This window comes from Endozoicomonas arenosclerae (assembly GCF_001562015.1).
Taxonomy (GTDB): domain Bacteria; phylum Pseudomonadota; class Gammaproteobacteria; order Pseudomonadales; family Endozoicomonadaceae; genus Endozoicomonas_A; species Endozoicomonas_A arenosclerae.
This window is the reverse complement of the sequence record NZ_LASA01000159.1, coordinates 1-53,168: the sequence shown is the minus strand read 5'-3', so window position 1 is coordinate 53,168 and position 53,168 is coordinate 1. Positions and strand designations below refer to the sequence as shown.

Below are 53,168 nucleotides of genomic sequence, written 5' to 3'. Positions count from 1 at the left end.
GCGTATAACTTGAGGCGGATGTTCAGCCTGAAACAAGTGAATGAAGAGCAGTGGTTGGAACTGGTCTTGTTGGCGACTTATCTGTGGCACTATTGGGCTGATCTGAGGCCAAGAGTGAGAAAAATCATAAGGACAAGTTGAAAATGTAATGCGCCGGAGAGGGTTTTATAAGTTCTCTCCGGAATAGTCAGAGTCTGAAATTACTTGAACTGCGTTTATGGGTTCAAGTCCGACAGGCTGCTAGGCTTCTTTATCCAGAGAATGCTTCGCCAGAGATAAAAAACAAAATACTGGAAGCCATGCTCTACAGTTTTTATCTGGATGATATGGCACAGGATGTGTCACCTGAACAGGCGGAGTATCTATTCAGCCTGCTACCAGAAAAACGACTTGAGTCGCCTGATCGGTTTCTTGCCAATCTGGGTAAGTATCTGAAGCTGGCACATGGATCATCCCCTGGACGTCTCAAATTCCTTGTGAAGTACGGGCCTCTTTCAGAAGTTCAGAAACTGCCCGATTATGAATATCAATACAGCTGCAAGCGGGTGGAAGAACTTTCAAGGACTTTAAGGAGCCGGAGAGAGCCAGTGCTCGCAGCTACTTTTTTGATCGGTGTATTGTCCTTGAGCAAGAGTAATGAACTCACAAAACTGTGTCATAAGACTTTGACTGAGCTTGTTGAACTTTATCCTCACTCGGTGGGACCTGCTGTATTCGGAAATATCAGGATGAAGCCGGAGGATAAACACGCTGTGCTGGAAATGCTGCCAAAATGGGCTTGTGAGTGGCCTATTCCTGAAGGGGTGAAGCTCTCAGAGGAGAGTTTGATGCTGCTTATTCAGCGGGGTGTGGTATCCGCTGCCAGGTTGCTGGAATTGGAGTGCGGTTATGATCCGTCTTTACACTCAACATTACTTCAGCAAACTCAGGGGATGCTCCCTGTGGAAGGCCAGCTGGAATATGTTCTAAAGGCTATGCAGCCTGATATGCCCAGCAATGACAAGAAAGCCTTTTTCCCAAGTCTGGCTTATTTATTAGGCTGTTCCCCTGACATTATCGGAAATAAACTGTTTATGGGTGACTTATTAACACCTGAAGAAAAGCTGGAGTTTTTTGACTCTTTGCCTGCAGAGACCAAGATTCTTGTGGACGGTTTTGTCGAGAAGACCGGTTTAGGTGAGGAGGCCCTGAAAGCGGTTAGTCTGACTAAAGTTCGAGAATTTAATTTACTTGATAAAAGTAATAAAGCTATCAGTGGTGAGATGGAGTATGACCTCGTAACACTGATGCAACTTTACAGAAGCTTCAAGGGGTCAGATCAAGATTTTGTGGCAACCCAGCTGCTTGGCGTTATGAAAACAGCAGCTCATAAACTCCTTGATGCCGATAAGAAAGATCGTGAGCGACTCAAGTACCGAGCCTTGGCCGCAGGTGTTTTAACTCTTTAAACCATAACGTCGAAAACTTTCCTGCATGTTCTGTGCAATATTACTATCTGTTTTTTCTTGAAGAAATTATAAGCTAAGTCTTACAAACTGAATTATTTCAGGTTGTGCTCGGTGGTTAGCTTATCCACTTAAATAAAAAAAGAATGAGAGAAACACTATGAAACTGGATCATAAAATAATTGATCAATCCTGGCTCAATCGATTATCTGTTTCTGATAAAAAGAGTGACTATATCATCACTGGATGTGACTACTGGAAAAGAGGGGGGGAGGAAGATCTGGCTTTTATGTATCACTCAGATCATTTGACTCTGGTCAGTTGCAGTCCTGAGATGGCTGAGACAATCAGTTCAGAAAAACCACGAACACTGAGTGGCTTTGCTAATGAAGAGAATGGCAGTCAATATGAAGTTTACATTGACGATGTCGACTATTATCTTTTTGAAAATAAAAATGACTGTGAATCTTTATTGGAAGTGGTTGAACTGTCTCTTGAAAAAGATCGTAGTTACATAGAATCCTTTATTGATGCTTGTGCTGAGGAAGATCTGATTAAATCGGATTTTGATATTGACTCTGATTACTTCTATGCCGTTGTAAAGGATAATGAAGTGGCTGGCATGCTTGCATCTTACTGTGGTGTTGAACCTTTTGAGTCTCTGTCCATAGTAGTGAACCCAAGGCATAGAGGGTTAGGGGTTGGCAAGTCATTGCTTTACCGTTTGATTGATGAGGCAGAGAAAAGAAACAGAGTTGTTCGTTATCGAACGAACAGAGAGAATAAGAGTTCTATCAAACTCTGTGAGTCAATGGGCTTTACACAACACAGCTCAATTCAAGTTCTGGCAAAATTATGAGCTTCCGATTTTATAAATAAATTTTTTTGATTTTTAATTTAAGTATTTATTGGTAATAACGGCGTTTTTTTAAAGATGTAAGTTATTCACTTTTATTTAGCTGAACCGGTACAGCAGGTGATTTTATTCAATAAATGAAATATATAGTCATTAGATTTTTTCGGGTTCTTGATTTAGTGTTCAATATTTTTTAAGCGTCTTGATAAACCCCATAGGCTGTCTACTTTTCTAACTGCCTGATGTTTTTCGAACGAGTAGTTAGAAATGAATAAATTATCAATCATTAGAAAAGCCAGACAGTCGACGTATTTATTTACACTCTTTTTTTCTTCCATTCTATTAGCAGATAGTACTCCAACCCGATCAACTGAAACAGTTACTGAATCAGACTAGGGAAGTGGAGGTCTACTTATCCGCAGTTATGACGGTCGTGATAATAATGTTGAACATCCTTCCTGGGGTCAGGCTGGACAGCCCTTACTTAGATTGTTCGATGCAGCATACTCTGAAGATGGTGGTGCATCGCTTGCTGGGGCTGAGCGACCTAATCCAAGAGACATCAGTAACAGTGTCTTCAAGCAAGAAGAAAACAGCGTTCCTCTAGATATTAAAAATGAACTGGGAGCTTCTGATTTCTTCTGGCAATGGGGGCAGTTTCTGGATCATGATCTCGATTTAACACCGGCAGCAGATCCCCGAGACCCAGCGGATATTCTGGCAACGGATACAACCTTTGATCCTGAGCAAACAGGGGAATTCAAGCTCAGGTTCTCCCGATCCAGGTACATTGGTGGTGGCAGCAGTGAGAATCCGAGGCAGCAGGTTAATATTATCAGCAGCTGGATTGATGGTTCCAATGTTTACGGCTCTGATCGTGAACGGGCATCAGCGCTCAGGATGAAAGACGGTACAGGCCGCTTGAAATTCTCAACAGGCAATCTGTTACCGAAAAATACATTGAATCTTGAGAATGAAAAACCCAACTACCTGCCTGCAGAAGACTTCTTTCTTGCAGGTGATGTCCGTGCCAATGAACAGGTAGGTCTCACTGTAATGCATACATTGTTTATGCGTGAGCATAATCATCAAGTGGAAAGCTGTATCTCTTTTGCAGAAGCGGGAACAATGGAGAGGGATGAAGAGCTTTATCAATGCGCCCGAAATCGGGTCATCTCCATCATACAGAAAATAACCTACGATGAGTTTCTGCCACTCTTGTTGGGTAGCGAGAATCTGGGCGAATACCGGGCCTATGACTCGTCTTTGAATGGTACGATCGGAAACAGCTTTGCTACGGCCAGTTATCGTTTTGGCCACAGCGCGTTAAGCCCTAATCTATTGAAGGTCTACTATGAAGAAGGCCGTTTCAGGTCCGAGAGACTGGCATTGAAGAATGCCTTCTTCTGTCATACCTGCGTCAGTGATGAGGGGCTGGAACCTTACCTGTTAGGTTTGGCCTATCAAACTCATCAGAAGGTGGATGCCCGGGTGGTGAATGAAGTTAGAAATACTTTATTCGGACCAACCGGAGATCTTGTAGCTTTAAACATTCAGCGGGGCAGGGATCATGGGATACCCACGTATCTTCAGGTACGTGATAACTCTGAGGATCAGGAAAAAGTGAGCCACTTTGACCAGATCAGTTCAGATGCAGTGACAGTGGAACGTCTCCGGTCAATTTATTCTAATGTTGATCAGATTGATCTTTGGGTGGGAGCTCTGGCAGAAGATCATGTTGAAAATGGGATGGTAGGGCCTACCAATGCCAGAATTCTAAAGGAACAGTTCAGGGCTTTAAGAGACGGAGACCGGTTCTGGTATCAGAATCCAGGTAATCCTAACCCTCTCACAGAGGACGAAATGCAGATGGTCAGAGAGAGTACTCTGTCCAAAGTCATCAAGAGAAATACCCGTTTGGGGTCAGAGCTGCCAGATAACGTATTTATGGCCGGTACACTGGCTTATCCCACCACTACTGATATAGCAACGGCTACTCCAATGCAAGCTCAGCCCACCAACTCACCTCTGACGCATGGTCTGCAACCTTCTTCAGCACTCTCTACACTCATGAGTGAGATTATAGTCACTGGATCAGTACTGTTATTCTTCTTCACTGTTGGAAGCTGAGTAAGGAAAGTTTTTAAAATCGAGTTTGAACAGCAGGCTAAGAACAATAACCTGCTGTTCAAGCCTTCAAGCCTTCAAGCCTTCAAGCCTTCAAGCCTTCAAAGACAGAAGTGCTTCTGTAAATTCCGCAAAACCATACCCACCAGGTTTACTCATAACGACAGAAGGTTTATGAGAAAGCTTGTCCCAGTATTTTTTGATGTTCGCTACGCCTACAGATAAAGGCAAGTGCTCAAACATTTGCTGGTCGTTCATGGAGTCACCGGCATAGCAGGTTTTGGTCAGAATATCATTCTGGCTCAACCCATTGGCTTCCAGATAACCCAGGGAGGTCACTCGTTTGGAGTGCTCACCATACCAGGCATTAATGTGAATTGAGCTGGCTGTGGCGTGAGCGCCCAGTTTGTGGATACGTGCCACAATCTCTTCAATAATCTCATGGTCTACTTTTGGACGATTCTGGCCGATATCAATCGCTACTTCACAAAGGCGGTAGGATTGATCCAGCGTCAAATTGAGGTCTGGATAGTCTTTCAGTATTTCCAGAACCTGTGTCTTCAACTCACCCTGCTTCTGACGAATGACGTCCAGATCACGGTCCGCCTGGATAGTCAGGAAACCTTCTTTCTTCTCCAGAATAAACGCGCCATTCTCTCCTAACACCGCATCCACTGGCCACAGCTGTGCAATGTGATCGCACCAGCCAGCGCAGGCGCCAGTGACCGCAACCACTTTAATGCCAGCATCCCGCAGCTTTTTCAGGGCAACCAGGGTTTCCGGTGGCAGATGGCCTTCACAGGTCAGGGTATCGTCCACATCGGTCAATACCCACTCAACATTTTTCCAATCTTGATTCAGTTCTGTCATAGCTTCTTGCAATAAAATGTATTCTTTTCATGAGTGAAGCACAGCGCCTCACTCATGTTGAAAAAGTCAGGTCAACAGGTTTGGCAGGAAGAGTGCTACATCTTCAAAGAAAGTCAGAATCATCAGTACCGCCAGCAGTGCCAGCAACAGTGGATAAACTTCCTTCATAAAGTCAGTCAGCCGTACTTTCAGGATCGAGCAGACAGTAAACATCATTGAGCCAAAGGGCGGTGTGACACCACCGATCATGATATTCACGATCACCACGATACCAAAGTGAACCGGATCAATACCTGCATTGAGTACCGCGGGCAACAGCAGGGGTGTCAGGATGATCATGGCTGCGCCGCCTTCGATGAACATGCCGATCACCAGCAGCAGAACGTTAATCAGCAGCAACAGAACCAGTTTGTTATCTGTCAGCTCAATCAGTGCTGAAGCAATGTTTTGCGGGATCTGCTCCAAGGTCATGTAATAGCCAAAGACCATGGCACCGATGATGATAAAGATGACACTGCCGGTTCCCTGAATGGTTTCTTTCAGAATGGCCGGGAAGTGAGAAATCTTCAGTTCTTTGTAGATAAACAGACCCACCACGGTGCACAACAGAACCGCAATAGCGCCGGCTTCGGTCGGAGTGAACAGGCCAAAACGCATACCCAGGATGATGCCAAAGGGAATCAGAAGAGCCGGGGTGGCTTTCAGAAAGTGCTGGAAGCGTTCACCGGCAGAGGCAGGTTTTTCACGAGAAGGCTTATAGCCACGACGTTTGGAGATAATCGCAATAACGACCATCAGTGCAACAGCCATCATCAGTGCAGGTATGTAACCGGCAATGAACATTTTGTGCACGGAGACACTGGCCAGCAGGGAGAAAATAATCAGGTTAATGCCGGGCGGAATGATCGGGCTGATTATTGAAGAAGCGGCGGTCACTGCAGCAGAAAATGCTTTGCCATAGCCGCGCTGGGTCATTTCCGGAACCAGTATTTTGGACTGCATAGCCGCATCGGCGTTGGCAGAACCGGAAATACCACCCATAAAAGTACTCAGGGCCACATTGACCTGAGCCAGGCCACCGGTCTTGTGGCCAATCAGTGAGTCAGCAAACGACAACAGACTTCGACTGATGCCGGAGTAGTTCATGACCGATCCCACCATGATAAAGAAAGGGATGGCAAGCAGTGGGAACGACTCCACGGAAGAGGTGAACTTCTGCATCACCAGGGTGACCGGGATGGAATTGTTCAAAAAAAGGAAATACGACATTGCCGCTGCAATCAGCGAGAAGGCAATGGGAATGTTCAGAAAAAACAGAACAAACAGGATAAATATCGGGATATAGCTTTCCATCAGGTCACTTTATTCCAGTTAAAATGCGCAAAATTCGTTGCCTGAACAGCCATGAGCGACATGAAGCTCACGGTATAGGGGTTTCAGTGTTTCAACGGTCCGGATTGGGGCTGTGGATTCAGGCTTTTGCATTGCGCATAGCGCGCATCTCCATTATTTCCTGGACAATAAAGCGAACGGTGTGCACAAGCATCATGCCGAAGCTGAACAGCAGCACACTGTTGATGTAGAAGTAGGACAGGCCCATGACTGGAGTCGACTTGGTTGAGATCATCAGGTAATCAAAACTCAGCCAGCTCATGATCGCATTCAGGCCCAGCAGCAGGGTAAGGACACACAAGCGGAAAGGCGGTTTGGCTCTTTCCGGCAACATGGCGACAATGACATCAACACCCATGTGGAGTTTGTGCTTGTAACAGGAGCTGATACCGAGGTAGACCGCCCAGACAAAGCAGATCACGGACAACTCTTCACTCCAGGGCACTACAAAACCAAAGCCGTATCTCAGAATAACGTTGATGATTACGACCAGAACGGTGACAGAGATGGCGGCAGAAGCCAGGATCTCTTCAAGGTTCTTAAACAGCCATGTGCCGATAGATGATACTTGCATGGGCTCTCACAGAGTGGTTAATGACTAAAACGAAAAAATGCTGCTTTCAGAGTTGAAAACAGCATTCCTTCGCTTGTGAGCTAATCGGCTTTAGTTAGCGCTGGACTCACGAATTTTGGTGAGTTCTTTCATGATAGTGTCGTGGATACCTTCACTCCAGCCCGGGAACTCTTCATATACTTTGGAGGTCAGGTTGTTGAACTCTGCAGTGTCAGCTTCGTTGAAGGTCACACCCAGTTCTTTCAGCTTGTCGGTGTATTCAGCTTCCAGACGAACCAGCTCACTGTTGTTGGAAAGAGCACCGGCAGACAGCTCTTCGTTTACGATGGCCTGCTGCTCAGGTGTCAGCTTGTCCCACAGTTTTGGAGAGATATAGATGCCCACAGAACCCAGGAAGTGCTTGGTCATGGACATGTTTTTAGCTACTTCGTAGATTTTGGTGGAGTACATGGTCAGAACAGAACCTTCCAGACCGTCTACGATACCCTGCTGAACACCGGCGTAGGTTTCAGGGAAAGCCAGAGACGCAGGAGCGGCACCCATAGCTTTCAGAGTGCTGATGAACAGCTGGCTCTGAGGTACACGAATACGCATGCCCTTGATGTCTGCAGAGTTCTTGATCTCTTTATTGGTGATCATGTGACGGAAGCCGAACATGTAGTCGAGGTTCAGTACCTTGATGCCTTTCTCTTCTGCCTGCTGCTTCAGACCTTTCACCAGATCAGTCTGCATCATGGCAACGTATTCGTCGTAGGTGTTGTACAGCATTGGACCGGCCAGAGCAGCAAAGTCAGGCACATAGTCACCCAGGTAAGTCAGGTCTTCTACGGCGATCCAGTTGGCACCGTTAACTACCTGCTCCAGGTTGTCTTTATAAACGGGAAGCTGACCGCCAGGGAATACGGTGATGTTGACACCGCCTTCGGTACGCTCACGAATCTTGTCGGTCGCTTTTACCAGTTCCTGGGTCAGCAGCTCATTCGGGCTGAATACCAGACTCATGTTGATATCGATAGGTTTTTGAGCAGTGCTTTCAGTGGAAGCACTCTCCTTGTTGCAGCCGGTCAGTAGAACGCTGACGGCGACAATAGCTCCAATAAATTTTTTCATGACTTCGTACCGAAAAAATATTTTTTAAGAGTGAGTTGAGCTAACAAATTTCAGCCGGGAGAATATAGAGCGAATATTTCAGTTTTATTACATTCTTGTCTATACGGTTGTAGTAATTGTTCATAGTTGAAAACCTCTATTTCATTTTTGTTAAAAGATTGCATTGCTACTGACTTCTACAATACTTGGCTTGTCCTCTTTTACCTGAGGTAGCCGTTATGAAAAGGTCCTGGTTGTTGCCATTGTCCTGCTCCACATTATTTTCATTTTGTTCACCCTTTGTTATTGCAGCCGTTGCCGATCCCATTCCTCCAGATTCAGAAAAGCCTTCTGCCAGAAAGGGTTCAGTGCTATTGGAAAGGCAAGAAGGAGGGCCGGGCTTTGATCCGGAAAAACCGCGAACGAGAAGGGCAGACAATGTCGATATGAAAGTTCAGGTTGATTCCGATGAGGGAACAAAGCGTTTTAATGTGCATCTGAATAGAAAATCAAAAGTTAATCCGCTTTTACATTTAATTCGCCGGTGTGATGGTGAAACGGTTGATGTAGTAGAGAGTTTTGTGGCGGTGAATGTCACATGTTCAAAAAACGGAGTTCAATATTCTGATTCCAGATTGATGTCCCATTTTGATCCGGGAGGAGGGCGTCCTCCTTTTCCAGGTGCCAAACCGAATGAGTTTTCTTTGGATTTCACCCGGTCAGGTGTCTCCCAAACTTTTTTTGATGGTGAAACCTTTGGCATCGTAATGAATTCACTAAAAGAAATTCATGGAGATGAACTTTCCGAGTCTGTTCGCTATCGAGTAGAGAGTACAAAGCAACTTATTGTCGACGATGAAGAGGTTACACAGGTTCTTTTAAGTTCCGATTCCGGCAGTAGTGTCCAGACACAAACCGAACCTCAACCGGTTGAGCCCGGTGATCACACTTCACCTGAAGTCATAACATTCGCTGACAAAGACCCTGATGGTCAGAGCCCCACATTTGATAAATCCAAGCTGAAAGATCAACCGGGCACAGGCAATGACCCAAATAGTAGTCGCGAAGAGGACGAGGGTGAGCGGGAGAATTCACGGGATCGTGACCGGGATAGAGATCGAGACAGGGACAGAGATACCGATCCCGTCGATGAAGAGGTAGAAGAAAACCCGGAACCGGTCACAGAAGAAGACATCCAGAATCATCTGGAGCAGCTGTTTGCCTTTCTCAATGATGCGCAGATTATGCAGCTGATAACATCGGATCCCGATGCAGAGGAGTTTGATGGATTACTGGATGGTGGCGATGAGGTTGATAGCCCTGCTGCAAATAGACAGAACAGGCGTAGAGCTCTGGCCAGATACTTCTTGCGGTTGCTCAGGCGCAGTAATCAGGAAGCAGCAGCGCTGAATATACCGGAATACACACTTGCAGAAGTTGAGCATTTGTTGCCGGTTCTGCCGCAGGTGGTTACACCACCACAAGCGCCTGTACCGGTTCATCCTCCTGTTGTTCCAGACCCCTTGGATCAGGCTGGAACAGGTCAAAATGATGATACTGTTGCCAATGAAGTCCCCGAGGAGCCACCGACAGAAGAGATTCCTGTAGTTCCTGAACCTAATGCTGATACGGGTGGTGCAACGGCCAATGGTCCAACCTTTATGCTGAGGCATGCAGAGAATGAAGAGGTAGAAGTTGCCGGTGAAGGCGTCGCCGAAAACATGTCTAACCTGTTGAGGGAAATCAGACAAAGACTGGACACTATGAGGCGCACTCGTGCTGAGAGGGAACAGGATCAAGCTGATGTAGAAGCAGTGGATGAGGACACAACGGACGGTGGAGGGACTATCGCGCCATCGACTTCTACTGCCATTAGTTTCCTGACTACGATTCTTGGTTTTCTGGAGCCTCCTGATCCCCAATATATGCAGCAACTTCAGCAAGAAATGGATCAGGCAAGGCTGGAACGAGAACAGGAACAGTAATCTAAAATGTTCTTGCCTTGGGGATAATTTTTCATTTATGTTCGAATTCTATTGATGAGTGACGAATTTGTCATAAATGTGAAATAATTCGCTGATATTGTGGCCGAAACCCAATAGCTACCCCAGGTGGCTATTGGGTTTCTTCATTATGGCTAGGCCTAATCCCTCTTTTACAGAGTCCAGAAGTCATGGATATTTCAGTAAACACAGAGAGTCAGCGACTGTTGACGGCTCACCGTGGTATTCCTTCCAAAGCGCCTGAAAACACCCTGTCCGGTATACGACTGGCGGCACAGCTGGGTGCTCGCTGGGTTGAGTTGGACACGCAGCTGAGCAAAGACCGGATTCCCGTGGTCATGCACGATGAAACCCTGGACAGGACTACCAATGGCTCGGGGCTTCTCAGAGAGAAAACGCTGGATGAACTGAGAATGCTCGATACCGGCGAGTGGTACAAGCCTGAGTATTCCGGAGAACTGTTTCCGATCCTTGAAGAAGTGCTGGAAGAGTGCAAAAAGCTGGATTTGACGCTGAACCTGGAATTAAAGCTTTATCCAGCCAGTGAACCAGTTGCGTTGGTTGAACGAGTGATTGAGCTGCTACAGGAGAATGAATTCCCTTTGGATAAACTGCTGTTGTCCAGCTTTTCCAGGGAAGCATTAGTCCGTTGTCGTGAACTGGTGCCTCAGGTGCGCCGTGGTTTTATATCCGATAAAGCGGACTTTGGTCTGAACAACGTTCTGAAGGAGGTCGCACCCTACAGCATTCATTTGGACCACAGGATTTTGACTCCGGAGATGGCCAGGGACATCAAGGGCACAGGAACTGTTCTGGCTATCTGGACCATGAATGAACCCGAGAAAGTTGAATCCTTCTTTGATATGGGTGTCGACAACATCATCACGGATGTCATTGATCAGTTTAAATAGTAAGCAGGTGTATTGCCGGGACATTACAGTATAGGTCCCGGCAGCTGGTTGTTATTAAAACAGGTTGGCGAGTGCAGCTATTCCGCTTAGAAGTGCGGCTAAGTATGACAAATACTGGGTGATGGCTGATGAAGTTGGATCTTCTACAGTCCCTGTTCCCAGTTGAGCATTCACAGGAAGGCCATCTGAAGTGTTTTGATTGCTTTGGTAGTATAAAGGGGTGGCTTCAGTGCCGGTTTGATTTTTGTCATCGGCTCCAGGTTCCGGCTCTGGTAGGATTGACGCCAGGCAGCCGCCTATCCTGCTAAACCATGGGTCGCCTTCGAGGCTGCTGGAACCTTCTTTGGCGCATGGGTTAAAGGTGCTCTTGCTATTGCCCCGGCTGTCTTCAGAGTAAATGTCCTGTAGTACCCAGAGTATGTTCTCCCAGTTGCCGAGAAAACGGTTGTTTTTCATAATCACTCGATTATTTGTACAATAGTCCAAGTAGCTGTCGCAGGGTGTGTAGAATCCATCGACATAAACTTCGCCGTCAGGGTTATCCCGACACTCCTGAACCTTCGATCTCACACAGTACTCCCTGATTTCATCGGCTTCATCCGAGTCATAGCTGAGCATAGCTATAGGGGATTCATCCGATGTGGAAAATGCGGAAAGCTGGTTGTTGTCCAGGGTTACATCCGATGACCAGGTCACCAGGGGGTAACTGCTATCGGCGGCTGTAATGTTGGATGAGTTGACGTACATTTCTGAATATTGACTGTAGAGCAAGGTGCCATTCTGAGTGGTTTGCGACAAGGTGGCATTCTGCAGACGAACGGTAGAGAGGCTGAGTGCGAGGATCAGGCCCGCATGGTTTTCCAGGTCATCTCCTTCTGAACGGGTAATGGTAAGGTTGTTGGCTAACAGTTTGCCTCCTCGGTGTAATTCTATGACAGAGGTTCTGTGGTCAACCTGGTTACCTTCTATGTTAATGTCGTACATCTCCATTTGGGCCTCAGCTATATAGAGTGCACCTACATAAACGCCTCCGCCTGGAGCCAGTCCAAAGCCTTCATCATTATGTCGGGATACGCCTCGACCGCTGTTTACTAAAGTAGCGGGTTGCTCAGATGATAGAGAGCAAAGACCGATTCTGGGCGCAGTGATTTTGCGGAGCTGTTCGGACCAGTAGTCGTAATAGAGAGTAATGGCATGTGTACTATAGCGAGTACTGGCTGGAAGGAGGTAAAGGACGCCCAGAGCGTTGTCAGGGTCCTGATCCCAGCTCCATATCTCGCCAGTATGATCAAGGCGCATCCAGGTTTCCATTGAGTAACTTCCGCTGAATGTTTCTACAACACTCCACAGGTCTTCAGAGGTATCAACCAGTACGATGCTGGCATAGCTGTCTGCTGAACAGTTTCTTCTTGCATAGGCCAGCTGTTGTGATGTGGGTTGCATTCTCTTGCTTTCGCCAGAGCCAGTTTCGTCAGATCCTTCGGGCTGAGGTCGGCTCCTTTTAGTTTTGGAAAAAGAATTTTCATATTCAATATTAATCAGGGGACGCAGTTGACTATGGCCTTTGGCTACACAGTCTTCTGGTCTTTTTGCGGTATTGCAGGAGAGTCTGATCTGGTTGAGCGTTTGTTGCTCTGTTGTTGACAGAGCTGCTGGAACAAAGGGTATTAACTGGATACGTTGCCTGTTTTGGGATTCAGCAAAGGACTCTGAGATGATCAGCAGAGTTCCCAACAGGCACGTTATCAGATAGAGGGTGATTCGTTGGACGAGAATATTCATGATTATTCCCCAGCTGTTTCAGCCCAATGAAGCATTAACTAACTGAGTTGTTTTTTATGATACACATTCATTAAAAGGATGACGTGTGTATCAACCAAAGCAGCTCTCGCTTATTCATGCCTTGTCGGGCTGAAAGCTTGTTGTTGCAGGGGAGTTAAATGTAGTTGAAGGTCATATGATTAGGTATTCATATTTAGGAATTCTATGAAGCTAACTTCAATTCTATCTTACTTCTTAATAGAGAGCTCCGATTCCAGGCGGACTCTTTCTTTCATAGGTCAGCCCGTTCAAGATCAAACAGATAAGGGACTGCGTCAGGTTTTCTGTTTAGGAATCCCTGGATACCATCAGGCAATTCTGAAACATCAGAGTCTTCATGTTTGAACCACTTGCCCTCATGTTGTTCCAGTGTGACATAGTGGCCTGATTCCAGGGTTGGACCATCCAGATGGACGACAATGCTTTTTATTCTGAAGGAGTGGTTTTCTTCCTGATGTGTTCGGGTGTTGTATATTGGCATATTAAAGACAGGCGGGTTGCCGAGCATGGCTCGGGATTCCAGGATCAGCTTTCTGCTTTGAAAAAAGCCCTGAGCCATTAACTCCGGGTCCGGGCCATAAACCTTGCACTGTACCTTCAGGCTTTTGAGTGCGGCGGGATCTGGGCTCGAAACTCTGTTGATGATTTCTGTCTGTGCTTCGTAGGCATCATGCCAGCGATAATCATCAATGACTTCCCGGGTGTAACCAAAGCTTTGTGGCAGGTTCTGGTTTTTTCTTGCTTCGACCGGAAAATAGGTATGAGCGCTGCCCAGTCTCTCACTCTCGTCATCACTCATCAGGCTTTTGTTCTGCCTGAGCAGGGCAAGCTGATGAATGGGGTCATTCAATCCAAGGAGATTCACCATCCCTGTAGCGAATTCATGAGCATCCTGTTGAGGTTGACCAAGCCAGGGTAACAGGCGCTTCATCAAATCGGCCACGTCTTTGTCAACCTGCTCCCATTGTGCAGTGGGTTTTGCAGCGGCCAGAGCCTGAGCCTTGGCAAAAAAATCAGTGTGCAGTTGATCTATCCTGCCTGACGGCGCAGCCTTCCCTTGTCGAACCTGAGTGACCGCTTCCGCTAGATCGGCAAAAGCGTTAACAGCAGCCGCTCTTTCTTTAATCATGCCTTTGGCTTGTTCCCTGATCTGCTGAACTGTCGAATGATCCATCCCGATGATTAATTGCTTCAGTGAGGCGTTAGCAAAGCATCGGTTACCACTGTTCATGAATCCGGGGGTTTTGGCCGGTTGAATCTCAAGCACTGTGGAAGGTGGCAGTGAAGGCTGTTTTAGATGAGCTGAGGCTTGATAAAGCTCTGGCCTTTTGTGTCGGTGTTGATGTTCAACAAAACGACCATTGTCATCCAGATACATGTCGTTGTCGTACATGTCATGCCAGTTGCTCTGGGTTTTCAGGTCATCCTTATAGGTTGGCTTTTCTGCATTATATAAAGCGTCAAGGTAAGCCGCTTCTTCAGCAGGGTAACTACCGGATTTTTCTGCTATGAGGGGGAGTAATTTGTTGAAGCGCCCAATGTGAGCCAATGTCAGGGCACTATTGCCTGCCCATGTGCAGGGTTCTCTCAGCTGGTCAGGACTGTAGTGTCTGACGAGCTTACAGGCCAGGTCTTCATTATTCGTTTTCATGGCCAACACCAGAGGTGAGTTATTTCCCAGCATTCCGGGAATAGTGCTGATGTTGGGAGAAGTGATTAAAGCTTTCAAATTTGGGTGAACACTCACACAGGTTTCCAGCATGATGTTAGCTACATCTTTGTCTCTGGCCGCGATGGCTGCAGTGAAAGGGGTGTTTCCGAACCAGCTTGAATCGATGACACACATCGCGCTTTCTGCACCAGGCATTTGCAGAATAGCCTTGAGAAAGTTCAATCTGACTTCTCTGGATGGGTCCGGTTTCCCTTTTATATGAGCGTTGTTGGTAATGTCCCTGATAACTTTGAAAAGGACGTTGGGAGCAAGGCTTCTTCCCTCTTCGAAGTAACTGAAGGGGTTGGCTCCTGCTTCCAGTTCAGTCATGGCTTTGGACCAGTCGATATCTAATGCTGGTTTGCTGAGAAGGGTTGAGAGCCTTTGTGTGGCCTCATCGTTCGAGACGCCTTGCATCTTATCGACAGCTGTCTTTTTGGCTTTGGGTTCAACGGGAGGAGGTGTTGAAACTTCTTTTGGTTGCAGGGCAACTTTCTTGGCAGAACTGGGAGCGAGCTCTTCTGAGAAAGGAGGCTCTTCTGGCATTGTGAAAATAGGTTGTATGGGTTCGGGATGTTTAACGGTGCTGGTATTGTCTCTGGGCAGTTGGCCGGGAGAGCCCGGTGGTGTGAACAAAGGTAAAGCAGGAGGTTGTTTGATGCCTTTTTTAAAACCTGCTTTTTTTTCCAGATCATTGGTGTAGTCATCGGTTTGTTGCTTTAAAGAGCGATAACCGTATCTCATGACGGGTCTGTCGTGATCGCGAAGCGAGAGTTCGCTCAGGGCCGATTTCTTGTTTTCCAGCCAGGAGTCAATGGCACTGGTAAAGGCAAAGCATTGAGCCTGGTGGTTTGCTTCTGCAATTTCTCCTAAAGGGCTCTCCTGACCAAAACTGAAAACAAAGCCCTTATACAGTTCATTCATGTCACTTTTGAAGTTTGTCGGGTCATCCAGTCTGCTGGGCGTACCTTGTGCAAGATCGTTAAACAATTCGTCCAGATAAAGGTGGGTTTTTACCATCCTGGCGCCGGTGCAAGCCAATAGGTCATCCAGCTTGTGCTCCAGCTGATCCAGAGGCATGTCGACCATGGCGTCAGCCTCTTCTTCCAGTTTTTGCCGGTTTATCTGAAGCATGCTCTGTTCATCCAGAGCCGATATGTTCTGGTCTCGAAGCAGTCTGGGAGGTAGCTTTGCCCGCTTGTGGGCCATGTCATCGGCCTGAAGAGACAGCGCGATAAAAGCTTCCTTGAGGGGCGCGACATTTCTGCTTCGAAAAGTGCCCGTTCCCTTTGTGAAGGTGGTTAAGTGACCGTCACTGCCGATGGAGGGTTTGTATGTTTCGCCTTTGTACTCTTGATCTACCAAAGCCTTGCAATCTTTTTTCCAGGTGCTCACCAGAGAGTAAGCGTCATGGGAGGTAGAACCCGATGGTTGCATTTTTTAGCCTCGGATGAGTGACAATTCAGGCTATTTATCGGCGAATAACAGGCTTTCCTGACTTGACACCAGCTGTGAAAAACACACAATAACCAGACGTTGGCTTTTCTCTGCTAACGGCTAAGCACTGTCCCAAGATTTTCTCCTTTCAATCAGCGAGAAAATCCAAGCAACCCCTGGTATGGGTTGCCACTGGTACAAAGGTTCTCAGCCCCTGGTATGGGCTGGTATGAACGATGAGCAAGCAGCCTCCGGTATAGGTTGCCACTGAAGATGAACAAAATGCCTCTGACGGCAAAAAATTAAGGAATTTCTCCTCATGCCTGTAATTACGCTTCCCGATGGCAGCAAGCGCGAGTTTGCTGACGCAGTTTCTGTAATGGAAGTGGCCCAGGATATTGGTCCGGGCCTGGCCAAGGCGACTCTGGCGGGTCGTATTAATGGTGAGCTGGTGGACGCCAGTGCCAAGATCACGGATGACTCCGAGCTTTCTATCATCACCTCCCGTGACGAAGAAGGTGTTGAGGTGATTCGTCACTCAACGGCTCACCTGCTGGCTATGGCCACCCAGGATCTGTACCCCGGTGCACAGGTAACCATCGGTCCTGTGATCGATAATGGCTTTTATTACGACTTCTCCTATGAGCGAGCTTTCAATCTCGAAGATCTGGAGAAGATCGAGAAGCGCATGGCTGAACTGGCCAAGCAGGATCTGGGGATTGAGCGAGTTGTGATGACTCGTGATGAAGCCATCAGTGCCTTCAAGGCCATGGGCGAAGAATACAAGGTTGAGATCATCAACGATCTGCCAGAAAGCGAAGTGATTTCTGTTTACCGTCAGGGTGAGTGGATGGACCTTTGCCGAGGCCCTCACGTGCCTTCAACCGGTAAACTGAAAGCGTTCAAACTGATGCGTGTGGCCGGTGCCTACTGGCGTGGTGATTCCAGCAACGAAATGCTGACCCGTATCTACGGTACTGCCTGGGAAGACAAGAAAGCCCTGAAAGCCTACCTGCAGCGTCTGGAAGAAGCTGAAAAGCGTGATCACCGTAAGCTGGGCAAAAAACTCGACCTGTTCCATATGCAGGAAGAAGCTCCGGGTATGGTGTTCTGGCATCCGAATGGCTGGGCCATTTATCAGGAGCTGGAACAGTACATGCGTAAAAAACAGATTATGCATGGCTACAAAGAGATCAAGACGCCTCAGCTGGTAGATCGTTCCCTGTGGGAAAAATCCGGCCACTGGGACAAGTTCAAAGACGACATGTTCACAACTAACTCGGAAGAGCGTGATATTGCCGTTAAACCTATGAACTGCCCGTGCCACGTTCAGGTCTTCAATCAGGGTCTGAAGAGTTACCGTGATCTGCCTCTGCGTCTCGCTGAATTCGGCTCTTGTCACCGTAATGAACCTTCCGGTGCGCTGCACGGAATCATGCGTGTTCGTGGCTTTGTCCAGGACGATGCCCACATTTTCGCTACAGAAGATCAGATTCAGTCTGAAGTGGCTTCCTTTATCGACTTCCTTCACGAAGTTTATGAGGACTTTGGTTTCAGTCGTGACAACATGCTGTACAAGCTCTCTACACGCCCTGAAAAGCGCGTAGGTTCCGACGAAATCTGGGATAAAGCCGAAAAAGCCCTGGCAGATGCCCTGGATGCACAGGAACTGCCCTGGGAAGAACTGCCAGGCGAAGGTGCTTTCTACGGACCTAAAATCGAATTTTCCCTGAAAGACTGCATTGGCCGGGTGTGGCAGTGTGGCACAATTCAGGTAGACTTCTCGATGCCAGGCCGTCTGGGTGCTGAATATGTGGATGAAAGCGGTGAGCGTAAAACACCGGTTATGCTGCACAGAGCGATTCTTGGGTCGTTTGAGCGTTTCATTGGTATACTCATTGAGCACTATGAAGGGGCCATGCCTCCATGGCTGGCACCCAAGCAGGTTGCCATCCTCAACATCACAGACAGACAGGCTGAATATGCAGCCGAACTGGAAAAAATGTTGATGGAAAAGGGCGTTAGGGTAAAAGCGGACTTGAGAAACGAGAAGATCGGCTTTAAAATCCGCGAGCACACCTTAAATAAGGTGCCTTATCTGCTGGTTATCGGCGATAAGGAAATGGAAAACAGAACCGTTGCTGTGCGTACCCGTAAAGGTGAAGACCTCGGTACCATGCCTGTAGAGGCATTTGTAGAGCGTTTAGCAACGGATATCAGCAAGCGTGGCCGTACTGCGTAACTTTTTTGTCTTATAGCTTGTCAGGTTGTGTTTTTAATCGTTCCTGACAAGCAGGTTTGTACAGGCTGCCTTTATAGGAGATACACCTATCAGACGTAACAGCTTCCGTGATCGTCGTCCGCAGAAAGCGCCGATCAATGAGAATATCCGTGCCAAAGAAGTCCGACTGATTGGAGCTGATGGCTCCCAGGTAGGGGTGGTCGATACCCGTGACGCTTTGACCATGGCCCAGGAAGCAGGGCTGGATCTGGTTGAGATCAACGCTACCAGCGAACCGCCTGTCTGTAAGATCCTTGACTACGGTAAGCATCAGTACGAGACAAAGAAGCAGAAGGCCGCTGCCAAGAAGAAACAGGTTCAGACCCAGGTGAAAGAAGTTAAGTTTCGCCCGGGCACAGAGGATGGGGATTACCAGGTAAAACTGCGCAACCTGGTACGTTTCCTGACTGAGGGCAACAAGGCGAAGGTGTCCCTTCGCTTTCGTGGTCGTGAGATGGCTCACCAGCAGCTGGGCATGGAACTGATGAGAAGGGTTGAAAAAGACCTGGAAGAAATCGGAACCGTTGAACAGCATCCTAAAATGGAAGGCCGTCAATTGATCATGGTTATTGCCCCGAAAAAGAAGAAGTGATTCGTGTATGAAAGACCGGTCACTGTTTCAGTGACCGGTCTTTCATGTTCTAGACGAACATTTTCTTCCAGAAAATGTTCGTCCGAATTGAACGGTCGTCACTTTTATTTTAAATATCCCGACACCTCAAGGTTCTGAAACGAGCGCTCTATAAGGGTAGGTTGTCGCGAATGCGGAGTGCTTTTTCATGCCAAAAATGAAAACCAACAGTGGTGCCGCCAAGCGTTTCAAGAAAACTGCTAGCGGTTACAAGCGTAAGGGTGCCTTCAAGAGTCACATCCTGACCAAGATGACCACCAAGCGTAAGCGTCAGCTGCGTGGTACCTCCATGGTAACACCTGCGGACCAGGGTCTCGTTAAGCGTATGCTGCGCGACTAATCGCTTTTTAGATCATTTTTTTCGGAGATATAGCTCATGGCACGTGTAAAACGTGGTGTAATCGCGCGTAAGCGTCACAAGAAAGTTCTCAAGGCCGCCAAAGGTTATTACGGAGCGCGTTCACGCATCTTCCGTGTAGCCAAGCAGGCTGTTACCAAAGCTGGTCAGTACGCTTACCGTGACCGTCGTCAGCGTAAGCGTCAGTTCCGCGCTCTGTGGATTGCCCGTATCAACGCCGGTGCGCGTATGAACGGTCTGTCCTACAGCCGTTTCATCGCTGGTCTGAAGAAGGCTGCGATCGAAATCGACCGTAAGGTTCTGGCTGATCTGGCTGTACACGACAAGGCCGTTTTCGGTCAACTGGTTGAAAAGGCTAAAGCTTCTCTGGCTTAAGTCTGATTTATATCAGTGTCTAACGGGGTTATGGCTTGCCATAACCCCGTTTTATTTACAGGGACGTAATGTATCCCTGTAACGCAAGGAGCAGTTGCAGGGATATTTGCATGGACGTAATGTATCTCAGTAACGCACGACTACTGGATGTAGGAGGTAGGCGAAGAAGGATGCTCAGGTTGAATTGAACTTGAATCGTTTGATTTTTCAAAAGGTCCTACAACAATTTCCTTTCCAGCTTTCCAGCTTTCCAGCTTTCCAGCTTTCCAGCTTTCCAGCTTTCCAGCTTTCCAGCTTTCCAGCTTTCCAGCTTTCTAGCCTTGAGACAAATCCTTGCCCATCAAGGTATGTATTTTTTTAACCATCTGATTCAAATCCTGTATCCACTGATCAGCAAGATCAGAAATTCTGGGGTCTTCACTGGTCGCAATGGCTGCGCATTTGGCTTTAAGCTCCAGGGCTTGACGGTTCAGTTTTTCTAAATCTTTCACGAAAGCTTGGCGACTGTAACTTGGATTTTCTCTGGAGTTTGTTTCCAATTTTTCCAGTTTTTCTTCCAGCTTTTCTTCCAGCTTACGCGGTCCCAGCACACGCTTGAGTTCATCGATCATATCGTCGATTTTACGGCAGGCTCCCAAACGATCCGACTTTAGGATAACTTTCTGCTTCTCGGCGAATTTATCGCTGAATCGGTAGTAACTTCTATTACGTGGTGTATCGTTGACGACCCTGTGCGCACCAGCATATGGGACGACCAGATAAGCTTCATAATCTGTGTTGACTTCCACTTCTTCCTGAAACTTGTCTGCGGTGTCCTTAAGCTCGTTGAGTTTGGTGAAAAGGGTTTCCAGAGTAGTACCTTTTCCACAAAGCTGATGGATTTCACCAATCAGGGCAGATGTTTCTGCACCATGGGCAACAGGGAAAAACTCCAGGGCACACTCCATGTCAAAGCTGGCCTGGGAGTATGTCACACCTATCTTAACTTCAGGCTTTGGTGGTTCTGACCATGGGTCGACCTTATGATCCTGGATAGGTGTAGTGGGTGGTGTGCTTTCCTGACTGCTGCTTCTTCGGAACATTTTACCGAGTGTTTCGATGCCTGAATCATCCTTGCTGACGCTCCAGTGTTTCCATGCATTCATGGCAAGCTGTACCAGAGAGGATTCGATCAGTGTCTGTTTGATCTGTGACCAGGTGATTTTCATGGCTACTGTCCCTGATTGTCAGTAAGTGGTGGATTCTCTCCAGGTGCCGGGCTGCTGTATGTGGCAGTGGCCTGATCCAGTGGCAGATAGATAGCGTCCAGTCGTCCTATGTAGGGGTATTCAAGAGGGAAGTTCCAGCGTTGACTTTCCCTGGCGTAATCGTGGGTGGAAAACTCATATTCAACGTCTTCCATGGAAACCCTGGCATCACAGCTCACATTGCCTGCCAGCTCGGTGGGCAGGGCGGAAATCTTTAGCATCTTGTTGCACGTGTCCGGGAAGCGTCCTTGTTGAGTTGGGCACTCAAATGTTTTTGAGTAAACCAGCTTGTTCATCCAGCCAAACAGATCCCAGAGGGGGGATTGATAACAGTTCAGCTCCAGAGAAAAGGCTTTGGAGGTCGGTGTGCTATAAGCCGTTTGAACAACATAAATGATCAGGTCGATCTGTTTTACCGAGCTCTTGCGAATGTCCCTGTTTCGTGGATTGGGAGAAACCAGATCTGCAAGTAACTGTCCTGAAAAGCAAAGGATCAGACCGGCCATGAGCAGTTTGTTGGTTGTTTTCATGATCTTCCCTGAGTTTTAAGAATCTCTAATCTAAGAAAATCATTTGGTCGTCCCGGGGGAAGACATGATTTTCACGGTTAATAGTGGAATCACCAGCAGACACGTCATTAACAGGGCAGCAGGAATAATAAATATTGAGTCTGCTGATGTGTTGTGAGCAGCTGTAAGAATCGAAAGAATGCCTCCCCCCAGAGTGATGGCCAGTCCAAGTCCTAAACTTGCACTCAGTGCGGGCTTCTGGAGATATTGGTTAAGCGCTTTTAGCATCACGGGAGTGACTGATTGCAGGCAGGCCAGTCCAAAGGCCAGTGTCACCAGAGAACCGGTTTGTTCAGTCAGGAGCAGCAAGTAAGTCGCAGTCATCAAAACAGGAAGAAGCCATTGGTTCAGTGTGTAGTGGGTATCCAGCCAGCCTCCGGCCAGTTTTCCCAAAAAAGCGGCAACCCCCAGTGTTAAAAGAATGGGAGGTTCAAGTGGGAGATAGCCCTGATAGAAGCTCCAGACCAGTGAGCGGATGGAAATCAAGAGCAGCAGTGTGGTTGCCAGCCAGAACCGGAAGCTGTGAAGCTCGAAGTTTTGAGAGGTAGGTGGTTTTGTGCGATGTCCGGTGTCGGAAATCAGGATACTTAAGAACAGACCGATCATAAGGATCCAGAAAGCTCCAGTGAATTCACTGATCCCTGCTGCTATTCCTGTCAGTAGTCCCAATACTCCGGGGGCTACAAACCAGCTAATCTGGAGCGTGTTTTGATGGGCTGTTCTCAGGCTCCGGGCTCCGGCGCTGACATGAAAGAGTGCACTGGCTGATGCCATGCACAGCAAAGTCAGCCAGTAATTCTCTGCTGGAATCATCAGTGCGACAGTGGTGAGTAAAAGAGAAAAACGGATAGCGTTTTTCTCAAACCTTTCTGGTAAAAGGCTGAATATGGGTTGGCAACCAAAGGCAATCAGGTTGTAAACAATAAACAGAGTGGCGAGTATTTCTATAGGCAGAAACAACAGCCAGCAGCCGGCAATATAGCCTGCGCTGGCATCCGAAAGGGCGTGTTTTATCCCAAGCTGCTGGCAGGCCGAGGGTTTTGCAAACATGGCAGTGCCTGAAGGAATCAATGGTTCTATTCAATTCCTATCGACGGATGAACTGTTTTACTGAGTTAGAGGGGCTTGCTCAGAGGCTCAGAATCCAGGTGCCCATCAGCAGTGAAGTCAGATTTGCCAGAAACGCGGCAGGTACAGCAAGCCTGAGCCGGGTTTGCAGCCAGCTGGCCAGCAGTGCTGCCTCAATAATAACGACCAGACTCTCGCCTATCAGCAGAAGCTGGTTGTAGTCCATCCAGTGACGGAGCACGAACCAGAGCCAGGGCAGTGTGAGGGTGGAGGCGACAAAGCCTGCAAACAGAACTTTCATTCGCGGGGCAGATTTGTGCAGGAGGAGATAAATAACCGGCAGTTCCAAGGCTAATGTCAGTAGCCAGGCAATCAGGAAGTCGTTAGTCATCATGACCTGTCGATCCACATAGGGTATTAAAAAGAGTATCGACAGGTCATTAAAGCTCTGGAATCAAGCCGTCCGTTTGGCGTGGCGTTCCCGGTTTTCCAGCTTTTCCCGCTCACTTTTTCTCAGAACCACATACAGTGCGGCGGAGCCACCGTGGAATTTCTGCGCTGTATGAAAGCAGAGAACCTGATCCATTTCTCTTAGCCAGGTATTTACATAGCTTTTTATAATGGCAGGAGGATTACTGTTCAGTCCTCGACCATGATTAACAATCAGTGAGCGCAGCTCGTGTTTGTGGCAGTCATTAATAAAGTCGAAGACTGCTTTTCGGGCCTCCGCTGCTGTATGACTGTGCAGATCCAGTCGGGCTTCTATTTCATACTTGCCCAAACGCATTTTCTTGAAAACACCTTCCTGAACGCCTGGGCGCTTATATTCCAGGTGGTCGTAGGGCTCAACCCTCTTCGGATTATCAAGGGATAAAAAGTTCGGATCGTTCAGCTCCGTCTGGGCCGCCTTCCGTCTCAGAGCCTGGCCGGGGGTCGCAGTCTGATGCTTCTTGAGATCCGCTTTGGGGCGGCTTTTCAGCGGAGCCACACCCTCCATTTCCTGCAGGAACAGATCCTGATCGTCGTAACTCATGGTTTCGTAACTTTTAATCGTGCTGTCAGAGGTGCTTTTCGGTCTGGAAATTCGAGCATACCAGAAATGCAAATCGATCGTGAAGGTGGGTTTTTCCTTCTTGTCAGTGTGGCTAACAGGCTTGTTAGTACTTCCAGGCGTGAAATGGGCTCTTCGCTGGTCAAAAGTAATGATGTTATAGAGGGAAGTGAAGCAATGGATGCTCTTGGAAAAGACGAAAGCAGGAAGGCAGGAGATGTATCAGGTACATCTGCAGGTCAAACAGTTGATCAGAATCCGGTAAATGCTCTGAATCGAAGTTTAAAGAGTGTTTCACCTGAGTCGATGTTCGATGCTCAGGCTTCCAGAGATGCTTGTGGTGCATTGAGAAGAAATGCATCTGATCTGCAGCTCACTAACATTACTGATCCCAAGTGTTTCCTGGTGAACCCTGCCGCGCTTAAACCCGATTATCTCGAAGGTGATGGGCTGGATGTCAGTCTTGTTTGTCAACGTATATCGGAAATGCGCAAGGGAAGTTCTTCAGGCGTTTATGAGAATGGTGGAGTCATATATTGGCAGCATCTTAAGGAGCAGCAAAAAGCGATAGCCGAGTTAGGCCAGAAATTGAAAGACTCTCCCTGTGACATTCTGTTCACCATGGAGCGGGGAGGTACTCTGTTATCCGCTTTCTTACAGCCTTATATTCCTGAGGAAGATCGAGTAGGTGTGGTGGTTTCTACTGCCAAAGACGCTTCCCTGTGCCCAAAAGTACACATTACCAAAATGACTGATGAAGTCGTCAAGGCATGCCGGCAGGGTTATCAGTCGATAGGTATTGTCGAAGTCAGCATCAGTGGTACTCAGATTCATTCCATAATCAGGCACCTTATCGATACCTTGAGGAAAGAAGGGCTGGATTCAGTGGATCTGAGATTTTTTATCCTCAGGCAAGGTTTATCTGTTCGTCCCAGGCATCGGAAGGCAACGGGCGAAAAATTAATGGGGCTGGAAAAAGATTATCGCCAGATTACGATTCATATGGCTGTGACACCGGTTTTGATGGGAGAGGATGTGGATCAGCATCTGGTTTATGGCTGTGAAAATCAGTACCCCATCAATCTTCTCTTACCTGATGGCAGTTTATGGCAGCTAAGATCGAGACTTGGTTGCAGGCAGACCCTGATTAATTTGCTGGCAGGGGAGTACAATGATGCGATCGAAGGTTTATATAAGGACAGGCCCTGTTCTGATTCGATCACTTTCGAGGTAAAAGACAGCAGTAGTATTGCCAGAAAAGTGACCGTACCCGCAAAGAAAAGTCGCAGTTGGGATGAAAAAGACTGTTTCTGGTATCTCATTAATCATAGCTTTGAGGGGGAGCCTGCCGAACTTAAAGGCAAAGAACCTTTGTTGGATCGATTTCATTCAGTTAGGGAGAGAATGACTCGGCTTAGGGACTGGTCTGAGAGTAAAGCGCGCGAATTGCACAAAAAGTACAGTGCTTTGCCACAAAAACAGTTTATGAGGTTGTGCCAGAGAGATCTGGAAGACGTCAGTATGCATAAACTTAGGCCTTTGATTACCTCGATTTGCTATCTGCTCTATATGGGCAGGCGAGTGGATATGGCCGCTATATTCAGGCGGCAGAGAAAGCTGGTCATCTCGGTATTACCAAAAGTAGATGCGCAGTTTACTGATCAGGAATTGGCCAAAGGGTTGAATGGTCATGTTAAAGAGTCAGATCAAGCGTCGTCTATTGATTTGCTGGGACCTTGTGAGGTCATTACTCAAGCTGCTTTCGATTTAATAGAAGCGCCTGAAAGCCAGCATTACGATTCGAATATTTCCAATTATCTTAAGAATAAATGTACTCGCTGGCTAAATGATCTCTGTGCCTGCTTGAGTGCAGATATACGCTGCTACTCAGGTCAGAGTGAATTGGTAGATAAGTTGCTGCGACTTAAATCTTTGCTTGCCAGTGATAGATTGAAAAGCAGAGAAGGGAAGCAAGCCCAGAAAAACAGGGCCACTCTGGCTGAGTTGATGGAAAGGCTGGCAGTGTGTATTGAAGTGCTGACCCCGGGAATAGAGCCTGAACAGTTATTGGAAAAGAAAGCATGGCTTAATAGTCAGTTGGCGGGTAAGCGATCATCTCGAAAGGCCAATGGCAGAAAAGGTTCTCTGGCAGCTAAACCTCAGGAGGCTGTATCGCTGACAGGGCCTTTTGCAGGCAAAGTTTTACAACTGCTGAAATGCTTTGGGAAGAATAATGATCGAGATTTTGCAGACAGATTGTTGTCATCTCTCATGGCCTGGAGAGCAAAAATAATTCCATCTATGGGCCGTTCAGCCAAGACAGCTTCTGCCTTTTATCCTCTGCCTGATACTCAGATTAAATCATCTAATCCCGCTTCTCAGTGGAATGCGAATAAGATTTTTTATGGAGACAGTATTCCCGGTATTGCGATGAAAGGTCCCAAGTCGTCAGATATGCCTGATGTATTGAGCATGGCGGAACAGGAGAATGTAGGTCTGTTTCTTGATCTGATCAATGAACATGATCGTCAAATGGATAAGGGGCGTGATCGTTTTGATTGGGGCAGTCTTCCTCTTTCTGTTGAGGTGCCTTTCGGTGGTAAATATTCTTTGGAGAAAACATCAGAAGAAAAGATTCTGTTTAAAAGCAGTTTATCCGTGAAAGGGCAGGGCCGACTGCCTGTCTCGGCTACCGTAAGATCGTTTCGGATGAAGGGGCCTTCTGGAGAACGTATTATCAGGCAGGTGTCGTTCCCAGACTGGCCTGATATGAAGCCATTGCCGGTAGACATTATGAATGAATTGCAAGCATTGGTGGCGCAACAAAGAAAGCATTGCCCGCATCAGGCTTTGGCTGTGAATTGTCTTGCAGGTTTGGGGCGAACAGGCTGCTTCCTGGCTCTTGAGCATCTCTATGGTTTGGCAGAAAAGGGGGGGTTGTCGAAAGCGAATCTGCTTTTAATGACACTTCAAACGCTTATACAGGGTAAGTTGTCGAGAAATCATCCAGAGTTTGTTCAAACGGTGGGGCAGACCCGAAGTGTCTATGAGGCTGCCAAGGCCTGTCTTGATGATCAGGCCCGGCAACCAGGGACTCAGATGACTTCTGTCAGTCCAACTGAGTTGGTCGGAAACAGAGCTCCGGATTAATTGGGGTCAGTGGCTATAGCTCCGATCCCAATCCTTCCAGACTGCTTCCAAACCTTTTGACTTGATAGCAGCGGCTACGGCTTCAGGACGACGGTTGTCATCTATAGAGAACTGTTCCAGAGACTCAATGGCACCATCTGCATAACCGCCAGGCTGAGTGCTTGAGAAAGCACTCATGGTGGTAATGCCCAAAGGTAAAACATTATCCCTGAACGCTTCTGATTCCCGGGTAGAGAGGGACAGTTCTGCTTCAGGCTTGAACAGACGGTAAGCGCAAATTAACTGCACCAGCTGTTTGTCAGAAATAATGGATACCGGCTGGAATTCTCCTTCACAGGGACGAAGCCTCGGGAAAGAAATAGAGTAGCGGGTTTTCCAGTAGGTTTTTTCCAGATAGTCGAGATGTGCGGCTGCCATGGCAGAATCGGTGCGCCAGTCTTCCAGACCAATCAGGGCGCCCACACCAATTTTGTCGATGCCTGCCTTGCCCAGTCTGTCAGCGGTATCCAGTCGGTAATCAAAATCCATTTTGCTGCCGCGCAGGTGGTATTTCTCATAAGCCGGGCGATTGTATGTCTCTTGATAAACGAGCACAGCGTCAAGCCCCAGTTCCATGAGCTCTTCGTATTCGTTCTGATCCAGAGGCTGAACTTCCAGTGTGATATGGGAAAAGTACAGCCTGACTTTATCCAGGACCGTTTTGAAATATTCAGTGCCTACCGTTCCCTGGGCTTCACCGGTGACCAGAAGGATGTGATCAAAGCCCATGGCTTTAATCGCCTGAAGCTCCCGATCCAGTTCTTCCATGCTCAGGGTTTTGCGGCGAATCTTGTTACCCAAACTGAAACCACAGTAGGTGCAGATGTTGGTGCATTTGTTGGACAGATACAGAGGAATATACATCTGTACTGTATTGCCAAAGCGCTGGCGGGTCAGAGCCATGCTTTTCTGCGCCATCTGCTCCAGATAGGGCTCAGCCGCTGGTGAAATCAGTGCCAGAAACTGATCGTGAGTCAGTCGACGTGCCGACAGGGCATCCTCAACATCCGCAGCGTTTTTGCTGAGGATGTTCATTCTGACTTCATCCCAGTTTATCTGGTTAAACTTGTCTACGAATGACATCAGAAATCTTCCAGGAAGGCGGTCAGGGGGCTACTGGCCTGGGCCTGGTGGGAGCGAACGCCCAAGCCAGCTTCGTAGGCGCGTCGACCTGCTGTAACGGCTTCTTTAAAGGCAATACCCATGGCAACAGGGTCTTTGGATACTGCGATTGCGGTGTTGACCAGAACAGCATCGGCTCCCAGCTCCATGGCCTTGGCGGCATCAGAAGGGCTGCCAATACCGGCATCAACCACCACAGGCACCTGGCTCTGTTCGATGATGATATTCAGGAACTCTTCTGTTTTCAGTCCCAGGTTACTGCCAATAGGTGCGCCCAGAGGCATAACGGCAGCGGCGCCGGCTTCTTCCAGTTTTTTGCACAGAACCGGGTCAGCATGAACGTAAGGCAGAACAACAAAGCCCAGTTCGACCAGTTCTTCACAGGCTTTCAGGGTTTCGATAGGATCTGGCAGCAAATATTTGGGATCCGGGTGGATTTCCAGCTTCAGCCAGTTGGTTTGCAGGGCTTCTCTGGCCAGCTGGGCAGCATAGACCGCTTCTCTGGCATCTCGAGCGCCGGACGTATTAGGCAGCAGGTTAACGCCAGCCTCAATCAGGGGCGAGAGAATATCATCCTGGTCATCATTCAGGTCCACCCGCTTGAGAGCCATAGTTACCAGCTCACTCTCGGAAGCCTTGATGGCCTCAGCCATTGTCTGGCTGTTGTTGAATTTTCCCGTACCGGTAAACAGGCGCGAATTAAATGTTTTATCAGCAATGGTCAGCATGCCAGCCCTGCAGTCCTAAAAATTGTCTGTAATTCCAAGCGTTTCTTTATTCGCTATAGGCATCGTTTATTAACCACCTGCGGTGGCTTTGATCAGGGTGATGCGGTCACCTTCTTCTACTTTTTTCTGGGGCCATTGGGAGCGGCTGACAATCTGTTTATTGACGGCCAGTGCTACACCTTTCTCAGCCTGATTGATCTGTTCCAGCATCTGGGTGAGCGTTAGAGGGATTTCCGAGCTCAGGGGCTGGTCATTAACAAAAAATTGCATAGATCATTCTGGGAGGTTTTTGAAATCAGGTGGGGATTTTAAAGCAATTCCCCCTCAGGATAAATGAGGGGGGAAACTTAACGGTTTATATCGTAACGGGAAGGCCTACTTGATGATCATGCTTTTGCCGCTGGTCACTACCGTTTCGGCATCGGCTCTGGGCGGTACTTCTACGCCTCTGGCGCAGGCGGGACGTGCCTGAATCTGGTCAATCCAGCGTTGAAGATGGGGCAGGTCATCAATCTCAACACCGGACCAGCTGCTGGTTCTGGCCCAGCACCAGTTGGCAATGTCAGCAATACTGAAGTCGCCAGCGAGGAACTCATTTTCCTCAAGATGTCCGTTCAAGACGTTGAGTAAACGATGAGTTTCGTTCTGATAGCGGTCAATGGCGGGTTGAATCTTTTCCGGGAAGTATCGGAAAAACACATTGGCCTGGCCCATCATGGGGCCCACGCCGCCCATCTGGAACATCAGCCATTGAATGACCTGGCTGCGACCTTTTGGATCAGAGGGTAACAGTTTGCCGGTTTTCTCGGCCAGATAGATCATAATGGCACCTGATTCGAATACCGCAAAATCATCAGCGTCACGATCCACAATGACAGGAATACGTCCGTTCGGGTTCATGGCCAGAAAATCAGGTTGCTTTTGCTCACCATCCATCAGATTGATCCGATGAATGTTGTACTCTAATCCTAATTCTTCCAGGGTCACAGAAGCTTTGTGGCCATTGGGGGTGGCGGCGGTGTAGAGGTCGATACCAGGCTTCATTATCTTGAGTTCCCTATCCGTGTTTTCAGCTTTCCCAGACATTACACTTGAATGCCCTCTGCTCCAAACAGATTCTGTCTATTGAGAGGGAAGAATGTCACCCTGACAACAATGGCAAGAACTGAATATGAATAAATATTTTATGTGCTAACCTGATTCTGTTTGTTTGCTGTCAGTCCGATACTTCACGTGGGTCGTCTTCTTACTGGTCCTGCTATGAGCGTCATAACTTGTCATGACTGCGGTCTTGACCAGACATATAAGCCATTGAATGAAGGCCATCGTTTACTCTGTTGTCGGTGTGGCGGTGTGCTCAGTGTTTGCAGAAGACAGTGGCTGAATTGTCTGATGTCTTTCTCTCTTTCTGGCCTGGTATTTCTGTTTCTCTCTCTGGTTTTTCCTTTTCTTTCGCTGCAATCCCACGGCATCGTTCAGACTGTGACACTTCCTTCAGCAATTTTCATGATATGGCAGTCAGGTTATGGGCTGTTATCTCTGATTCTGACCGTGTTTACGTTGCTCTTGCCGGCAATCATCTGTTTGTCGATGCTTTATGGTTTATTGCCATACAGGTTGGGCGGGTCAGCATTTCCGGGTACATCTGGATTGATGCATTGTGTGATGCGTATGCAGCAATGGAGTATGGCTGAAGTCTTTATCATTGGTGTGCTGGTTTCATTAATCAAACTCTCCAGTCTTGCTGATATTCAAATGGGGTCTTCATTCTGGTGTTACATCGGTCTGAGTAGCTGTGTCATAGGCATTGTCCTGAGCCTGGATAAAAGGCAGTTGCAGAATATTGGTGTGGCAACGGTTCTGCCTGAAAGCCCGAAGAAATACAGTTTGCAGAAATGCTGCTCATACCTGTTCACAGCATGTCTTCTTTATGTGCCAGCCAATCTTTTGCCCATTACCAAGACCTTCATGTTCGGACAGGAAGATACTGTAACCATTCTGGGCAGCGTCATTCTGCTTTGGAGTCATGGTTCCTGGCTGGTGGCGGGTGTGATTTTCATGGCCAGTATTGTCATTCCCATCGCAAAAATACTGGCTCTGGGTTATCTCTGTCTGTTAGTCAAAATGGAGCTGCTGGAACGACCCGCTGATCTGACAAAGCTTTATCGATGGGTCGAGATTGTTGGCCGCTGGTCCATGATAGATGTGTTTGTTGTGGCCATACTGGTCTCGGTTGTGCAGTTCGGTGGTGTGGCCTCTTTGACGGCAGAGCCAGGAATTCTGGCATTTTTTGGTGTCGTGGTGCTGACTATGCTGGCAGCGGATCATTTTGATGTTCGCTCGTTGTGGCAGTTTGCTCCCTCTGTGACAGGTCAGAGCGATGAGTGAAGAACCTCTTGAAGCGGCGAGAGTGGTGAAAACCGGCAGGTTCTCCTCTGTGCTGATATTACCCATAGTGGCCATAGCCATTGGTATCTCTATGGTCTGGTATCACTATGCGACACTAGGTCCTGTTGTTTCTATCCATTTCAAAACCGCTGAGGGAGTGATTGAAGGAAAGACTCAGGTCAGGTTTCGTGATGTCATCATCGGTGTCGTAGAAAAAGTTGCTTTGAATGACACTCTGAACGGGGTAGTTGTTCAAGTTCAAATGGAGAAAGCGGGCGAGCCATTATTGAAGGATTCGAGTCGCTTCTGGGTAGTTCGCCCAAGAGTAGGAGTGGGCGGTGTTTCCGGGTTGGGAACATTGCTTTCGGGTGCTTATATTACAGTCGATCCGGGCTCTGGGAGTGAAGGAACCAGATCCTTTCAGGGCTATGAACAACAACCGGTAACGGATTCCAGTACCAAGGGAATTCGGTTGAAACTCAAGAGTCAGCAGGCTAACTCACTGAAGGTCGGCGATCCCGTGCTTTATCATGGTTTTGAGGTGGGACGACTTGAGACAGTGAATCTGGATGTTGAGAGGCGTGAGGTTGATTATCAGGCTTTTATCAGTGCCCCTTATGATCGGCTGGTGACTACCCGGACACAGTTCTGGAACGCCAGTGGTGTCAGTTTGAAGACGGGGCCAGACGGTTTCAGGGTTGAGGTCGGCAGCCTGATGTCGCTTATCTCCGGAGGTGTTGCTTTTGATGTGCCTGAAGGTCTTGATCCAGGAGAACCTGTAAAAGGTCATCATCAGTTCCGTCTCTATCAGGATTCAGACAGCACCCGTGAACGGCAATACAAAGTGGTCATTAAATATCTGCTGATGTTTGATGAATCGATCCGTGGGCTGACGGCAGGGGCACCTGTTGAGTATCGGGGAATTCGGGTGGGAACAGTAAAGGAAGTGGCCCTGGGAGTGCTGCCTGAAACTTATGAAGAGATAAAGCCTGAGAGTCGCAGTATTCCCGTATTGATTGATTTTGAGTTGGAGAGGGTGACTCGAGGAAAGGAGAAAACCTCCCCGGAAACATTTGCAAAAATGATGGACCAGAGCATTCATGAAGGGCTAAGAGCATCTTTGAAAACAGGCAATCTGATTACTGGCAGTATGCTGGTGGATATGGATTTTTACCCGGATACACCGGATGTCAGTATTGAAACGATTGAAGGCTATAAAGTCCTGCCTACGATCAAAAGCGATATTGTCCGTTATAAAGAAGATGCCAGTGCCATTCTGGCCAAGCTCAAGGCTTTACCCCTGGCTGAAACCCTGGTCAGCATCAGGGCTCTGGCTAATGATACCCGTGGTCTGGTGAATGATCCGTCTATGCGTCAACTGCCTGGCCGACTGGATCAGAGTGTTCAGAGCTTGCAACAACTGCTTGAAGATTACTCGAGTCAGGGGGCTTTATACCCTGGTCTGAGTGATTCCGTGCGAAGTGTTCAGGATTTGCTCTGGCAGATGCAGTCGCTGATCAGGACTCTGAATGAAAAGCCCAATGCCCTGATATTTGGTCAGGACCGTTAGTGGGAGAGTAGTGTGTTCAGGTACCTCGTTTTCCCCATTGCTGTTTTCCTGATGGCCTGCAGCAGTCCCTCGCCACCTACTTATCTTTTGCTCAATCCGGGTACAGAAATCCTTACGGTGGGCGGGCCGGTGAAGAAAGTCTCTGTCAGGTTGGCCAGTTATCTCCAGCAGCCTCAATTGGCCATTATGTTGGATAATAACGAAGTTCAATTCAGTCGTCGTTACTACTGGGCGGAGCGTCTTGATCTGGCTCTGGCCGGTTTGATTCAACAGCAAATGAATCAGGTGCTGGCGAACAGGCAAGGTGACTGGTCTGTGGCTATGCAGGTTTATCGTCTTGATTTCAGTGATGATGGCACTCTTGTTCTTTCTGGTGAGTTTGAAATGCGAAACAGAAAAGGGACGATTGAGAAGGGAGCTTTTAACCTGATGCGTGATGTCGGCAGAATGAGTTATCCCGGTCAGGTGGCTGAAATGCGTATGCTGGTGTTAGAAGTGGCCAAACAGATGGCTCAACAAGCGCCCTTGAATGAATAAGCCTGAATTTTGGATTTCGGGGTAATCTGAGAGTCCTTCTCGATTCTATCTGTTGATAGTTCAGCAAATGCATCTATTCAAAACTGTTCTCAACCGCTAGAATTGGCGGTTTGTTTTCTGTACGCATCGGTTATCGGGAATCCCATGGAGAATCTGGAAACACTTGTTTCACCCATAGTCACCTCTGCTCTGACTGAAGTTGAATCAGCCGCCAATGCAGCTGATCTGGACCAGGTTCGGGTTCGATTTCTAGGCAAAAAAGGCGAGCTGACCCAGCTGTTGAAAGGCCTGGGCAAATTGTCCCCGGAAGAACGTCCGAAGGCGGGTGGCTTTATTAACGAAGCCAAACAGCAGGTTCAGGCTGCCCTGAACGTGAAACGTGAAGGTCTGGAGAAAGCGGCTCTGGAAGCCCGTCTGGCCAGTGAAACCATTGATGTGACCCTGTCTGGCCGCAGTCAGGATCTGGGTACGGTGCATCCTATTACCCGTACCATGGAGCGTATTACCGATTACTTCGGTAATATCGGCTTTGAAGTGGCCCAGGGTCCTGAGATCGAAGACGATTATCATAACTTCGAAGCCCTGAATATTCCGGGCCACCACCCGGCTCGTGCTATGCACGATACCTTCTACTTCAATGACAGCACCGTTCTGAGAACCCACACTTCTCCGGTTCAGGTCCGTGTCATGGAAGCTCTGGCGAAAGCCGGTGAAAAACCACCGATTGCTATTGTCTGCCCGGGCAAGGTTTACCGTTGCGACTCTGACCAGACCCACAGCCCGATGTTCCATCAGGTTGAAGGCCTGTATGTAGCTGAGAAAGTAAGTTTTGCGGATCTCAAGAGTGTCCTCAGTGACTTCCTGCGTGTTTTCTTTGAGCGTGACGATCTGCAAGTTCGCTTCCGTCCTTCGTACTTCCCGTTCACCGAACCTTCTGCAGAAGTGGATATAGAATGGGGACGTAACGAAGACGGTTCCATCAAGTGGCTGGAAGTGCTGGGTTGCGGCATGGTTCATCCCAAAGTGTTCGAATACTCCGGTATTGATACCAGCAAATACACCGGCTTTGCCTTTGGTCTGGGTGTAGAACGTTTTGCCATGCTCCGTTACGGCGTAAATGACTTACGTCAGTTCTTCGATAATGACCTGCGCTTCCTGAGCCAGTTCAACTAACGGTTTTACTGAAAAGTTTTTAACGATTAGATCGAATAACGGAGTTGAGAAAAGCCTATGAAATTCAGTGAACTATGGTTGCGTGAATGGGTTGCCCTGGAAGTGGGTACCCAGGAGCTGGTGGACAAAATCACCATGGCCGGCCTGGAAGTGGACGACGTTGATCCGGTTGCTGGCGAGTTTTCCGGTGTTGTTGTGGGTGAGATAGTTGCCTGCGAACAGCACCCGGATGCAGATAAATTACGTGTCACTCGCGTAAGCACAGGCTCAGAGGAGTTTCAGGTAGTTTGTGGTGCTCCTAATGCGCGCGTAGGTATTCGTGTACCTTTTGCGACAGTGGGTGCTGTCCTGCCAGGTAACTTCAAAATCAAAAAAGCCAAACTGCGCGGTGTTGAATCTTTCGGCATGCTCTGTGCGGAAGAAGAGCTGGGCATGGCGGAATCTTCCGATGGCCTGATGGAGCTGCCGGGTGCCGCTACAGTGGGTCAGGATATTCGTGAATACCTGAACCTGAATGACAAGATTATTGATGTAGACCTGACGCCTAACCGGGGTGACTGTCTGAGCATTGCCGGTCTGGCCCGTGAAGTCAGTGCAAACTTCCTGGCCGATGTCAGTGAAGTACAGGTTGAGCCAGTGGCTCCTGCCATTGACGACACTTTCAAGGTGACTGTTGATTCCAAAGACGGTGCGCCTCGATTCCTCACCCGTGTCCTGAAAGATGTTGACGTCACCAAGCCTACACCTCTGTGGATGGTTGAGCGTCTGCGTCGTTCCGGTATCCGTTCCATTGATCCTGTAGTGGATGTGACTGCTTACGTCATGCTGGAGCTGGGTCAGCCCATGCACGGTTACGACCTGGATACCCTGAACGGTTCCCTGATTGTTCGTAAAGCCAATGCTGAAGAAAAGCTGGTGCTGCTGGACGGTCAGGAAGTCAGCATGAACACCGAGACTCTGGTCATTGCTGATGAAAAGCATGCCCTGGGTATTGCCGGTGTCATGGGTGGCGAAGGTTCTGGTGTTTCCCAGACTACTCGCAACGTGCTGCTGGAAGCGGCTTTCTTTGATCCGATTACCATTGCCGGTAAGGCTCGTTCTTACGGTTTGCACACAGATGCTTCTCACCGCTTTGAGCGTGGTGTGGACTTCCAGTTGCAGCGCAAGGCTATTGAAAGAGCCACTGCTCTGATTCTTGAAATCTGTGGTGGTCAGCCAGGCCCTGTTTCTGAAGTGGTGAGCGAAGAGAATCTGCCTTCTCTGAGCACTGTGACCCTGAGAGCCGAGAAAGTAGCTTCTCTGCTGGGCATCACCATTGAAAATGATCTGATTGAAGCACTGCTCACACGTCTCGGTTTGGAGATGGCCTCTATTGCAGAAGGTGAATGGACTGTTTCAGTGCCGAGCTGGCGCTTTGACATCTCCATTGAAGAAGATCTGGTGGAAGAGCTGGGTCGAATCTACGGCTATGAGCGTCTGCCAGAAACCATTCCAACCGCACTGCTGAAACTCAAGCAGGTAGACGAAGATAAAGTCAAAGAATCTGACATTCGTCGTATTCTGGTAGGGCGTGGCTATCAGGAAGCGGTTTCTTTCAGCTTTATCGATCCCAAGTTGCATCAACTGTTTGATCCTACGCGTGAAGCCGTAGCTCTGGCGAATCCTATTGCCAGCGACTTGTCTGTTATGCGCACAACCCTGCTGCCGGGTCTGGTAAAAACCGTCAGCTACAACCTGAATCGTCAGCAGAGTCGTGTTCGTCTGTTTGAAACGGGCCAGACTTTTGTTCGCGAAGGTGAAGTACTGAGACAGGAAAACCAGATTGCTGCCGTGATTACCGGCAGTCGTTATCCTGAAAGCTGGGCGATCAAGGCTGAGCCTGTAGACTTCTACGACCTGAAAGGGGATGTGGAAGCTCTGCTGGAACTGGGCGGTGCTGCGGGTGACTTCCGCTTTGAAAAAGGCATTCATGACGCTATGCATCCTGGTCAGTGTGCGTCTCTTGTTCGTGATGACAAGGTTATTGGCCATATTGGTGCTCTGCACCCAAGTCTGGCTAAAGAGCTGGGGCTGGATGGTTCCGTGCTGATGTTTGAAGCCAACCTGGAAGTGATTTGTCAGGGTAAAGTGACTCAGTTCACCCCACTGTCCAAGTTCCCTGAAGTGCGTCGTGACCTGGCTCTGATCGTCAAGCAGGAAGTCGCTGCAGACAGTCTGAACCAGGTGATCCGGGAAGAAGCGTCTGAACTGCTGAAAGATGTTCGCATTTTTGATGTTTATGCCGGTAAAGGCATTGAAGAAGGTCATAAGAGTCTCGCTTTGGGCTTGACCTTACAGCACGCTTCCCGCACTCTAAAAGACGAAGAAGTTAATCAGTTGATTGACGGTATCGTAAGTCGGTTGGCCTCTGAATTTGGAGCCAGCCTCCGTAGCTAATCAGCCACAGTGAGCGTTCTTCTGATTTTTAAGAGCCTGTTTATTCAATTTCAGGCTCTCAGGCAGGGCGCTCCGGGTTATAAGAGAGCGGGAAGTCATCCATGGGAGCTCTGACGAAAGCTGATATAGCCGAGCGTCTTCATGAAGAACTCGGCTTGAACAAGCGCGAAGCCAAGGATATGGTCGAGCATTTTTTCGAACAGATCCGTCAGGCATTAGAGAATAATGAACAGGTCAAGTTGTCCGGCTTCGGAAACTTCGAGCTGAGAGACAAAAGCCAGCGACCCGGCCGAAACCCCAAAACCGGTGAAGAAATTCCGATTTCTCCCCGCAGGGTGGTAACCTTCAGGCCCGGTCAGAAACTCAGGGCACGAGTTGAGGCCTATGCAGGAAACAGAGCTCAGGAAGAGTGATCTCCCTGTTATTCCCGGCAAGCGTTACTTCACCATTGGTGAAGTAAGCGACTTGTGTCAGGTAAAATCCCATGTCCTTCGATATTGGGAACAGGAATTTTCGCAACTGAAACCGGTAAGGCGAGGCAACCGCCGTTACTACCGGCGTCAGGATGTCTTGCTGATCCGGCAAATTCGCAGCTTACTCTACGATAAACGCTTTACCATTGATGGTGCTCGTAATCATCTAAAGGGTGAAGTGCAGAAGCTGGACGCCTCCCAGTACAAACAATTGATCCGGCAGACCATTGCTGAACTGGAAGATGTGGTGGATGCACTGGATGGGATTCCTTCGAATTAACGAATAGCTTATATAAAAATACCGGCTGGGTGCCGGTATTTTTTTGCCTCAAGAAACCATTCAGCTGCGAACTTGTCCACCAGGACGGTTGAGTTGATCAACGGCATTGGGTGATCTGTTTTGTATGTGGTCATTGATGGCTTGCTCAGCCGCCAGGCCAACCTCTTGCCATCCAGGGGTGCTTTTCAGGGTTTCAGTGTAATTAAGAAGTTCCGTGAATTGTGCCTGGTCTGCCTGGCGAAGGACTGGAATAAGATCGGTCACTAGCTTTTGGGAATCGAATGATGCAGGAGAGTTTCCATAACCCCCTTCTGTAATTTTATTTAGGAGCTGGTTCGCATCTTTAGGACGAAGAGATGCTGTCCTCTTTGATAGAGTGGGGGAGTCAGGAACTTCAACATCATCAGGCGCAGGACTTGGAGTGAGGATTGGTGGTGGTTCAAGGTTGTCGTCCTCTTCCAGTACCTCTTCAATAGAAGAGTCCCTTATCTGCCCAAAGCTGGTGTTTTCATAGTTTTCATCCTGGGAGGCTTTTCTAAGCCTTTCAGCATCACGCTCGTCTTTGTTGACAGTGGAATAAATTGCAGAGCTAAATTCTGGTCCATTATCATCTGGCCCGATGCTCTCTTCAGGAGTAATTGGGCTCTCAGAGTGGGTTGCAACTGTCAGATCAGCCTCTTCCAGAAGAGGAGCGAATAGTCGAGTGAAATTGTTGTGAACCGCAGAGACTGTATTAAACTGTCCTGCTGTTTGCACGAAACTGTTTCTAACCTTTCGAGCGGTGGTAATCGTTTGAGTATAATCCTGTGGAGGCTGTCCCGTCTTCTGATATTCCCTTAGACTGTTATCGATAGTAACGAATGTCCCTGTTCTGCCTACACCCGCATTGCAATTAACTACAGTAGGGTTATCAGTCCGGGCCGAAACGGAGGGGTGTTGACGTAGTTTTTCTACAAGTACTGCGAGCTTAGCCAATCTTTCGGGGTTGCCCGCGGAGTGGTCTTCCCAGCCTTTGTCATATACTCTGAACTGGGTTTCACCATTGATGGAAAGCTGTTTGACAGTTACTCTGCCTCCATCAAAGTCATATTTCCCTTCCAGTTTTACCTTGATGCCCCCATAGTCCTTTTCTTCACCGACTTCCTTGGGACCTATTTCAATGGAGCGCCTGGTGTTTCTACGACCTGAGATTTTAGGGTCAGTGAGCTCATCTGAATTGACAAGAGAAACGGACACGGGTGGACGATGATGAGCAAGCAGTTTTACGAAATTCGTTTCCGTTTTTTCAAGTGGTCCTTGAGCTGCAACAAAGGAGCCTCCAGGAAGGTCTATTTTTGCAGCATGATATGGAGCACCTGGTGCAAAAGCCTTGCCTGTGTTACCTAGATGAATGTTTGAAAATTTCGGATGAGCTTCAGATTTGAAGTCATCTTTCTGGTCAATTCTACCCTGAATCAGTGGACTGCTTACTTCAATATCATTGAACTGTTCATTTATTACAGGATCTTTAGGGACTTTGGGAAACTCCTTATCTAGCTGGAGTGGTCCCCCACTGTTTGAACTATATAGACTTTGCAGATTTGGAGTTAGCTCATGAAGTTCAGGTGAGCGTGTTTCTGGAGCTTCTTCAATACCAAAGCGTTTGTTGACTTCGGCTTGCATAGCGGCATGTAGCTTAGGAAACTGGCCATAATGATTCGTAAGCTCTGTTTTAAGTCCTTGGGGGTCATCCTTAAACTTGGGGTTAGATAATGCTTCCGAGACTTTTCGTTCGGCATAAACTTCTCGGACTGTATCTTTTATCCGGTCATTCAAAAGTTCATCAGAGTGTTTTGTCAGTAATGTTTTTATCTCGTCGGTAGGAAGGTCATTTACTCCTTCTCTGAACAGATCAAGTGAAAAACCATCGTCGTTATTAAAGTCATTACCATAACTGATAGCATGAAGCACTTCAGCAGCTGTTTGAGGTTTGGGTGGTGCAGCTTCAGGAGTGCTGTCGTAGTCTTGAAAAAGAGTGGGGGAATTGGAGCCTGCAAAATCATTAACTTGGTTTGGTAGTTCAGGTAGTGGTCTGGCGGATCTTTCCAATACAGGAGTAGAAGGGGGTGTTGGTGTACCTGCCACATTCCCATCAGAGCGATGACTATGTAACTTATCATGGAAATGATTGTAAGCAGGTTTGATCAAACCATGGACACTGAATAGTTCTCGAGCAATTCTAAGTCCCCATACTTTTGCCTTGCCAACATTGTAGGTTTTGTCATTGACCGTAACCTGCTCGGTAATTGGCTTCTGGTTTTCTGTGCCTGCTGTTTGTGACTGGCTTATTGGAGAAGCTCCGCCACTATTGATAGGATCGCCCACAACCTCACTCCTGAGAATATTCCTTTATTCTCTCAGCATAAATGCCAATGTGACTTTTTCCACAGAGTGAGAGTCAAGCGGGGCTGACAGGCGGTTATCGGTAAAGAGTGTCATATTTCTGTCATATTTCACCGATAGACTCTGCGAAAAAATAGCCCCGTGCCCAGAAAAATAACTTATGACAATAACAAGAACCCTTCGAATTCTTCTGTTCTCCTCATTGATGTCCCTCTTTGCAGTCGGAACTCAGGCTCAGGAGGAATTGCTGTTTTCTATTCATGGCTCCAACACCGTGGGGGCCAAACTCGGGCCAGCCTTGGCTGAGTCTTACCTGAAATACCTCGGGGCAGAGAGTGTTGGTATCTTTCCGACAGGGTATGAGAATGAAGTAAAAGTCACAGGTTTTCTGCCCAGCAAAGGCCAGCTGGCCAGCATTTATATTGCAGCCCATGGTTCTTCCAGTGGTTTTAAAGCATTGGCTAATGGCAAGGGGCAGATTGCAGCAGCCTCAAGGGCTATCAAGTCGAAAGAGCAGGCCATGTTATCGGAAATGGGCGACTTCAGTACCCGTGAAGCTGAGTATGTTGTGGGGATTGATGGACTGGCCATTGTAGTGAATCCGGGGAATTCTGTTGAAAAACTGGATATCAAGGATGTGGCCCGTTTGTTCTCCGGTGAAATAACCAACTGGAAAGAACTGGGAGGTGCAGATTTACCGGTTTCCCTGTTTGCCCGTGATAACCGCTCCGGTACCTGGGATACTTTCAAGAACCTGGTGCTGGCTAAAAAATATAAGTTGTCTCCAAAAGCGGAACGGTTTGAGTCCAATACGGTTCTTTCTGATCGAGTGTCCTCTACCCCAGGTGGTATTGGCTTTGTCAGCCTCAATACCATTGGCAGAGCCAAGCCTCTGATGATTTCTGAAGGGACGAACCTTGCGTTAAAGCCTGAACTGCTTCATGTTTCCACTGAAGATTACGTTTTGAGCCGTCGCCTTTATATGTATCTGCCTGAGAAAGGCGCTGATCCTGATGCTCTGGACTTCCTGCGTTATGCAACCAGTGATTTGGCTCAGCCTGTTGTAGCTTCTGTTGGATACGTTCATCAGACGGTAGAGTTGATGACGCCTGATTTAAAGTCAGCCCCACAGGATTATCAGCAGATTGTGGATCAGTATGACCGTGCTTCCGTGAATTTTCGTTTCGCCCAGGGGCGTGCGCAATTGGACAATAAGGCGGTGAGTGATATTGAAAGGTTGGCCCGTTTTATTGAGCGTCAACCTGGTGAGGTGTTACTGATAGGGTTTGCAGAGCAAAGCGATCATTCCAGAAATGCCGATCTACTGGCAAAGCTCAGGGCTGATGTGGTTAGAAGGGCTTTGATCAAGGCGGGCATTTCCCGTAAAAAGATTGATCACCGAGGTTATGGCCAATATATGGCTTTGTCGTCTGCGGACAGTCTGGCGAGTAAAATCAGGAATCGTCGAGTTGAAGTCTGGGTGAAAACCAACGGTAAAGCTACCAGAGTAGCTTCTGCATACTGACCACTTTTTGATCCATCTCAAACGTCTGTTTGAGCCTCTCTCGCTTCTATGGCAGACTCCAAGCCAACCCGTGAGGAAAGTCCTCTCCTCACGGGTAAAAATTACAATAATTATAAATTGGCAGTCTGACCCATGAAGAAGTTTTTTACTTTGCTTGGTGTGTTGTTATTGGTCTCTGTAGGCGTGATGGTGTTGTTTGCTCCTGCAATGGTTGAAAAGCAACACAATCAGGTCACTCAGCACTCTCCCTATACGATTTCCGAAGCCGCCAGAAAATTACATGACAGTATGATTGTGGCTGATATGCATTCTGACAGCTTGCTTTGGAGTCGTGATCTATCTGAACGTTCAGATTATGGTCACGTTGATTTGCCCAGGTTGCGCGAAGGCAATGTGGCTATCCAGGCTTTTACCGTCGTCACCAAATCTCCCCGTGGACTCAATTACAGCACCAATTCGGCGGATGCCCTGGATAATATAACTTTGTTGTCTCTGGTTCAGGGCTGGCCCAGCGATACCTGGCAGAGCCTGTCTGAAAGGGCTCTGTATCAGGCAGACAAACTGCAGACACTGGCAGAAGCTCATCCAGATAAGGTTCGCTTGATTCGTACCCGTAATGATCTTGATGAGGTTCTCAGAGCCAGAGAAATGGGTCGTAAACAATTGGCCTCTTTTCTGGGAACAGAAGGGTCTCATGCACTGGATGGGGATCTGGGGAATATTCAGAAGTTGTACGACGCTGGTTATCGAATGATGGGGCTGCATCATTTCTTCGATAATCGTCTGGGTGGTTCTCTTCATGGTGAAAGTGGCTCTCGACTGAGCTTTTTTGGCCGTCAGGCACTGGCCGAAATGAATCGTCTGGGCATTATTATTGACCTTTCTCACTCTTCGGAATCCGTTGTGGATGAAGTGATCGAAATGTCCAAAACTCCGGTGGTGATCTCTCATACCGGCATGCAGGGAACCTGCGATACGCCCAGAAATATTTCTGATCAGTTAATGGTTCGCATCGCTGAAAAAGGTGGGCTGGTCGGGATTGGTTTTTGGGATGCTGTCTGTGATTTCTCGCCAGAAGGCATCGTTAAAACACTTCGGTACGCCATCGATTTGCTGGGAGAAGATCATGTAGTGCTGGGTTCTGACTTTGACGGCTCAGTGACTACCTCAATAGATGCTTCAGAGCTGGCAGTGCTTACTGACATTATGATGCAGCAAAATTTCACAGAAATGGAAATCAGAAAGGTCATGGGGGATAACACTCGTCGCTTCCTGCTGGAGCATTTGCCAGACGCATAATCTTAAGATGCACTGCTCAAGTAGATGAGCAGTGCTGATTGTCTTAACGACGCTTGCGAGGAGGGCCTTTTCTGCCCTGCTTGGATTTATTGGCTGGAGGCTTGCTGCTGGCTTCTTCGGGGGAGTTGAACAGCAGATAGAGTTCCATCAGGACTTCAGGAATCTGGCTGCACATATCTTCGGTTAACTGTTCGTCTTCCAGAATGGCTTCAAACTCAGGCTCGTCATCGAACAGGCCTGAACCCAGCATGATGGGCAGCAATAACTCACTGACTTCCTGTTCATTCTCCTGAAACCATTGCGCTTCGTTCATGATGTGGGCTTGAACAAAACCACAGCACCAGTCCATCAGATCTTCATCATCCGGGTCTGCGTATTCTTCGCAGGAGAGTTCAAAACCTTCTTCTTCATTGAACTGACGGTCAATCGTACGTGAGAGTTGCGACAGTGCCTGTTCCAGCTGCACACCATCATCTTTTGAGAGCGAGACCGGAGTGCCAAACAGAATCTCATTGCGCTCATCGACCTTCAGTTCGAAGGGGTTGATCGCCATGGCCGTGTAGAAGCCGTGGACTGCATGAAATGTGAATGCGTCTTCATCCGCGTACTTGTCCAGCAGCGGATCCAGTGTAGAACAGATGTCCTGCATTGAAAGAAAATCCGGTTTGAGTTGAGGGTCAGAAGTTTACAGCAGTTTGCTGAAAGATTCCTGTCTGTTGTAATGGTATACTGATGAGCTTGCCTTCATCATTATTTAATAACCGTCGTTTAAATGTGCACTGGACTGTAATGACTGATCCTGCTCTGGATGTTTTGCAAAATACTTTCGGATTCGAAACTTTCCGTGGCTTTCAGGGAGAGGTGATCAGAGAGGTCACAGAAGGGCGTGATGCATTGGTGCTTATGCCAACGGGTGGCGGTAAATCTCTTTGCTATCAGGTGCCTGCACTGGTTATGCCGGGCACAGCCATTGTGGTGTCACCTCTCATTGCTTTGATGGAAGACCAGATCAGTAATCTTAAACAGATCGGGATTCGTGCAGAAAGTCTGCACTCTGGTATTTCAATGGAAGAACAGTACCGAATCGAGCAGGAGCTTTTTACGGGTCATATCGATCTTCTGTATGTAGCACCAGAGCGCCTGATGACAGAAGTGATGCAGAGGAAGCTGGAACAGATTCGTATCTCTCTGTTTGCCATTGATGAAGCACACTGTGTGTCCCAATGGGGTCATGATTTTAGACCTGAGTACCTTCAGCTATCTGTTCTGAAAACACGTTTCCCTTCCGTTCCCAGAATTGCTCTGACAGCCACGGCGGATAAAAGAACCCGTCAGGAAATTATCGAGCGTTTGGGTCTGGAACAGGCCAAAGTGTTCGTGGACAGTTTCAACCGGGCTAATATTTTTTATCGGATCAGTCAGAAGAAGCAGGGCAAGCAACAGTTACTGAGGTTTCTTGAGAAAGAGCATCCTGAAGATTCGGGCATTGTTTATTGCCTCTCCAGAAAACGTGTTGAAGATACCGCTGCCTGGCTCAATGCCCAAGGCCGAAAAGCATTGCCCTATCATGGCGGAATGACAGCCCATGATCGCAAAAACAATCAGCATCGCTTTCTGAAAGAAGAAGGCATGATTATTGTTGCAACTCTGGCATTCGGGATGGGAATCGATAAGCCTGATGTTCGTTTTGTGGCTCATCTGGACTTACCTCGCAGTATTGAGGCGTATTATCAGGAAACCGGTCGGGCAGGGCGTGATGGACTCCCAGCAACGGCATGGATGGTTTACGGCCTGCAGGATGTCATGCTGCTAAGACAAATACAGTCCAATTCTATGGCTGCTCCTGAAATCCAGAGAATTGAACAGCAGAAGCTGGAAGCCATGTTATCTCTCTGTGAGGTAACGGGTTGTCGCCGTCAGGTATTGCTGGAATATTTTGATGAGCCTCTGAAAGAAAAATGCGGCAACTGCGATCTTTGTCTTGAACCTGTGACCACCTGGGATGGCACTGAAGCAGCCCGAAAAGCGCTTTCCTGTGTCTACCGAACTGGACAAATGTTTGGTGTCTCTCATCTGGTTGATGTTTTGTTGGGAAAGGAAACAGCCAAAGTCAGCCAATTCGGTCATCGACAATTGAGCACCTTCGGTATTGGCAGTGATTTCAAACAAAGTGAATGGCGCTCCGTATTCCGTCAACTTGTCGCCCGAGGCTTTATCAATGTTGATGTAGAGGGGCACGGTGCACTCAAACTCAATGAAAAGTGCCGTCCACTTCTAAAAGGCAATGAGCGATTGCTGCTCCGTCAGGACCGCTACGAATACGCAACGGAAAAAGCGGCTCGCAAAACCAAAAGTGTGGATCAGGGAAGAGTCATCATCGACGACCAGGATCGTCCACTTTGGGAAGCCATGAGAGCCCGCCGAAAAGAACTGGCGGAAGAGCAGGGCGTGCCAGCCTACGTGATTCTCAATGACAAAACCTTGTACGAAATGCTGAAAGTCAAACCGACCAGCCTGGAAGCACTTTCTCATATTTCCGGGGTGGGGGAGTACAAGCTTGAGAAGTATGGGCAGACTTTTGTTGATTTGGTTTCCGGGTTTGTTGTTTCGGCTTTCACTCAATAGGCCGGGTTAACAGATATTGTTCATAGTCCGGTACCACCCGGTCATGATCTCGGCTCATTAATGGGGATGAAATCACAAATTCTGCTGTGCTCTGGTTACAGGCGAAGGGGATGTTCCAGACAGCAGCAATTCTCAAGAGTGCCTTGATGTCAGGGTCATGGGGTTGGGATTGCATGGGATCCAGAAAAAACACCAGAAGGTCGAGTTTGTTTTCCGTGATCATGGCTCCGATCTGTTGATCGCCTCCCAGTGGGCCACTGACCAGTTTGCAGACGGGAAGTTGAATACGCTTTTCCAGAATAGCGCCAGTAGTCCCTGTCGCATAAAGCTGATGACCCATCAATCCTTCCCTGAACCGGTAGGCCCAGTCGACCAGCTCTTCTTTCTTTTTGTCATGGGCGACCAGGGCAATGCTCTTGATCTCGGAGACTCGCTGGGTTTTGTTTTCCATGGGGCAATCTTGCAGATGACTGTGTCATCAGCTCCTGAGGAGAAGTGGATTAAAGAATGTTAAGGCCGGGAAGAGGCACTAAAAAAGTGAATGCAAAGAATTCATTCATTTCGACTGCTTTCTCGTAGTAGTCGATAAAAATTGAAATAATCACGGCATTCCCAGTCAAAATGGAATAAGTCAGTAAATGAGTGATCTAAAGGCTTTTTCATTCTTGGTGAAGGTTTCAGCTCAGACTGTTAATGCAAACGGCTTCAGGCTTTAAGTTCTTTAAATGTCAGGACCATGGCCGATGACCCTCCCAGTTCAACTCTCTGAAAAGGAATGCAGAGATGCTCCCGGCACTACCCAAACTGTATGGAACGATCAGAGCCTGGCAGAAAGACTGCGAGGACATTAAAGGAAAGAAGCTCGAGGCAGGGTTGCCTGATGTAGGAGATGATGGTCATTTGAAAGTGCCAGAAACCCCGTCTGGCATGTTATGGAGCGCACTCTCCTCAGCAGGCCGGTATGTTGGGCTGGTCGGTGAGGGTGAGGCAAGGAATCTTGCGCCTTTGAAGAAGCAGCTGACACAGATGTATCGGGCTACCAAAGGGTTATGTGAACAGGCTGGTATCGCGACCCGTGGAATAGCAGCCGTTACTGACAAGGATTTGAGTTCGTTGACCGTGCACAGTCTGAAAGAAAAGCTGGATGAGATGGTCTATTCACCCGGTGGTCAACTGGTGAGAATGCATGAGTATCTTGATGAAATGGTGCAGACAGTCCGTGAAGGTAACCCTGAAAGAATCAAGAGGGAAATTGATGATCTGCCACAACTGCTCAGTGAAAGTTATAAGCTGTTCGCTCTGCATTCTTCAGACGCCAGACTGTTTAACCAGTTTATACAATTCTCTGCTTCAATTCAGTTCTGGTTGGAGGAGAACAGGCTGGAGTTGAAAGCTTTCAATCAGTTAGAAGGAGAGGTGGGGAATGCCTTCACTCTGATCAAGAAGCATTGTGATGACTATCTGGAACTTATTCGGGAAGAAATGGGTATTCCTTCTGCCCCGACGCCTCCCTCTCCAAGAGAAAATCCCATAAAAACACCAGAAAACCTTGAGCGTGCCTGTCAATTAGCCTGGCACCATATTGTGGACCCCAAACATCACGGCCCACAGCTCAATGAAGAATTTCAGAATATCACTGAGGCTCTGGTGACTTTGACGCAAAACGGGGAAGGGCCAGACACCGAAGCTCTTACTGCAAAAGCGCATGAGCTCAACAGAAGACTTAATCAACTTATGAGTACTGCTGGGGCAGGGCACCCACTGAGAGAAACGATTCGTCCTTTCTCAACCGTCATGGACAGGTTGCATAGCAAGCTGGCTGAGAAGAGAGCTGAACAGTTCCGGGCTCTGGAACAGCCCATAGTTGAGAAGGTGTTGGAGGAAGAGGAGCCCCCTCTCTCCTTGCATAGCTTGCCAAGTCTTCATAATGTCAGTCTGCAAATGAGTTTGAGGGGAGAACAGCTACCTGAACGTCAGAGGTATGAGGTTCATGTAGCTCCTAATGGTGACAAGTTTATCCCGTTGGAAGATGACAAGCTGACCTACAATCACCTCTGTAATGAACCCAGATTTGCTGAGAAAGACTTTGAATATCTGCGAGACGGTAACTACCGGATTTATACCCGCAGTGGTTATGGCCCGGCCTTCAAGCATGACCTGATCATGGAGAAAGGTACCCAGAAATGGAAAATGCACCTTTCGATCAATCGGGAGGATTTGAACAAAGCCTTTCCTATTGTCAAAGACTGGATCATGAATCCGGAGAACCGAATGTACGCCGCCAAGGTTCTGGATCAGGAGAATCGGGAAAGCCCTGATCAGATGGGTAAGGAATTTACGCTTTACCTTTATGAAGATGATGAGTATGGCAATCGCGATACGGCACACTGGCAGGCGAAACTGGCTGAGTTGGAAGAATGTCTGACGAAAGCGGGTATCAGGCCCGGTCCCAGACCTGCACCGGAGCGACACAAATTCGATCGACAGATCGAAGGCAGTCAATTTCTTCACTATAGAAATGATTCTGTCAGGGTCGAAGATGATATCGACCGCACTTTATACAGAGAACATAGGGATGGGTTATCGGGTGTTCGGTATTTCCGAAACCGTTGGGCTCATGATGATGTGATTGTACTGCAACGGGACTTTAATCGGCTGCCGCCTGATATAAGGCATAATCTGTTGCCCAACGAGAGTCAGGATTTTCTGGCAGGTGTTCATTTAAATCGCAAACCTGGGGAAGGGATTGGTGACAGAAGAGCTCCCTTGTCTATGCAAGTCGAGTACGGAAGAAGTAAGCCTGCTAAGCCAAAAGCGATTGAGCCAGAAAAGCCTGCTCCGGTTCTGCCATTGTCTGATCTTCAAAGAGAAACATTTGATCCTATGCTGGTGGAAGTCAGGAAACACCATCCGGAACTGACTGAAGATCGTTTGATGACCCTGCTGAGAGATCCAAAAACAGGTGAGTACTATGGTCTGGACGGTTGGTTTCCGCCAACAGATTCGATCATTGAATACCTGACGCTGGAAAAAGAAAGGCCCGGTTATTTTCCTGATGAAGATTTCCATATTGCCCGTGATTCAGGAATAAAGTTTTACTATCGAGACAAAATGCCGGAAGGCGCCGCCTATCAGGATTGGGTGAATGACGCTGTTCATTTGATGGTAAGAGGCAGAGAAACTCGTCAGGCTATGAGGGAGTGGGAGCCCAAGTTGCAGCACTTGATGCCTGAAAGCGGCAATTTTAAGGGCTACATCAATTCTAAAGTACCTGGAAAAAACATACCTGAAGATATTCCCCCCGAGCTATTGAATGATTATCGAAATCATGTGCGGGAGGAACTCTACCTGCAATTCAAGGCATTTGGTCCTGACAGGGTTAATGATCAGACCTTGAATAAGATACTGATCGACTGCTGCGAGAATCTTCTGGGACATTTTGAACCGGATTATGCCCGGCAAAACAGTCAGTATGATAAGTTTCGATATCAACAGTTTGACTGGCTTGATACAAGGAAGCATTCATACAGGGGCAAGGATGCTATGGGCTTTATGGCCTACTCTGACCCTCAGGCTGACAGAGACTATGTGCCTAGTTCAGGGTCAGGTACCGAAACGGCAAACAAGTTCAGAATCAGTGTTCATCCCCATGATTATGAGAAGGCCTGGCCACTGGTGGCAGAGATATTGCACCGCAATAATTGTCCTTTTCCTGTCTGGAAATCGACATATCCCTGGTCCCGAAGTGTTGGTAAGGCGCATGAGCGACTCAATATGGGTGGGCAGTTTACGCTTTACTCCCTGGATCACCCTGATGGAAATAAGTTGCCCCGCTTTCAGAATGGGAACATTGCCAATGCTCTCAGGGAAATAGAGGAAGTTTTGAGAAGAAACAACATTCGTCCGGGACAACTTCCGCACACAGACGTTTATTTTGGCGATCCGCATCCATATGTTTCTTACCGTTATGATATGGATAAGGACCGTAAATACTATGAACCTTCGAACCTGATTGGCCATAAAAGACGGAGAGAGTACATGGATGAGCCTCGTTATAAAGAGGTTGGTAGGCTGTTGGCATAACTTCATCAGTCAAGCCGGTTCATTTCCATTGATACCGGCTTGGCGCTCATTCTAGAATGCCTTCCCTTTGATTTATTCTTCGGTTTGATATGAATTCTGAGTCCCTGCCAGTACTCGAACAACACCTGCTCTCTGCTTTATCGTCTCCTCCACAGGAAGTCCGTCGTCTGTTTCATGGCCGGGGACGATGCTGGCCTGGGTTGGAGCAGCTGACGGTGGACTGGCTTCATGATCAATTACTGGTTTCTCTTTTTAGGGAACCCGAACAGGAAGAACTTTCTGAGCTAAAGCTAATGCTTTCCAGGTTTGCAAAGACTGAGCAGTGGCAGGCTTGTGGGGCTGTATCCATGTTGTTACATCACAGGGATCGGGAAGGCAGTCCACTGGAATGTCTTTGGGGAACTCTGAACGACTTTCCGCAGGTAAAAGAAAATGGGCTCAGTTATCAACTGGATCTGGGCAGGAAGCAGAACAATGGCTTGTTTCTGGATATGCGATATGGACGGCAATGGGTTAGGGATAATGCCGAAGGGAAGAAAGTACTGAACCTGTTTGCCTATACCTGTGGTTTCTCAGTGGCTGCCATGGCGGGTGGCGCAGACGGAGTGGTTAACCTGGACATGGCCAGGGCAGCCCTTGAACGAGGCAGGGAAAACCATCGACTCAATAAACATGATCTGAATCAGGTTAAATTCCTTGGGCATGACCTTTTCAAGTCCTGGGGAAAGGTTCGTAAGCTGGGCCCTTATGATCTGATTATTATTGACCCACCTACCTTTCAGAAAGGCAGCTTTGCGCTGACCCGAGATTATCGGAAAATCCTTCGACGTTTGCCTGAACTGTTGACAGAAGAGGGACAGGTTCTGGCGTGTGTCAATGATCCTCACCTGACGTCCGATTTTCTGATTGATGAAATGAAAGAAGAAGCACCGGACTTTAAGTTTATTGAGCGCCTGTCTAATCCTCCGGAATTTGAGGATATTAATCCTGAGTCGTCTTTAAAGGCGCTGGTTTTCAGACGTTAATTGTTTGTAACTGCTCATTTTTCTGAGCACTTACAATATTCTGATTGATTTCAAGCATTCTCAGGACCAAAAGTATTGAGATTGCTAGGCAGGAAATTTCATAAAGTGTCGAGCTTCTCACTCTGCTATTTTTTAGGCTGGCACATTTTTACGACCTATTCATGCTTATTGCATGGATCTGTCGTAAAAATGCTGTCACGGCGGAAAAAGAGCTAGCGAGAAGCCGACGAGCGATGTTCGAATATTTTCGTACACATCAAAAAGCGAACATTTCAGTATTTCTGTGGTCTTGAACCTGTTGAAAGCGGCTTTATGAATTTTCCGGGCTAGGGTGTATGTTTGATATAAGGGTGCTGCAGCACTTCTGAGGCAAAGGGCCGGTTTTCAGGCCTCACCGCCAGCACTTTTTTCAATAGATCCCTCAACTCAGTGTTCTCAGGATTCAAAAGCTTTGGATTGGCCAGAGCCATTGTGGTCATGAATTGAATAATACTGAATTGACTTTCCAGTTCGACAGTAACGCCTTGGGTTTTAAACAGGCAGAGTTTTTCTCCAGTAGCTGCCTCATAAAGCATACTGCCATAGGACCAAATATCTGCCTTCCGAGAAGGCAGTCCACCTTGTTGATGCAGTTCTGGTGCTTTACAGAAGTCGAAGGGCAGATACTGCTGATCCCTGAGTCCGTCAGAATAAAGGAACAGTGCTTTTTCGAAGCCTGTCAGCTTAACGGTGCCCTCTTCGGTGATTAAAATATTTTCGGGTGAAATGTTCATGTGCAAAATAGGCGGATTACCAACTGTATGTAAATAGTTGACTGCACTGGCAATGCTTTCGGCAACCTGATGTAAAAGTTCTCTGTTTAATCCTTGGGTAGCCTTTCCTCTAACATATTTTTCTGAGTGCCACGGATTGAGGCTCTCCTGATGTTCTGCTGCCAGCCTGTTTTGTTGTTTGATAAGTTCTGTCAAGCTTGAAGTGGTCAATCTAGAGTTAACTTTTTCTATTGCGTCATTGCTTGTGGTCGACTGGCTCAAAAAACTTCCACTAGTCACCATAATGAATTGATGGGGCTGGATGGATAGCTGATTGAAGACCTCCACTTCATCGAAGTGGTATCCAGTGGTTGAAATGTGGTTGTCTTGACTCTCGTCACCGGGACAGTCTTTTTTAACGGCATCAATGGCTTGTTTGCAGTAGGAAATGGAGGCCGTTGCGGCAGCACATAAAGCAATGAGAGGTGAAAAGATAAGGGATGCCGCGCAAAAACCTTCAGCCATATGTTCTGCTGTCTGTTCTGTTGTCCAGAGGTCCTTCAGACAATGGCTGCAGCCAGTACTGACACATTGGCCAACGCTGGCAAACTCAGAGCTACACTGCTTGACGATATCGGACTGAGCGGTAGAGAAATAAATCGAACATAGTATTAACATTACTGAGCAGAAGACTTTTCTTGGTTGCATAAGAAGTACCTGTATTCCTCTGATGCGGTGAATACTTGAAAAGAGATCCTGTCGCATCAACTGCAGGGAAACATAAACTTGAGCAGAAACGTTCCAAAAGATAGTCGGTGTTTGTTGTTTTATCTCAGTCTGGCGGTCTGATTCAGGTATCGAATGACGAGTAGGATGAGTTTTTTATCCGTTTTTCGGGTGGTGAATACATTAAGGCTCGGTCGTTTTTAGAAAACCAGGTCTTAAGCGCTGATCTGTTCCACAAAAGTCAAGGGCTCCCGGCACTGTGCACAAAGGTAAACAGTACCTTTTACGGCCCGATTGTGTCGAATAGTACTCAGTGGAATAGTCTTTCCTTCACAGCTGCAACTGTACAGAAATGGTCGTTTACTGGCGTTTTGAGTGTTGTAGCTGTGGGTTCTATTGGCAGGCAAATGAAACACCTGCTCCATGATGAATTGCCATTCTTTACCGTGGGGACGTATGTTTCTGCCAAACAGTTGATGGGCGACCAGATGGGCTACTTCATGGCCGATGGTGTGCTCCAGAAAGTGCTCCCTGTTCTCCAGAAAGAGTTGTTTGTTCAGCCGTAACAGGTTTTTTTCGGTCCAGGCCTGGCCGGCGGTTTCACCCCTGAGATTCATCGTGATGGTTGGGCGTGGAAACCGTTTAAGGAAATGTCTTTCTGCCTGACAATAAAGCTCACCAACACGCAACTCGATGGTAGAAATATCGGAAGAAGATGGTTGAAACATAGCGGCTCACAAACATAAAAACAGCCAGAGAATAGTAGAAGTTAGTAACAGATGTACAGGCTTAGTCTCTTCCAATATAAAATGAGCCTGAACAAAAGCCCGGTTTCCAATACGAACTGAGCCTGTAAAGGTCCAGGATGTCGTTCATGATGAGAGGATGAAGATTATCATGAACACCAAACTCATCAAGACCCTGGATCAGGTCAGCGACTTCCTTGAACATGTCCCAGACATAGAACCTGGCTGGGAGTCTAAAGATGAGTGTTACCGATGGATAGAGTTAACTCTCAGTCATTTCCGTTACCGCTCCC

42 protein-coding genes are annotated in these 53,168 nt (G+C 47.9%); 22 read left to right on the top strand and 20 right to left on the bottom strand.

The window, feature by feature from the left end:
- The first annotated feature begins 299 nt into the window (after positions 1 to 299).
- From WG89_RS24225 to WG89_RS24215, 3 genes are all read left to right on the top strand, one after another.
- Positions 300 to 1,448, top strand: coding sequence for a hypothetical protein (locus WG89_RS24225; RefSeq protein ID WP_062270283.1), 1,149 nt, complete (start codon positions 300 to 302; stop codon positions 1,446 to 1,448).
- 157 nt (positions 1,449 to 1,605) lie between these two features.
- Positions 1,606 to 2,304 (top strand): GNAT family N-acetyltransferase, encoded by a 699-nt coding sequence (locus tag WG89_RS24220; RefSeq protein ID WP_062270282.1) that lies wholly within the window; start codon positions 1,606 to 1,608, stop codon positions 2,302 to 2,304.
- Between the two features lie 411 nt (positions 2,305 to 2,715).
- On the top strand, positions 2,716 to 4,431 hold the full coding sequence (locus WG89_RS24215) for a peroxidase family protein (protein ID WP_079254020.1): 1,716 nt from the start codon (positions 2,716 to 2,718) through the stop codon (positions 4,429 to 4,431).
- A gap of 90 nt (positions 4,432 to 4,521) precedes the next feature.
- On the opposite strand, the gene WG89_RS24210 is transcribed toward WG89_RS24215, so the two are convergent.
- The 4 genes from WG89_RS24210 to WG89_RS24195 form a co-directional block, all read right to left on the bottom strand.
- Positions 4,522 to 5,298, bottom strand: a complete 777-nt coding sequence (locus tag WG89_RS24210; RefSeq protein WP_062270287.1) for an HAD-IIB family hydrolase — start codon at positions 5,296 to 5,298, stop codon at positions 4,522 to 4,524.
- Between the two features lie 66 nt (positions 5,299 to 5,364).
- Positions 5,365 to 6,651, bottom strand: coding sequence for a TRAP transporter large permease (locus WG89_RS24205; RefSeq protein ID WP_062270280.1), 1,287 nt, complete (start codon positions 6,649 to 6,651; stop codon positions 5,365 to 5,367).
- Positions 6,652 to 6,769: 118 nt separating this feature from the next.
- Positions 6,770 to 7,264 carry a TRAP transporter small permease gene (locus tag WG89_RS24200; protein WP_062270279.1) on the bottom strand — a complete coding sequence of 165 codons (495 nt, stop codon included), beginning with the start codon at positions 7,262 to 7,264 and terminating at the stop codon, positions 6,770 to 6,772.
- Positions 7,265 to 7,354: 90 nt separating this feature from the next.
- Positions 7,355 to 8,374 (bottom strand): C4-dicarboxylate TRAP transporter substrate-binding protein, encoded by a 1,020-nt coding sequence (locus WG89_RS24195; RefSeq protein WP_062270278.1) that lies wholly within the window; start codon positions 8,372 to 8,374, stop codon positions 7,355 to 7,357.
- Positions 8,375 to 8,592: 218 nt separating this feature from the next.
- On the opposite strand from WG89_RS24195, the gene WG89_RS31770 reads away from it, so the two are divergent.
- Both WG89_RS31770 and WG89_RS24185 read left to right on the top strand, forming a co-directional pair.
- Entirely contained in the window at positions 8,593 to 10,338 is a 1,746-nt protein-coding gene (locus tag WG89_RS31770; protein WP_062270277.1) for a hypothetical protein, read from the top strand.
- A gap of 188 nt (positions 10,339 to 10,526) precedes the next feature.
- Positions 10,527 to 11,267, top strand: a complete 741-nt coding sequence (locus tag WG89_RS24185) for a glycerophosphodiester phosphodiesterase family protein (RefSeq protein ID WP_216638550.1) — start codon at positions 10,527 to 10,529, stop codon at positions 11,265 to 11,267.
- Between the two features lie 54 nt (positions 11,268 to 11,321).
- Here the strand turns inward: WG89_RS24185 and WG89_RS24180 are convergent, their stop codons facing one another.
- Positions 11,322 to 13,049: a hypothetical protein gene (locus tag WG89_RS24180; RefSeq protein ID WP_062270276.1), complete on the bottom strand. Its 1,728-nt coding sequence runs from the start codon at positions 13,047 to 13,049 to the stop codon at positions 11,322 to 11,324.
- Positions 13,050 to 13,320: 271 nt separating this feature from the next.
- A complete protein-coding gene (locus tag WG89_RS24175) occupies positions 13,321 to 16,236 on the bottom strand; it encodes a ubiquitin carboxyl-terminal hydrolase family protein (RefSeq protein WP_062270275.1) in 2,916 nt (971 codons plus the stop codon).
- A gap of 319 nt (positions 16,237 to 16,555) precedes the next feature.
- Between WG89_RS24175 and thrS the strand changes: the two genes are divergently transcribed.
- The 4 genes from thrS to rplT all read left to right on the top strand — a co-directional run bounded on the left by thrS (position 16,556) and on the right by rplT (position 19,881).
- The gene (gene thrS / locus WG89_RS24170; protein ID WP_062270274.1) at positions 16,556 to 18,478 is read left to right on the top strand and encodes a threonine--tRNA ligase; all 1,923 of its coding nucleotides are present in this window, start codon (positions 16,556 to 16,558) and stop codon (positions 18,476 to 18,478) included.
- 73 nt (positions 18,479 to 18,551) lie between these two features.
- On the top strand, positions 18,552 to 19,109 hold the full coding sequence (infC, locus tag WG89_RS24165; protein WP_479686500.1) for a translation initiation factor IF-3: 558 nt from the start codon (positions 18,552 to 18,554) through the stop codon (positions 19,107 to 19,109).
- Between the two features lie 187 nt (positions 19,110 to 19,296).
- A complete protein-coding gene (gene rpmI, locus WG89_RS24160; RefSeq protein ID WP_034837404.1) occupies positions 19,297 to 19,488 on the top strand; it encodes a 50S ribosomal protein L35 in 192 nt (63 codons plus the stop codon).
- A 36-nt stretch (positions 19,489 to 19,524) separates the two neighbouring features.
- Positions 19,525 to 19,881 (top strand): 50S ribosomal protein L20, encoded by a 357-nt coding sequence (gene rplT, locus WG89_RS24155; RefSeq protein ID WP_062270272.1) that lies wholly within the window; start codon positions 19,525 to 19,527, stop codon positions 19,879 to 19,881.
- 314 nt (positions 19,882 to 20,195) lie between these two features.
- Here rplT and WG89_RS24150 read toward each other — a convergent pair whose 3' ends face one another.
- From WG89_RS24150 to smrA, 5 genes are all read right to left on the bottom strand, one after another.
- Positions 20,196 to 21,089, bottom strand: coding sequence for a hypothetical protein (locus WG89_RS24150; protein ID WP_062270271.1), 894 nt, complete (start codon positions 21,087 to 21,089; stop codon positions 20,196 to 20,198).
- Positions 21,090 to 21,091: 2 nt separating this feature from the next.
- Positions 21,092 to 21,658: a hypothetical protein gene (locus WG89_RS24145; RefSeq protein WP_062270270.1), complete on the bottom strand. Its 567-nt coding sequence runs from the start codon at positions 21,656 to 21,658 to the stop codon at positions 21,092 to 21,094.
- Positions 21,659 to 21,697: 39 nt separating this feature from the next.
- Entirely contained in the window at positions 21,698 to 22,747 is a 1,050-nt protein-coding gene (locus WG89_RS24140; protein WP_062270269.1) for an MFS transporter, read from the bottom strand.
- 79 nt (positions 22,748 to 22,826) lie between these two features.
- Complete coding sequence (locus WG89_RS24135; RefSeq protein WP_153301799.1) at positions 22,827 to 23,159, bottom strand: hypothetical protein; 333 nt, start codon at positions 23,157 to 23,159, stop codon at positions 22,827 to 22,829.
- Positions 23,160 to 23,219: 60 nt separating this feature from the next.
- A complete protein-coding gene (gene smrA / locus WG89_RS24130; protein WP_062270285.1) occupies positions 23,220 to 23,798 on the bottom strand; it encodes a DNA endonuclease SmrA in 579 nt (192 codons plus the stop codon).
- Between the two features lie 66 nt (positions 23,799 to 23,864).
- On the opposite strand from smrA, the gene WG89_RS24125 reads away from it, so the two are divergent.
- A complete protein-coding gene (locus WG89_RS24125; protein WP_062270267.1) occupies positions 23,865 to 26,966 on the top strand; it encodes a protein-tyrosine phosphatase family protein in 3,102 nt (1,033 codons plus the stop codon).
- A 6-nt stretch (positions 26,967 to 26,972) separates the two neighbouring features.
- On the opposite strand, the gene thiH is transcribed toward WG89_RS24125, so the two are convergent.
- The 4 genes from thiH to WG89_RS24105 all read right to left on the bottom strand — a co-directional run bounded on the left by thiH (position 26,973) and on the right by WG89_RS24105 (position 29,941).
- Positions 26,973 to 28,088, bottom strand: a complete 1,116-nt coding sequence (thiH, locus tag WG89_RS24120) for a 2-iminoacetate synthase ThiH (RefSeq protein ID WP_062270266.1) — start codon at positions 28,086 to 28,088, stop codon at positions 26,973 to 26,975.
- Positions 28,088 to 28,855, bottom strand: a complete 768-nt coding sequence (locus tag WG89_RS24115; protein ID WP_062270265.1) for a thiazole synthase — start codon at positions 28,853 to 28,855, stop codon at positions 28,088 to 28,090. Before WG89_RS24115 ends, thiH begins: the two co-directional genes overlap by 1 nt.
- 69 nt (positions 28,856 to 28,924) lie before the next feature.
- Positions 28,925 to 29,125, bottom strand: a complete 201-nt coding sequence (gene thiS / locus WG89_RS24110; protein WP_062270264.1) for a sulfur carrier protein ThiS — start codon at positions 29,123 to 29,125, stop codon at positions 28,925 to 28,927.
- A 105-nt stretch (positions 29,126 to 29,230) separates the two neighbouring features.
- Positions 29,231 to 29,941 (bottom strand): glutathione S-transferase family protein, encoded by a 711-nt coding sequence (locus WG89_RS24105; RefSeq protein WP_245662972.1) that lies wholly within the window; start codon positions 29,939 to 29,941, stop codon positions 29,231 to 29,233.
- 174 nt (positions 29,942 to 30,115) lie between these two features.
- Here WG89_RS24105 and WG89_RS29660 point away from each other — a divergent pair, with 174 nt between their 5' ends.
- The 7 genes from WG89_RS29660 to WG89_RS24065 all read left to right on the top strand — a co-directional run bounded on the left by WG89_RS29660 (position 30,116) and on the right by WG89_RS24065 (position 37,712).
- On the top strand, positions 30,116 to 31,243 hold the full coding sequence (locus WG89_RS29660; RefSeq protein WP_079254018.1) for a paraquat-inducible protein A: 1,128 nt from the start codon (positions 30,116 to 30,118) through the stop codon (positions 31,241 to 31,243).
- Positions 31,236 to 32,813 (top strand): intermembrane transport protein PqiB, encoded by a 1,578-nt coding sequence (pqiB, locus tag WG89_RS24090; protein ID WP_062270261.1) that lies wholly within the window; start codon positions 31,236 to 31,238, stop codon positions 32,811 to 32,813. Before WG89_RS29660 ends, pqiB begins: the two co-directional genes overlap by 8 nt.
- A gap of 12 nt (positions 32,814 to 32,825) precedes the next feature.
- Positions 32,826 to 33,350, top strand: a complete 525-nt coding sequence (locus WG89_RS24085; protein ID WP_153301798.1) for a PqiC family protein — start codon at positions 32,826 to 32,828, stop codon at positions 33,348 to 33,350.
- 144 nt (positions 33,351 to 33,494) lie between these two features.
- Complete coding sequence (gene pheS / locus WG89_RS24080; RefSeq protein ID WP_062270259.1) at positions 33,495 to 34,523, top strand: phenylalanine--tRNA ligase subunit alpha; 1,029 nt, start codon at positions 33,495 to 33,497, stop codon at positions 34,521 to 34,523.
- Between the two features lie 57 nt (positions 34,524 to 34,580).
- Complete coding sequence (gene pheT / locus WG89_RS24075) at positions 34,581 to 36,959, top strand: phenylalanine--tRNA ligase subunit beta (protein ID WP_062270258.1); 2,379 nt, start codon at positions 34,581 to 34,583, stop codon at positions 36,957 to 36,959.
- A gap of 101 nt (positions 36,960 to 37,060) precedes the next feature.
- Positions 37,061 to 37,372 (top strand): integration host factor subunit alpha, encoded by a 312-nt coding sequence (gene ihfA, locus WG89_RS24070; RefSeq protein ID WP_062270257.1) that lies wholly within the window; start codon positions 37,061 to 37,063, stop codon positions 37,370 to 37,372.
- Positions 37,344 to 37,712: a MerR family transcriptional regulator gene (locus WG89_RS24065; RefSeq protein ID WP_062270256.1), complete on the top strand. Its 369-nt coding sequence runs from the start codon at positions 37,344 to 37,346 to the stop codon at positions 37,710 to 37,712. Before ihfA ends, WG89_RS24065 begins: the two co-directional genes overlap by 29 nt.
- Before the next feature lie 60 nt (positions 37,713 to 37,772).
- On the opposite strand, the gene WG89_RS24060 is transcribed toward WG89_RS24065, so the two are convergent.
- Positions 37,773 to 39,899, bottom strand: coding sequence for a tyrosine-protein phosphatase (locus tag WG89_RS24060; protein WP_172806909.1), 2,127 nt, complete (start codon positions 39,897 to 39,899; stop codon positions 37,773 to 37,775).
- Between the two features lie 355 nt (positions 39,900 to 40,254).
- On the opposite strand from WG89_RS24060, the gene WG89_RS24055 reads away from it, so the two are divergent.
- Complete coding sequence (locus WG89_RS24055) at positions 40,255 to 41,619, top strand: phosphate ABC transporter substrate-binding/OmpA family protein (RefSeq protein ID WP_062270254.1); 1,365 nt, start codon at positions 40,255 to 40,257, stop codon at positions 41,617 to 41,619.
- A gap of 132 nt (positions 41,620 to 41,751) precedes the next feature.
- Entirely contained in the window at positions 41,752 to 42,918 is a 1,167-nt protein-coding gene (locus WG89_RS24050; RefSeq protein ID WP_062270253.1) for a dipeptidase, read from the top strand.
- A 43-nt stretch (positions 42,919 to 42,961) separates the two neighbouring features.
- Here the strand turns inward: WG89_RS24050 and WG89_RS24045 are convergent, their stop codons facing one another.
- Positions 42,962 to 43,567, bottom strand: coding sequence for a YecA/YgfB family protein (locus tag WG89_RS24045; protein ID WP_062270252.1), 606 nt, complete (start codon positions 43,565 to 43,567; stop codon positions 42,962 to 42,964).
- A gap of 83 nt (positions 43,568 to 43,650) precedes the next feature.
- Here WG89_RS24045 and recQ point away from each other — a divergent pair, with 83 nt between their 5' ends.
- Positions 43,651 to 45,543: a DNA helicase RecQ gene (gene recQ / locus WG89_RS24040; protein WP_342669274.1), complete on the top strand. Its 1,893-nt coding sequence runs from the start codon at positions 43,651 to 43,653 to the stop codon at positions 45,541 to 45,543.
- Here the strand turns inward: recQ and WG89_RS24035 are convergent.
- Positions 45,533 to 45,994, bottom strand: a complete 462-nt coding sequence (locus tag WG89_RS24035) for a methylglyoxal synthase (protein WP_062270250.1) — start codon at positions 45,992 to 45,994, stop codon at positions 45,533 to 45,535. The genes recQ and WG89_RS24035 overlap by 11 nt on opposite strands.
- Positions 45,995 to 46,326: 332 nt before the next feature.
- Here WG89_RS24035 and WG89_RS24030 point away from each other — a divergent pair, with 332 nt between their 5' ends.
- Together WG89_RS24030 and WG89_RS24025 are read left to right on the top strand one after the other, a co-directional pair.
- The gene (locus WG89_RS24030; protein WP_062270249.1) at positions 46,327 to 49,626 is read left to right on the top strand and encodes a hypothetical protein; all 3,300 of its coding nucleotides are present in this window, start codon (positions 46,327 to 46,329) and stop codon (positions 49,624 to 49,626) included.
- A gap of 89 nt (positions 49,627 to 49,715) precedes the next feature.
- Positions 49,716 to 50,651 carry a class I SAM-dependent methyltransferase gene (locus WG89_RS24025; protein ID WP_062270248.1) on the top strand — a complete coding sequence of 312 codons (936 nt, stop codon included), beginning with the start codon at positions 49,716 to 49,718 and terminating at the stop codon, positions 50,649 to 50,651.
- A gap of 326 nt (positions 50,652 to 50,977) precedes the next feature.
- Here the strand turns inward: WG89_RS24025 and WG89_RS24020 are convergent, their stop codons facing one another.
- Positions 50,978 to 51,928 carry a protein kinase domain-containing protein gene (locus WG89_RS24020; RefSeq protein WP_062270247.1) on the bottom strand — a complete coding sequence of 317 codons (951 nt, stop codon included), beginning with the start codon at positions 51,926 to 51,928 and terminating at the stop codon, positions 50,978 to 50,980.
- Positions 51,929 to 52,344: 416 nt separating this feature from the next.
- On the bottom strand, positions 52,345 to 52,857 hold the full coding sequence (locus WG89_RS24015) for a SprT family zinc-dependent metalloprotease (RefSeq protein ID WP_062270246.1): 513 nt from the start codon (positions 52,855 to 52,857) through the stop codon (positions 52,345 to 52,347).
- Positions 52,858 to 53,168: the final 311 nt, after the last annotated feature.

What these genes read in the sequence shown, in the direction of transcription:
- thrS (WP_062270274.1), top strand. Translation starts at nt 16,556, where the DNA reads ATGCCTGTAATTACGCTTCCCGATGGCAGCAAGCGCGAGTTTGCTGAC.
- WG89_RS29660 (WP_079254018.1), top strand. Translation starts at nt 30,116, where the DNA reads ATGAGCGTCATAACTTGTCATGACTGCGGTCTTGACCAGACATATAAG.
- WG89_RS24220 (WP_062270282.1), top strand. Translation starts at nt 1,606, where the DNA reads ATGAAACTGGATCATAAAATAATTGATCAATCCTGGCTCAATCGATTA.
- WG89_RS24105 (WP_245662972.1), bottom strand. Translation starts at nt 29,941, where the DNA reads ATGTCTGGGAAAGCTGAAAACACGGATAGGGAACTCAAGATAATGAAG.
- rplT (WP_062270272.1), top strand. Translation starts at nt 19,525, where the DNA reads ATGGCACGTGTAAAACGTGGTGTAATCGCGCGTAAGCGTCACAAGAAA.
- WG89_RS24050 (WP_062270253.1), top strand. Translation starts at nt 41,752, where the DNA reads ATGAAGAAGTTTTTTACTTTGCTTGGTGTGTTGTTATTGGTCTCTGTA.
- WG89_RS24125 (WP_062270267.1), top strand. Translation starts at nt 23,865, where the DNA reads ATGCAAATCGATCGTGAAGGTGGGTTTTTCCTTCTTGTCAGTGTGGCT.
- WG89_RS24210 (WP_062270287.1), bottom strand. Translation starts at nt 5,298, where the DNA reads ATGACAGAACTGAATCAAGATTGGAAAAATGTTGAGTGGGTATTGACC.
- WG89_RS24225 (WP_062270283.1), top strand. Translation starts at nt 300, where the DNA reads ATGCTCTACAGTTTTTATCTGGATGATATGGCACAGGATGTGTCACCT.
- WG89_RS24115 (WP_062270265.1), bottom strand. Translation starts at nt 28,855, where the DNA reads ATGCTGACCATTGCTGATAAAACATTTAATTCGCGCCTGTTTACCGGT.
- WG89_RS24020 (WP_062270247.1), bottom strand. Translation starts at nt 51,928, where the DNA reads ATGGCTGAAGGTTTTTGCGCGGCATCCCTTATCTTTTCACCTCTCATT.
- WG89_RS24145 (WP_062270270.1), bottom strand. Translation starts at nt 21,658, where the DNA reads ATGAAAACAACCAACAAACTGCTCATGGCCGGTCTGATCCTTTGCTTT.
- pheT (WP_062270258.1), top strand. Translation starts at nt 34,581, where the DNA reads ATGAAATTCAGTGAACTATGGTTGCGTGAATGGGTTGCCCTGGAAGTG.
- WG89_RS24175 (WP_062270275.1), bottom strand. Translation starts at nt 16,236, where the DNA reads ATGCAACCATCGGGTTCTACCTCCCATGACGCTTACTCTCTGGTGAGC.
- thiS (WP_062270264.1), bottom strand. Translation starts at nt 29,125, where the DNA reads ATGCAATTTTTTGTTAATGACCAGCCCCTGAGCTCGGAAATCCCTCTA.
- thiH (WP_062270266.1), bottom strand. Translation starts at nt 28,088, where the DNA reads ATGTCATTCGTAGACAAGTTTAACCAGATAAACTGGGATGAAGTCAGA.
- pqiB (WP_062270261.1), top strand. Translation starts at nt 31,236, where the DNA reads ATGAGTGAAGAACCTCTTGAAGCGGCGAGAGTGGTGAAAACCGGCAGG.
- smrA (WP_062270285.1), bottom strand. Translation starts at nt 23,798, where the DNA reads ATGAGTTACGACGATCAGGATCTGTTCCTGCAGGAAATGGAGGGTGTG.
- WG89_RS24065 (WP_062270256.1), top strand. Translation starts at nt 37,344, where the DNA reads ATGCAGGAAACAGAGCTCAGGAAGAGTGATCTCCCTGTTATTCCCGGC.
- WG89_RS24030 (WP_062270249.1), top strand. Translation starts at nt 46,327, where the DNA reads ATGCTCCCGGCACTACCCAAACTGTATGGAACGATCAGAGCCTGGCAG.
- WG89_RS24015 (WP_062270246.1), bottom strand. Translation starts at nt 52,857, where the DNA reads ATGTTTCAACCATCTTCTTCCGATATTTCTACCATCGAGTTGCGTGTT.
- WG89_RS24150 (WP_062270271.1), bottom strand. Translation starts at nt 21,089, where the DNA reads ATGAAAATCACCTGGTCACAGATCAAACAGACACTGATCGAATCCTCT.
- WG89_RS24200 (WP_062270279.1), bottom strand. Translation starts at nt 7,264, where the DNA reads ATGCAAGTATCATCTATCGGCACATGGCTGTTTAAGAACCTTGAAGAG.
- WG89_RS24045 (WP_062270252.1), bottom strand. Translation starts at nt 43,567, where the DNA reads ATGCAGGACATCTGTTCTACACTGGATCCGCTGCTGGACAAGTACGCG.
- ihfA (WP_062270257.1), top strand. Translation starts at nt 37,061, where the DNA reads ATGGGAGCTCTGACGAAAGCTGATATAGCCGAGCGTCTTCATGAAGAA.
- WG89_RS24035 (WP_062270250.1), bottom strand. Translation starts at nt 45,994, where the DNA reads ATGGAAAACAAAACCCAGCGAGTCTCCGAGATCAAGAGCATTGCCCTG.
- WG89_RS24195 (WP_062270278.1), bottom strand. Translation starts at nt 8,374, where the DNA reads ATGAAAAAATTTATTGGAGCTATTGTCGCCGTCAGCGTTCTACTGACC.
- recQ (WP_342669274.1), top strand. Translation starts at nt 43,651, where the DNA reads ATGAGCTTGCCTTCATCATTATTTAATAACCGTCGTTTAAATGTGCAC.
- WG89_RS24185 (WP_216638550.1), top strand. Translation starts at nt 10,527, where the DNA reads ATGGATATTTCAGTAAACACAGAGAGTCAGCGACTGTTGACGGCTCAC.
- WG89_RS24135 (WP_153301799.1), bottom strand. Translation starts at nt 23,159, where the DNA reads ATGATGACTAACGACTTCCTGATTGCCTGGCTACTGACATTAGCCTTG.
- rpmI (WP_034837404.1), top strand. Translation starts at nt 19,297, where the DNA reads ATGCCAAAAATGAAAACCAACAGTGGTGCCGCCAAGCGTTTCAAGAAA.
- WG89_RS24140 (WP_062270269.1), bottom strand. Translation starts at nt 22,747, where the DNA reads ATGTTTGCAAAACCCTCGGCCTGCCAGCAGCTTGGGATAAAACACGCC.
- WG89_RS24025 (WP_062270248.1), top strand. Translation starts at nt 49,716, where the DNA reads ATGAATTCTGAGTCCCTGCCAGTACTCGAACAACACCTGCTCTCTGCT.
- pheS (WP_062270259.1), top strand. Translation starts at nt 33,495, where the DNA reads ATGGAGAATCTGGAAACACTTGTTTCACCCATAGTCACCTCTGCTCTG.
- WG89_RS24180 (WP_062270276.1), bottom strand. Translation starts at nt 13,049, where the DNA reads ATGAATATTCTCGTCCAACGAATCACCCTCTATCTGATAACGTGCCTG.
- WG89_RS31770 (WP_062270277.1), top strand. Translation starts at nt 8,593, where the DNA reads ATGAAAAGGTCCTGGTTGTTGCCATTGTCCTGCTCCACATTATTTTCA.
- WG89_RS24055 (WP_062270254.1), top strand. Translation starts at nt 40,255, where the DNA reads ATGACAATAACAAGAACCCTTCGAATTCTTCTGTTCTCCTCATTGATG.
- WG89_RS24205 (WP_062270280.1), bottom strand. Translation starts at nt 6,651, where the DNA reads ATGGAAAGCTATATCCCGATATTTATCCTGTTTGTTCTGTTTTTTCTG.